Raw genomic sequence first — 57,671 nt, forward strand, 5'->3', positions numbered from 1 at the left:
AAGTGTTTGAATAGAATTTAAGTGAAAGCGTTTTTCTGGTATAATTAAAGTATAAATTATGTAATTAGAGAGGATAATCCAAATTGAATCTGAATTTCAAATTAAACTTAGAGCAAACCCAAAAGTTAATAATAACCCAGCAGCTCAAGCAATCGCTTGCAATACTCAATATGAACATGAACGAGCTTGAAATTGAGATAACAAAAGAAGGCCAGGAAAATCCTGTGATGGAGATTGAAAAAAAAGATCCTATAGACTGGGAAAAATACATTGAATCCATGAAAAGAAATTCAAGAAAAGAGCAGTATAGCTCTGCAGTAGACAATTCAGATGAAAAGACCAATTTTGAAAACATGATAAGATATGAAGAGAGCATGTATGACTATCTCAAATCCCAGATAAGCTGCATTTTAAGAAAACAGGAAGACCAGGCTGTAGCTGAATATATAATTGATTCAATGGACAGTGACGGCTACTTCAGAGAGAGTATAGAAAACATTTCAAAAACTCTAAAAATAAGCACTGAAAAGGCAAAAGACATGCTCAGGGTCATACAAACATTGGATCCGGCTGGAATAGGGGCAACAAGCCTTGAGGAATGCCTTTGCATACAGCTGCGGGAAAAGGGAATAAATGACCCTGTGCTGGAGTCCATAGTGAGAGAGAACCTTTCTATGATAGCATCTAAAAAGTACAAGGACATATGTAAAAAATACAAAATAGACATGGAGACTGTCGGCAGGTACTGCGCGGCGATAAGGTCACTTGAACCAAAGCCCGGAATGATTTTTGAATCTTCAAATGAAAAATATGTATCTCCCGATGTCATAGCTGAAAATATTGACGGGAAGTTTGTGATGCGATTAAATGAGACGAGCATCCCCAAAATAACAATAAGTGATTTCTACCAGAATCTGCTTTTAAACACCCAGGATGAAGAGGCCAAGGAGTATATAAAGCAAAAACTGAATTCTGCGGCAAACCTGATGAAAAACATAGAAAGCAGAAAGTCGACCATACTAAAGGTTGCACAGGAGATACTGAACAGGCAGATTGAATTTTTTGAAAAAGGGGTTAACTATTTAAAACCCATGATACTCAAGGACATAGCCCAGGAACTTGAATTCCATGAATCAACAATAAGCAGGGCTGTAAATGGAAAATACATGCTTACCCCCTACGGGCTTTTTGAACTGAAATTTTTCTTCAGCGGATCTCCAAGCTGCGAAGACGTTGCGGCAAACAGTATAAAGAGCATAATAAAAGATATAATAGACGACGAAAACAAGAAAAAGCCTTACAGTGACCAGAAAATATGTGCCATACTAGACCAAAAGGGGATAAGTGTCTCCAGAAGGACAGTTGCAAAATACAGGGATGAAATGGGCATACTCTCGTCGTCGCAAAGAAAAGAGCTGTAAAAATCCGCTTTGAAAGTGGATTTTTTTTTGCAATTATATATAGAATATGTAATTTGAATTGAAAAAGTTGTATGTCTGATATAGAATAAGTATGTGAAATAAATGCGTTTGAAAAAATAATAGTATCCCATATTTAAAATATTCCAATAGGGGTGTAAGGGGAGGTTACATAATGTTAAACAAAAAGACAATCGAAAATGTAAACGTAAAGGGAAAAAAGGTTCTTGTAAGATGCGACTTCAATGTTCCGCTTTCAGGAGAAAAGATAACAGACGAGAGCAGACTCATAGGAGCGCTTCCTACAATAGAATATCTTATAAAAAACGGGGCGAAGGTTATACTTTGTTCTCACCTTGGAAAACCTAAGGGAGAGCCAAAGCCAGAACTTTCACTTCTTCCAGTTGCAAAGAGGCTTTCACAGCTTTTGGGAAAAGACGTCCATTTTGCAGCAGATGACAATGTTGTCGGAGAAAATGCGAAGAAGGCAGTAGAGGATATGAAAGGCGGAGATGTGGTTCTTCTCCAAAACACAAGATACAGAAAAGAAGAGACTAAAAATGAAACGGGGTATTCAAGGGAACTTGCATCACTTGCGGACATATTCGTAAATGACGCATTTGGAACAGCTCACAGGGCGCACTGCTCTACGGTAGGAGTTACAAAATTCATAGATCAGAGCGTTTGTGGATACCTTATACAAAAAGAGCTTGAATTCCTTGGAAGCGCCGTTGAAAACCCTAAGAGACCTTTTGCAGCAATACTTGGGGGAGCAAAGGTTTCAGACAAGTTGAATGTAATAAATAACCTGCTTGAAAAGGTGGACACTCTTATAATCGGAGGGGGAATGGCATATACATTCCTTAAGGCGAAGGGTCTTGGAATAGGAAATTCACTTCTTGAAGAAGACAAAATAGACTATGCGAAAGAAATGTTTGAAAAGGCCGACAAAAAGGGTATAAAACTTCTTGTGCCTGTTGACTTCAGAGCGGCAGACAAGTTCTCGGAAGATGAAAAGGCCCAGCTCTTCAGCGGAAGCGTTCCAGATGGGAAAATGGCTCTTGACATAGGACCTGAGACTGAAAAACTGTTTGCGAACGCTATAAAAGAGTCAAAGACAGTTGTTTGGAACGGACCTATGGGAGTATTTGAATTTGAAGAGTTTGCAAGTGGAACAAGGGCTGTCGCAAAGGCTATGGCAGATGCAGACGCTGTAACTGTAATAGGCGGAGGAGATAGTGCTGCTGCTGTAAACCAGATGGGATATGGGGAGAAGATGACTCACATATCTACTGGCGGAGGAGCAAGTCTTGAATTCCTAGAGGGCAAGGAGCTTCCAGGAATAGCTGCGCTCGATGATAAATAGGAGGTGAAATGCTTGAGGATACCAATAATAGCAGGCAACTGGAAGATGAATAAAACTATAAAGGAAGCAGTTGCATTCATAGAAGAGATAAAGCCACAGATCGAGGGAACTGATGTAGAGGTGATCCTTTGCGCTCCATTCATACTCCTTAAGGACATGAAGGAGGTTTCAAAGGGGAGCAACATCAAAATAGGGGCCCAGAACATGCACTTTGAGGAAAGTGGAGCCTATACTGGAGAGGTGTCAGTGCTCAACCTCAAGGAAATAGGAATGGACTACGTGATAATAGGACATTCTGAAAGAAGACAGTATTTTGGAGAGACCGACGAGAATGTAAACAAGAAGGTTAAAAAAGCCCTTGAATATGACATAAACCCAATAGTATGCGTAGGGGAAACACTTGAGGAAAGACAGGCTGAAAAGACAAGGGACAAGGTCAAGCTGCAGGTTGAAAAGGCGATTGAGGGACTGACTCATGAGCAAGCTTCGCGCATCGTTGTGGCATACGAGCCTATATGGGCCATAGGCACAGGAATGGCAGCTACAAGCAGTGATGCAAACGAAGTTATAGAGTACATAAGGCAAACGCTTGAGAGCATATATTCGAGTGAGACTGCGGAAAAAATAAGAGTGCAGTATGGCGGAAGCGTTAAGCCTCAAAATGTTGAAGAGATAATGAATGAGCCGGACATAGACGGAGCCCTTGTAGGAGGAGCAAGTCTTGACCCTCAAAGTTTCGTGAAACTAGTTAATTTTTAAGCGGGAGCTGATATATTTGAAAAACCAGGTAGCCCTTATAATACTTGACGGGTTTGGAATAAACGAAGACGAGTACGGCAATGCCGTAAAGCTTGCCAGCATGCCTAATTTCAAAAGATACGTAAACGAGTGGCCAACTTCCCAAATTTCCGCAAGTGGAATGGATGTAGGACTTCCAGACGGCCAGATGGGAAATTCGGAGGTCGGGCATCTCAACATAGGAGCTGGAAGAATAGTATACCAGGAGCTTACTAGGATAACAAAGGAAATAGAAAGCGGCGATATACTCAAAAATAAGGCGATTTCAAACGCCATAGAAAACGCAAGCAAAAACGGCAGAAAGCTTCATTTAATGGGCCTACTTTCGGATGGCGGAGTGCACAGCCACATAGAGCATTTAAAGGGGCTTTTGGACATGTGTAAGTCCAAGGGGCTTTTTGACGTATATGTACATGCATTTTTAGACGGAAGGGACACCCCTCCTCAAAGCGCAATATCATATATAGAAGAACTTGAAGGGTATATGAATGAAAGCGGCGTAGGAAGGATTTCCACGGTATCGGGAAGATACTATGCCATGGACAGGGACAATAGATGGGAAAGAGTCAAGCTTGCATACGATGCAATGGTGAATGGAAAGGGCAATACGGCATATTCAGCTGTTGAGGCTGTAAAGGCTTCATATGAAAGCGGTGTGAATGACGAGTTCGTAATTCCCACTGTGATACTGAATGACAGCAAGCCTGTTGCATCGCTTGAGCAGGGAGACTCGGCAGTGTTTTTCAATTTCAGACCTGACAGGGGAAGACAGCTTACAAGGGCCTTGGTAGATGATGCATTTGAAGGCTTTGAAAGAAGCAAGATAGATACCATGTTTGTGACTATGACGCAATACGATTCAACTATAGAAAACGTGGAAGTGGCATACAGGCCGCAGGTTCTTGAAAATACAATGGGCGAATACCTGAGCAAAAACGGCAAAAGCCAGCTTAGAATGGCCGAAACCGAAAAGTACGCCCACGTTACGTTCTTTTTCAACGGAGGCGTAGAAAAGCCTTATGAAGGAGAGGACAGGGTGCTCGTATCGTCTCCGAAGGTTGCAACATACGACATGCAGCCGGAAATGTCTGCATATGAAGTGGCTGAAAAGTTTGAAATAGCAGTTGATGAAAAGGACTACGACTTCATTGTTCTCAATTTTGCAAACCCCGACATGGTTGGACATACTGGAAATATCGAGGCAGTGGTAAGAGCTCTAGAGTCGGTTGACGAATGCCTTGGAAGGGTTGTAGACAAGGTCTTATCCAAGGGAGGCGCTGCCATAATAACGGCAGACCATGGGAACTCCGAGTACATGATCGACAAGGAGACAGGACAGCCTTTTACTGCCCACACTACAAACAAGGTGCCTTTTGTGATAGCTGGAAGAGAATGCGTGGAGATTAAAGAAGGCGGAAGGCTTTGCGACATAGCACCCACGGTGCTTGGGCTCATGGGGCTTGAAAAGCCAAATGAGATGACCGGCGAGAGCCTTGTAAAGCAAAAATGCCTGGTTCAAAACTAATATAATATTAATGCCGTGGAGAAAAATGCTTGCTTTTTTCTCCGCGGATAGTATACAAAAAATAATCAAATATCAGGAGGAATGAAAATGTACATAGAAGAGGTTTACGCAAGAGAGATACTTGACTCAAGAGGAAATCCAACAGTGGAGGTTGAAGTTGCGCTTGAAAGCGGAATAGTGGGAAGAGCGGCTGTTCCATCTGGAGCTTCTACAGGAGCGTTTGAGGCGGTTGAACTTAGAGACGGCGACAAGGGCAGATATCTTGGAAAAGGTGTTCTAAAGGCCGTTGAAAACGTAAATGACATAATAGCAGACGAGATAATAGGAATGAATGCGCTTGACCAGGTTGGAATAGACAAAAAGCTTATGGAGCTCGACGGAACGCCAAACAAGGCGAAGCTTGGAGCAAACGCGACTCTTGGAGTTTCAATAGCTGTTGCGAAGGCTGCCGCTGAAGAGCTTGGAATGGATCTTTTCCAATATCTTGGCGGAGTAAATGCAAAGAAACTTCCTGTTCCTATGATGAACATAATAAATGGAGGAAAGCACGCTGACAACAACGTGGACCTTCAGGAGTTCATGATAATGCCTGTTGGAGCTGATTCTTTTAAAGAGGCTCTTAGAATGTGTGCAGAGGTTTACCATGCGCTTAGAGGAACTCTAAAGGGCAAAGGATACAATACTGCAATAGGAGACGAGGGTGGATTTGCTCCAGACCTTAAGTCTAACGAAGAGGCTATACAGGTTATAATGGAGGCAATAGAAGCGGCTGGATACAAGGCCAAGGAAGACATAATGATAGCTATGGACCCTGCAGCTACAGAGGTTTACAAAGACGGAAAATACCATCTTGAAGGAGAGGGAAAAGTTCTTTCTTCAGCTGAAATGGTTGACTTTTATGAAAACCTTGTAAACAAGTACCCTGTAATATCAATAGAAGACGCTCTTGCGGAAGAAGACTGGGATGGATGGAAGCTTCTTACTGAAAGACTTGGAGACAGAGTTCAGCTTGTTGGAGACGACCTTTTCGTAACTAACACTGAAAGACTTTCAAAGGGAATAAAAATGGGAGTTGCAAACTCTATACTTATAAAGCCAAACCAAATAGGAACTATAACAGAGACTCTTGACGCTATTGAAATGGCAAAGACTGCAGGATATACTGCAGTTATATCTCACCGTTCAGGAGAAACTGAAGATACTACGATAGCAGACCTTGTCGTGGGAATAAACACAGGACAGATAAAGACTGGTGCGCCTGCAAGAACAGACAGGGTTGCAAAATACAACCAGCTTTTAAGAATAGAAGACATAATAGGAGACAGCGCTCAGTATCCTAAGATGGATGCCTTTTACAACGTTAAGAACAAATAATCGTATTTGCGAAAATTGAGAATATTCACAGGCACAAAAATATTAAATTGTGCATATGTATGTTGAAATGCAGAAAAAACAGCGGGGAAAGCGCTTGCTTTCCCCGAAAAAAAGGCTTTTCAGTTTAATGCTTTATCGCGTGAAAAAGTCAGAAAAATCACACCTTGAAAAAGAAACAAAGTACGACTTCGATTAGTGGAGTTTTTGCTTGATTTGTTAATATCCATGTGTTAAAATATGTTTGTTGATTTTAAGGAGGAGGTGTGGGGTATATGAGAACTTTTCTGATGGTAGTACAGCTTATAGTTAGCTTGGTACTCATAGTGAGCGTATTGCTTCAGTCGGGCAAGAGTGCTGGACTTTCGGGTTCCATAGCCGGAGGAGCAGAGCAGATGATGGGAACAAAGGCAAGGGGCATGGATGCTGTGTTTTCAAAAATCACTTCTGTTTGCGCAATAATGTTTATAGCGGTAGCATTGGCACTAGTTGCTATACAATAAAAAACCTGGTCAGTGCCTTATATATTTTTGCATGCATCTATTTTTTTTGGCACTATTTGGCACCAAAGGGTTAAAAACAAAATATTTTTGAAGGAGGTAGAAAGATGAATTATTTCGTAGTAGCACCGATTATAGGACTTATAGCATTGTTCTTTGCATTTACTCTTGCAAATAAAATAAATGCAGTAGAAGTAGGAACTGAGAGAATGAAGGAAATATCTTCATACATCTATGAAGGTGCGATGGCATTTTTAACAAGAGAATACAAAACTCTTGTAGTATTCGTAGTAGTACTTTTTATAGTGTTGGGGGTTGGAATAGGCTGGCTTACAGCTATGTGCTTCCTAGTAGGAGCTCTTTTCTCTACACTTGCAGGATTCTTTGGAATGAAGGTTGCTACAAAGGCAAACGTTAGAACTGCAAATGCAGCTAAAGAAGGCGGAATGAACAAGGCACTTAGCATAGCATTCTCAGGCGGAGCTGTAATGGGAATGTCAGTTGTTGGACTTGGACTTCTAGGAATAGGATCGCTTTACCTGATTCTTACAGGAATGAATATAGCGCCAGAAGAGGCTGCAAAGATACTTACAGGTTTCGGTCTTGGAGCTTCTTCGATAGCACTGTTCGGACGTGTCGGCGGGGGTATATACACAAAGGCCGCAGACGTTGGAGCAGACCTTGTTGGTAAGGTTGAAGCGGGAATACCTGAAGACGACCCAAGAAACCCGGCGGTTATAGCTGACAACGTTGGAGACAACGTTGGAGACGTTGCTGGTATGGGAGCGGACCTTTTCGAGTCGTATGTAGGATCTATAATAGCTGCAATAACTCTTGGACTTATAGTTTACGGAGTTAACGGAGCAGCTTACCCTCTTGCACTTGCAGGTGTAGGTATAGCAGCTTCTATAATAGGAACTTTCTTTGTTAAAGGTGACGAGAATTCAGACCCTCACAAGGCGCTTAAAATGGGTACATATGTTGCAGGAATAATAACTGTGATAGCAGCATTCATACTTTCAAATCAGCTTCTAGGAAACATAAGTGGATTTATTGCAGTGGTTATAGGACTTGCAGTAGGTATGATAATAGGACAAATTACAGAGGTATACACTTCTGGAGAGTACAAATATGTAAAGAAAATAGCAGAGCAGGCTGAAACAGGACCAGCTACAACTATAATATCAGGACTTGCAGTAGGTATGGAGTCTACAACTTGGCCTATAATAGTTCTTGCAATAGGTATAATTGGAGCTTACACGGTTGCGGGACTTTACGGAATAGCTCTTGCAGCGGTTGGAATGCTTGCTACGGCAGGTATGACTGTCGCGGTTGACGCATACGGACCAATAGCTGACAATGCTGGTGGAATAGCGGAAATGTGTGAGCTTCCAGGCGAAGTTAGAAAAATAACTGACAAGCTTGATGCAGTTGGAAACACGACAGCGGCGATAGGAAAAGGATTTGCGATAGGATCAGCGGCTCTTACAGCCCTTGCACTTTTCGCATCATATACAGCAGCGGCAAAGCTAAGCGGAATAGACCTTACAAACCCATTTGTTATAGCAGGTATGCTAATAGGTGGAATGCTTCCATTCCTATTCTCTGCGATAACTATGGAGGCTGTTGGTAAGGCGGCATTCGAGATGATAGAAGAAGTTAGAAGACAGTTCAAGGAAATACCGGGAATAATGGAAGGAACAGCTACTCCTGAATATGCAACATGCGTTGACATATCTACATCTGCAGCGCTTAAGGAGATGCAAATACCTGGACTTCTTGCAGTTCTTTCACCTCTTGCTACAGGACTTCTTCTTGGAACAGAGGCTCTCGGCGGACTTCTTGCGGGATCGCTTGTTTCAGGAGTTCTTATGGCTATAATGATGGCCAATGCAGGCGGAGCTTGGGACAACGCTAAGAAGTATATAGAATCAGGAGCTCACGGTGGAAAAGGAAGCGAGCCTCACAAGGCTGCAGTCGTTGGGGATACAGTTGGAGACCCATTCAAAGATACTTCTGGACCATCTATAAACATACTTATAAAACTTATGACTATAGTTTCACTGGTATTCGCTCCACTTTTCGTTCAGTACGGCGGAATACTTGTAAACATGATAGGCAAGTAATGCATTTGAAATGCAAATAGAAGAGCCTCTCTTTTAGAGAGGCTTTTTTTTTATTATTGATTTTAAAAATGCATAAATATTTTACACAAATTTATTTGGGTAAATAATATAAGAAACGGGAGTGATAGCATGGAAAAGGGACTTAAGGAAAAACTGCTCCAGCTCATAAGGGAAGAGGCATATAATCCCCTTACGGCAAGGGAGTTTGCAGATATATTCGACATACATGAGTCTGAAAGGCCGCTGTTTTACGAACACCTTGACGAGATGGTCCAGGACGGGCTCTTGTACATGACTAAGAATAAAAGATACGGCCTGCCTCAGAAGATGAACCTTTTCGTAGGAAGGCTTGATGTGACCCAGAGGGGATTTGGATTCATAGAATCAACTGAGGAAGGCGTGGAAGACCTGTTTGTAGCATCATCCGACATCAACGGAGCTATGCACGGCGACAAGGTAATAGCCAGGGTAACAAAGCAGGGGGCAAAGGGAAGAAGGTCAGAAGGAGAGATAATAAAGGTAATTGAAAGGGGATACAGCACTATAGTCGGAAGGTTCGAAGTGAGCAAGAAATTTGGATTTGTAATCCCTGACGAAAAAAAATTCAACATGGACATATACGTCTCAAAAGGGCTTTCCATGAAGGCTAATGACGGGGACAAGGTTGTCTGCAAGATAATAAAATGGCCTGAAAGGGGAAGAAGCCCTGAGGGTGAAATAATTGAAATACTAGGAAAAGGCGGAGTGCCTGAGGTTGAAGTGCTTTCGATAATAAGGCAGCATGGAATACCGGAGAACTTCCCCAAAAAGGTGCAAAGAGAAGTAGATGGTATAGAAGAGACAATACCTGCGGCTGAAATCCAAAGAAGAAAAGACATAAGGGACATGACCACATTCACGATAGACGGAGCGGATGCAAAGGACCTTGACGACGCCGTGTCCATAGAGATGCTTTCAAATGGAAACTACAGACTGGGAGTCCATATAGCCGATGTTACAAACTATGTAAAGGAAAACTCAAAGCTCGACAGGGAGGCTCTTAAAAGGGGTACTTCAGTATACTTTGCGGACAGGGTCATACCTATGCTTCCTCCAAAGCTTTCAAATGGCCTGTGCAGCCTTAACCCGGATGTGGACAGGCTGGCCCTTTCGGTGTTCATGGAGATAGACAATTCTGCAAATGTGGTGAGCCATGAGATAGCCGAGACTGTCATAAGGTCAAAGGCAAGGCTCATATACGAGGATATATCAGACATACTTGAAAAAGGGGAAATGGAAGATACGGCCCATCTGTTTGAAAAGTACAGCCATATAATAGATGATTTTACCAAGATGGAGACTCTTGCAAGGCTTCTCATGAAGAGAAGAGACAATAGGGGAGCAATCGACTTTGATTTCCCCGAGGCCAAGATAATATTTGACGAGAAAGGCCATGTCGACGACATAAAAAAATACGACAGAAGGATAGCAAACAGAATAATAGAGGAGTTCATGCTAATATGCAATGAAACTGTTGCGGAAGAGTTCTTCTGGCTTTCAATGCCGTTCGTCTACAGGATACACGAGACTCCAGACAGGGAAAAGATGGAGGATTTCAACAAATTCATATCGACATTTGGATATGTTGTAAAGGGAAGCCTTGACGAGGTTCATCCAAAGGCGCTTCAGGACCTTTTACACCAGATTCGCGGTAAGAAGGAAGAACTTGCGGTCAGCATGATAATGCTAAGGTCGCTAAAGCAGGCCAAATATGCTCCAAACTGCACAGGCCACTTCGGACTTGCGGCCAAGTATTATTCGCACTTTACATCTCCTATAAGAAGATATCCGGACCTTCAGATACACAGGATAATAAAGGAGTTTCTAAACGGACAAATAGACGGCAAGAGGCAAAATGAGCTCAAGGAGATAGTGGCAAAGTCTTCGGAGCAGTCATCTCTCAGGGAAAGGGAGGCTGAAACGGCTGAAAGGGAAGTTGAAGATCTTAAAAAGGCAGAATACATGAGAGATCACGTTGGAAAGGTATACGAAGGATTCATATCGGGCGTCACTTCATTTGGAATATTCGTAGAGCTTGACAACACCGTAGAAGGTCTTGTAAGGCTTTCGTCAATGTCCGACGACTACTATATATTCGACAGTGAAAAATACACTGTAATAGGCGAACACAGGAAAAAGATGTACAGGATAGGGGACACCATAAAGGTAAAGGTGGACAGGGTTGACCTTGACAGAAGAGAAATAGAGTTTATGATGGCGTAAAATATGGCATATGTAGAGATATATAGAATCTCATAAAGTCTAAATTCGTTAATTCGTATACTGCAATATCACAGGCATGTGAAGTATAAACCCTCCGGACGTCTTATGCTTTGAAGCTGTCAGCAGCTTATGCCGCCTGCTAGCCGGGAACCTTTGAAACTCGCTGCGCTCAAACAGTCAAAGGTTCCAATCGGCGCTCATGCGCTATTTCACTGGACAGCATTTGCAAAGCTCCATAAAGCCGGACTGATTCATACCATTCACATGCTCTTTGATGAAGTTTTATATAGTATACTAAAGGGGGCGGGAGTTCGGCGCATTTCGGTTCACCAATATATCCAGCAGCAACAGAAAGTTAAATGTTATTAAAATATCATATGCAAAAAAATGTAAAAAAATTAGACTAATTACCGAACATATGTTATAATAATATTGACAAAAAAGGTGTTATATTGACAAATAGACTGCAATATGGTATATTTCTTTAGTAACTTTATTAAGAGGTGGAAAACTTATGGCAGAGGGAAAAAAGATACTGGCCACAAACAAAAAGGCAAGGCACGACTACTTCATAGAAGAAGTGTATGAGTGTGGAATAGAGCTCAAGGGAACAGAGGTAAAATCCATAAGAGCAGGAAGAATCAACCTCAAAGAGGGATTTGCGTCAGTAGACAATGCCGAGGTTTTTCTAAAGCAGGTTCACATAAGCCCATATGAGCAGGGAAACATACACAATGTCGATCCTGTAAGAGTCAGAAAGCTTCTGCTTCATAAACATGAGATAAGAAAGCTCATAGGTGCAATAAAAGAAAAAGGTTATTCACTTGTACCTCTTAGTGTGTATCTAAAAAGAGGCAAGGTTAAAGTTGAAATAGGCCTTGCAAAAGGTAAAAAGCTTTATGACAAACGTCAAGACTTGGCTAAGAAAGATGCTCAAAGAAGGATACAAAGAGAACTTTCAGCCAAATACTAATACATGGGGATGTAAAGGTTTCGACGGGGGTTTGGAGTCTAGAGTAGCGAGTCATGTTTACTCCGGTTCATGTAAAAAACTTGGGAATAAATATAATTGCAAACGATAATTACGCTTTAGCTGCCTAATCGCGGCTCGTCCTCCTAAGTGTCCCGCGAACTTAGATAGGGCGTCAAACTAGTGGGGAACTGTCTTTAGGGGTGTCTCGACCAAAAGACGGATCAATTGGGACTGGCCGAGCAAGCATTCTGTTGCTGGAAGATTTGCAAGGCGAGATTTAAAACAGCAAATACACTCGTAGAAGCTCTAGGTAAAGGGCTTTCGGACAGGGGTTCGACTCCCCTCATCTCCACCAATATTATCCACGAGAACCGCATCGGAAAAATCCGATGCGGTTTTTTAATGTCTGTCCAGAAGGGGCTATAGCTCGCCGGTGAAATGTAAAGGTGGAAAATATATGAAAAAAATGTTATCCTTATATAGCAATGATTTCGGTTTTTTTTACCATCACCACAAAGATTTTATTTGTTTATATTGCACTGCAAGGATATGGTTACAGCAAAAGGAGGAGAAAAAAATTGAAAAAAATATACTATATGTTAATGGTAGCGCTTTTAACGACTGCTGTTTTTACGGCAAATGCTTTTACATCCACGGCTCAGGAAAATGTGCAGGCCGTATGGATTGCAACAGTTTTCAGCCTGGATTTCCCAAGTACAAAAAATGATGTTGTTTCTCAAAAAAATGAGTACATAGAAAAACTGGACAAACTGAAGGCTGTCGGCATAAATACCGTAATAGTTCAGGTAAGGCCTAAGGCGGATGCGCTGTATAGTTCCAATATCAACCCTTGGTCGGATGTCCTTACCGGAGAGCAAGGCAAAGACCCCGGTTACGACCCTATGGCTTTCATGATTGAAGAGGCACATAAAAGAGGCATGTCATTTCACGCTTGGCTAAACCCGTACAGGATCACTACTTCCGGAACGGATACAAGCGTTCTTTGTGAAACTCACCCGGCCAGACTGAATCCGGACTGGACTATGAGCTATAATGATGCCCTGTATTACAATCCTGAAAAAGAGGGAGTAAAGAATCACATCGTCTTGACTGTGGAGGAAATTGTCAAAAACTATGATGTTGATGCTGTTGTTTTCGATGACTATTTTTATCCGTCAAATTATCCGCTTCCGGACGGGGAAGGCAAGGACGGAGCACTTGCCAATAGCAGAAGGCAGCATGTCAATGACATGGTTGAGCGTGTAAGCCGGGCAATCAAGAATACGAATAGCAATGTGCTGTTTGGAATAAGCCCTTCAGGCATTTGGAAAAACAAGATATCCGACCCGACGGGTTCCGATACATCGGGCAATCAGTCTTACTATTCGGTATATGCTGACACGAGAACATGGATAAAAAACGGTTGGATCGACTATGTTTCTCCTCAAATTTACTGGGAAACAGGACATAAAGCGGCAGACTATGAAACTTTGGTCAAATGGTGGTCGAATGAAGTAAACGGAACAAAGGTCAAGCTGTATATAAGCCAGGGCTTGTACAGGGAGGTTGTTGCAAAACAAATAGACACGCAGCTGAAAATAAATCAGAAATATCCACAGGTGAGTGGAAGCTGTTATTATAAACTCAAGAGTCTGCTTGAAAATACGGCGGGGTGTAAAACGAAAATAGCCTCTTTGAATTCGGCGGATACATTTGCAGCCCAAGATAGCGACATATACCTTCTGTATTCTTCAGAGAGTTCATTGAAATCCGGCGTCAGAAGCGGAACGGTTACAGCCAGTATTTTGAACGTGAGAAGCGGAGCCGGAACACAACACGCCATCGTATCCAAAATAACAAGTGGCACAAAAGTGACTATTTTAGAAGATAAGGCAGGCTGGTACAATGTCAAGCTGGGGAACGGACAGACGGGGTGGGTTATATTAGACTATTTGAATGTGAATTAAACAATCCATATGATTAGTCTGCCAATCAATCAGTTCCATGCGCTTCAAGAGGTTGCAATTAATACATAGGCAATAAAAAACCGCATTGGATAAATCCAAGCGGTTTTTTGTTGTGCGCAAAAGTAGTTTTGAATTATAAATGAGCATTTATAGAGTATGAGAAATTGACATGATTTGCAAATGTGAAATCATTTTTTCTTTTTCATAATGGCCTGGAGTATGTTAGCTATTGCCAATATGCCAACTATTGAACCGCCAATAAATCTGGCGTTGAAATCATCCAGTGCAATGAACATCCAAACAGAAATGACAAGCAGTATTGATCCGAAAACAAGCTTGTTGGAATCCATGCAAACACCTCCAGTATATACATAACATATGAAAGAGTCTCATATGTCAGGGATACCCGTTTTCTATTGTGGCAAACTGCAATCCGGCACATTTAAAGTCATTCGGTGATTAAGACAGCTTTACAGATTGACCTTTTTGTCGAAAAGATACCCTGTGAGCACAAACAGCATGGCGGCTGTCACAATATTGACTCCTATGATGGAATTGAAAAGTGAGGAGAATGATTCAGCCTGCAGGTGTTCCCAATTGCTCATCTTAAGAAGAGGCTTTGAGAGTTGGCCCATTACAAAAGAAATTACTATGAAAAATCCAAATGAAAGGGTTTTTCCATGCTTATATTTGAAAGCAGACTTTTTGAAAGAGCCATTGCCAGGTAAACCATTAGTATGAATATAATGTAGTTTGAAAACATTAACACGTATGTTTTGAACATGCTTGCAAGCATTCCGCTTGAAAGGGATGAAATCTTCATGTCCTTTTCAAGTTCCATGAATTTGAGTTTTTCAGCCGCCTTCTCCGTTGAGAAGTCGCTGAACATGTCGCTGTAGTAGTCAAGGCAGTTTTTTATTTTCATCCACTTTGGCAGATAGTTTGTTGTGGGCATGAAGGATACTACTGCTTTTGTGGCATGTGCCTTATTTTGCCAAAACCCAAGCTTTGGAGTTTCAGCATATAGAGTATAATACAAAAATATTAAAAAATACTGTATTTAATGAGAATTTAAGGAAAATAAAAGAAATGCATAAGGTTGGAATGATTAGGATGGCTGTAATAATGAACAAAAATTAGGAATCCCGGCCAGTGGGTATAATTAATGAAACACATTTTTGTAAAGGAGATGGTATCATGCGAAAAATGCTGTGCTTTATTATTGTGGCTGTAATGGGTTTCCAAATGGGGCTGGTTTCATATGCTCAAGGCATAACTGTTGAAATAGACAAAAATGCCGTAAAGTTCGATGTGGAGCCTGTCATAGAAGACGGAAGGGTGCTCGTCCCATTTAGAAGGGTGTTTGAAGAGCTGGGGCTGAGTGTAGAGTGGGATGGCAGCCTGGATATCGCCTCTGCATATGATGAGGGCACATCGCTTTCAATCAAGGCATCAAGCAGGTATGGAAGCGTCAATGGAGAGCTTTTGGAACTGGAAACGGCGGCTAAGATAGTGGATGGAAGGATGCTGGTGCCTCTCAGGTTCATATCTGAGGCTTTTGGAAATGAAGTAGTATGGGACGGGGACAAGAGGCTTGTAAGCATAACTTCAGGTTTCAAGGAGATTTCAAAAACAGATGAGCTTCCGGCGGTAGGTTCGAGGGAAAAGCTCATGGCGATATTGGAATATTCCCAAAGATTGAGCAGGTTTTATACTCAGTTCAGAGACGACATTTCTATTGAAAAGGGATTGGAGGAATCCTTTGAACCGGAGGCCGGAGATACTGAACCACCGGACTATTCTGAAACAAACATACAGGTCGAGGGTGTGGACGAGGCTGACATAGTAAAAACAGACGGGGAATATATATATCAAATCAGAAACAACAATATTTCAGTAGTAAGGGCGGACGGCGGGAAGCTTTCTCTTGAAAGCGAGATTGAGGGCAAAGACGGATTTAAAGCCAGCGAGATGTATCTGAGCGGAGAAACTCTTGCAGTAATAGGGGTCTCAAGCAGGCCTGAATTTAGAATGATGGATCAGGATGTTAAAGAAAGCATATGGCCTTATCCCGGTTCGGCGCTGAAAATGGAAGTATACGACATATCGGACAAATCGAGTCCCAAGCAGGTGAGGAGCGTAGAAATAGACGGACGCTACGTGACTTCCAGGCTTATTGAAGGCAAGCTTTACATGGTTGCAAACAAGAATATGAATGTCCTATACAGAGAAGGTGAATTTGACTACAGGCCGAGTATTTATGACAGCATAGAAGGCAGGCCTATTGAAATACCGTATGATGAGATACGCTATTTTCCGGATTCAGTGATGTCGAGCTATCTTATAACAATAGGGATAGACCTCGAAAACTTGGATAAAAGGGCCGACATAGACGCGTATCTGGGATCGGGTCAAAACGTGTACGCTTCAAGGGAGAACATGTATGTAGCTGAAACCAGATATGAATATGACTACGAACTGGACGAGTCGGGAAACAGCGAAGTCTATTATCCTGTGTACAAGGTGAATACGGACATATTCAAATTCAGACTGGACGGCGGGGATATAGACTATGTCACGAAGGGAAAGGTTGCGGGCACAGTGTTGAATCAGTTTTCAATGGACGAGCATGGCGGTGAGTTCAGGATTGCGACTACAAGCGGCGAGATATGGAGGACTGACGAGAGGACATCTAAGAACAACATATATGTTTTGGACAGGAGCATGGATGTAATTGGAAAGCTTGAGGGGATTGCGCCTACCGAAAAGATATATTCCGCAAGGTTCATTGGAGACAGGGCGTACATGGTCACGTTCAGACAGGTAGACCCGTTTTACGTGATAGATTTGAGCGACTCTGAAAATCCTGAAATACTTGGATACCTCAAAATTCCAGGATACAGCGACTATCTCCACCCCTATGACGAAAGCCACATAATAGGGTTTGGTAAGGAGACAGTCCAGACTAAGGGCGGATTCACAGTGGAGGGCATGAAAATAGGCATTTTTGATGTGAGTGACGTGGAAAGTCCGGTTCAAAGCCATGCCATTTCAATAGGCGAGCGGGGAACGGACTCGGAGATGCTGAGAAACCACAAGGCCCTTATGTTTTCAAGCCAGAAGGGAATTATGGCATTTCCCCTTACCGAGATGAGAAAAGCGGATGAGGGCTGGAGCCAGTTTTACTATCAGGGTGCATATGTATATGCGGTTGACGTTGAAAAAGGGTTCGACCTTATAGGGAAAGCAAGCCATTTGAGCAGAGAGGACTATGAAAAGGCAGGCAGCTACTGGTATGAAAGCGATAAGAACGTAAAGAGGATAATCTATATAGGGGACAATATATACACGATTTCAAGCAGCGCAATCCACTCTCATGACATGAATGACATGTCTTTTGAGGGCAAGATTGAATTTGAAAAATAATATGAAGTGAAGTCCCATTCAAGAATAAAATGGTGCACTACAACGGAAGGCGGCATTTAAAGAAAGCAGCGTCGATAAAAGCCCCCGCAGATTACACTGCGGGGGCTTTTATAATACGTCTGTTTATTTGGAGTCATTGACAAGATCGGTCAATAGATTCACTAGCATTTCTTCTTTGGATGTTTTTGATTTTTTGGCAATTATGGCCAAGGCAATATATGTTCTCTCGTCTACATTGATTATCATCGGCTGCAGTTTCTTAGTCGTTTTTTTCATTGCAGATTTGGCCTTGTCTTCCAGGGAAACAGCATCTTCACTTGCTGTTTTTAAGATGGCGTCGATTTTTGAAATCCAAACGGCTTCTTTGCGCTGTATGAGATCGTCAATGACTTCATTGATAAAAGCACTACGCTCCATGCCATTTCCAGCCGCAAGGGTTTTAAGATCGCGCTTTAAGTCCTTTGTTATGTTTAGTTTGATTTTCATTTTAGTCTCCAATAATTCATGATTTTGCTGCTATGACAGCTCTATTATTATAGCATATACGGGGCTAAGCGCCATGCATATAGAACTTTTTGAACTCCAGATATCCGTTTTTTCTCAGCTTGCATGCGGGGCAGTCTCCACAGCCGTTGCCTTTGATGGCATTGTAGCATGTGAGCGTCTCTTCCTTTATCACATCGAGCACTCCAAGGTCGTTTGCCATCTTCCACGTCTGGGCCTTGTCTATCCACATAAGCGGAGTGTGTATTTCAAACTGGTAGTCCATTGAAAGGTTAAGAGTCACATTCAGCGACTTTATGAAAACGTCCCTGCAGTCAGGATAGCCGCTGAAATCGCTCTGGGAAACCCCTGTTATTATGTGGTTTATTCCCCTTTGCTTTGCGAATACGGCGACGAAAGCCAAAAACAGCATGTTCCTTCCGTCCACAAACGAATTCGGAACCCCCTCTTCAGGTGAATCCGTATCAACGCTTATGTCTGTTCTTGTAAGGGAGTTTGGAGCGAGCTGGTTCAGAAGGCCCAGGTCAAGCGTGTGGTGCTCCACGCCGTATTTTTTGCATATGTCCCCTGCACACTCAAGCTCAAGCTTGTGCTTTTGATTGTAGTCGAACGAAACTGCTATTACTTCATTGAATCTTTCCTTTGCCCAAAACAGGCATGTTGTGCTGTCCTGACCTCCGCTGAATACCACTATTGCCTTTTCGTGATTCATAATTATACTCCTTTTTTGTCTGGCGACCATATTATTTTGTGAAGCTGAAGCTGGAGATTCACGCCGTTCATATTGTGCTTTTTCATGAATTCCACGATGTCTTCAGGCTCTATATTTCCAAATACCGGGCTGATGTATACAGCCGTTTTTTCCGATAGGTCATATTTCTTTATTATGTCGTATGCCCTTTTAAGGTCTTCGTGGCTTCCACATACGAATTTCACGGTATCTGTTCCTGTAAGAGTATCGAAATTCTCCGTGTCCATTTTATGTTCCATATTGCTTGAAGGAAGCTTGTAGTCCATTGTAAAGCTTGGGGCATTGGGAATGTCGCAAAAGTCTTCAAGAGATATGCTCCCGTTGGTCTCTATTTCAATGTAGAGCGACTTGTCATTTGAAAGCAGCTGCAAAAGCTCATGAATCCCCTGTTGCATAAGGGGCTCCCCGCCTGTAAGAGTAATATTGCGAACTCCTGTAGATTTGACATACGAGTATATATCTTCTGCGGACATTGGCTCGAAATGTACATCATCTCTGTTGGCCCATGATGTGTCGCAGTAGCTGCAGCCTAAGTTGCAGCCCGCAAACCTTATGAATATAGCAAGCTGTCCGGCGCGCCTGCCTTCTCCGTTTATGCTTATGAATTTTTCAACCACTTTTAGCATTACACTGCCTCCGTTTCTTCGTATGTCGCGCAGTTCGAAGGGGTTTCGTATACGGTTGCCCTTTTGACGTTGTATCCCCTCGACTTCATCTCGTAGAAGAAAAACGCAGAGAAGTTCTCGGCGGTGGGGCGAAAGTCGAGTTCTATTATATTGAATCCGTCCTCTTTAAGGCACTGCAGAGTATTTTCCCTCATTGTTCCCCTTTGAACCAAAAGGGCGTGGTCGCAGCTGTCTGCCATTTCCTTGACGTCTTTTTTAAGGTCTGAAAAGTCAACTACCATTCCGTCAAGCTGTCCGCCGGCTGTAAGGCTGTCCGAGCAGACCTCTATTTCAACCTTCCATCTGTGTCCGTGTATGTTGGCGCATTTGCCCTCGTATTCGGCAAGAAAATGCGCGCTGTCAAAGCTGTGTTCTGCTTTTAAAATATACATGATTTCCTCCTAAATATTCCCGTGGATAATGTTTGCGTAGTGGCAGCATCCTATTGCACCGTTGAACTGCGGATCCTCAACGCTCACTATTTCGTCGTAGTCATTTTGAAGATATATTTTTATTGCGCTGCTTTTTGCGACGCCGCCTGTCATTACAAGCCTTTTGCCCTTGAACCTTCTAAGAAGGGGCTGGAGTCTTTTGTATAGGGAGTGGTTTACTCCCGCGCACAGCCTTTCTATGCCTATGCCCTCGGCTATTTTTCCTATGAGCTCGGATTCTGAAAACACCGCGCATGTCGAGTTCAGCTCCACCGGGTTTTCGTGGTGAATGCTCATATCATGGAGCGACACCTCAAGCACATTTGCCATGTTTTCGAGATACCTTCCGCATGAAGCTGCGCATTTCTCGTTGAGCTCCAAATCTGTGGTGAGCCCTTTTTCGACCTTTACTGCCTTGACGTCCTGCCCGCCTATGTCGAGGAGTATGAAGTTCTTTAGGCCGCTTTGGTATATTGCACCGTAGACGTGGGCTTTTATCTCTATTATGGGCCTGAAGAGCTTGAGGTCTGTGTTGTTTCGCCCGTATCCCGTGGAAACTGCGGCATCTATGTTCTTTATTCCAAGCTTTTCAAGGTCCACCTCTATTTTGCCGTCAAAGTTGCAGTAGTCCCTGTAAAAGCTCATAGTGCTTATCTTTTTCTTTTGGATTATAATGCCTTTTTCCATTAGGGCTATTTTGACTTCACGGCTTCCAAGGTCTATTCCAAGTATTCTCATATTCTTATCTCCTTAAGGTCAAGCAGCATGTCTAAAAACGCCTCAATTCTAAGCTTTGTCCTTGAATCAAGTGAATTAAGCTTGTCGCCTTCAACGTTGAGTATTGGAATGTCGAGCTTTTGCTTTAATACCATGTCCTCAACCGCCCTGTGGCAAAAAGCCTGAGTGTAGTGAATGAGTGCGTCTATCTTTCTTTCGCTTATCTGCTTTTTTATGTCAACAAGTCTGAAATCCATGTCGTATGGATAGGTGTAGTCGTAGTACTGAGTGAATATGTCATCTGCATACTTCGCCCTTGGGAATGCAAACTCCCTTTGGACTTCGTTGTATACGAAGCCGGCATTGAAATTTTCGACGAATTCGTATATGTCTCCTGTCATGGGAGGAACGCCTATATAGCCGAGCCTCAGCTTTTTATGAACGGGCTGTCTTGAACTGATATCATCTACGGCCTTTTCTAGAGTGCTTTCGAAAAGGCTCATGTCTCCGTCGAAATCGCTCAGGCTTACCTGATAGAGGTGGTTTTCAAATCCAGTGGCTTTGCCGCAGCTGTATGTCAAATGGTCTATTTTTTCCGCTAGGTCTCTTATGCTGCCGAGCTTTTTTCTCATGTCTTCCACCTGTTCAAGCTTTACGCCGAAACAATCCATGAACCTTCTTATCTCCGTTTCAATATCCTCTTTTTTGTGGGAGTGCGGAAATGAGAACTGGTGAATTTTTATCCCCCTCAGCTTTAAAACCTCCAAAAGGGATTTTGTATTGGAGCAGTCCCCTTCTGTAACTCCGATTATCTCGTCTATGTCATTTTCTATACATGCTCCGTATATTCCCTTTATCCATGCGCAAAGGCTTTTGGGAAAGCCGTCCCTTTCGGCTATGTCTATATATTTTGAATAGTCATCAGACGTTATGAAAAGGTTGTTAAGGTCCACAGGAGTGTATCCGGCCGCCATTAGAACCTCTGCGGGCACTGTCGTGGTGATTCCTATCTTTTTCAATGTAATCCTCCTTCATAAAAAGGTTTGTATATGTTAATGTCCTGCTGTTTTTTTGCAACAAAAAAGGACGCAAGGCGCCCATAAACAAAAAACTACCCGGTTGGTAGTGGAGCCCTAGTTTTGTTTACAGACAGGATGGTTTCGAACTGTCCTATTATGTTTTCATACTTTTATATTTTACTACAGAAATATTTTAAAAGTCAAATTGATTTTTGGAGCGCGGTATTATACTATATATAATGGGTTATTTATATGCAAAATGGATATCAATGATAATGTGCTGGCGCAGCCGGCAATAATGTAATGGCATGGAGAGTGATTATTATGAGAATAGCTTCCATTATAGACCATACGCTTCTAAATCCTGAAGCCTCAAAGGCCGAGGTTGAAAAGCTATGCGAAGAGGCGGTTGAGCACGGCTTTGCGAGTGTGTGCGTGAATGGATGCCATGTGGAATTTGCCTGCAGCTGCATTAGGGGAAGCGGTTTACCTGTGGCTGCTGTAGTGGGATTTCCGCTTGGAGCCATGTCTACTGAGGCCAAGGCTTTTGAGACTAGGGATGCTGTCCAAAACGGCGCTGGTGAAATAGACATGGTCATAAATATAGGTGCATTAAAAGACGGTGACTACGACTATGTGCTAAAGGACATAAAAGGGGTTGTAGAGGCGGCAGGTGAAGGTGTGAAGGTCAAGGTGATACTTGAAACGTGCCTTCTTTCAAGTGAAGAGATTGCAAAGGCCAGCGCTCTTGTTGCAAAGAGCGGGGCCCACTTTGTAAAGACGTCTACAGGCTTTTCAAAGAGCGGAGCTACAGAAGATGACATAAGGCTTATAAGGTCCGTTGTAGGAGAGGATTTTGGAATAAAGGCGTCAGGTGGAATAAGGACTTACAGCGACGCAATAAAAATGGTGGAGGCGGGCGCTACAAGAATAGGTGCTAGCGCTTCTGTTGAAATTGCAAAAGGAGAGGAATAATATGGCTATATACGATAAGATAAGGGAATCTGCGGAGTACATACTGGAAAGGGTGGACAAAAAGCCAAGCATAGGGCTTATACTTGGTTCGGGCCTTGGAGAGCTTGCAAACAGCATAGAAGGGGCCAAGATGTTCCCGTACTGCGACATCCCGAACTTCCCGGTTTCAACTGTAGAGGGACACGAGGGAAGACTTGTTATTGGAGAGATTGAAGGAAAGACGGTTGCTGCAATGCAGGGAAGATTCCACTACTACGAAGGATACGACATGAGCAGCGTTACGTTCCCTGTAAGGGTCATGAAGCTTTTGGGCATAGAGACAATAATGGTTACTAATGCGGCTGGAGGAGTAAATGAAGCTTACACTCCTGGAGATCTTATGCTTATAAGCGACCAGCTGAACCTGTCGGGAGACAACCCTCTAAAGGGCAAAAATATGGACGAGTTCGGAGTCAGATTCCCGGATATGTCCAATGCATATGACAAGGAGCTTAGAGAAGTCGTAAGGTCGGTTGCGAAAAATGCAGGCGTAGAGCTTAAAGAAGGAGTTTACGCGTGCATGAGCGGACCTACTTACGAGACTCCAGCAGAGATAAGAATGCTTAGGGGCCTTGGAGCCGATGCGGTTGGAATGTCTACGGTGCCGGAGGTGATAGTTGCAATTCACAGCGGCATGAAGGTAATAGGAATATCGTGCATAACAAACATGGCGGCGGGAATACTTGACCAGCCTCTTGACCACAGCGAGGTTATAGAGACTTCCAAAATAGCAAGGGAAAAATTCATAAGCCTTGTAAGGGGAACGATAGCAGCCGTATAATATGAATTCATATAAGCTGAGAGCGCAGGGCTGTAAATAGGCTTTGCTTACAAGGATTATAGGTGATAAGGAGAAAACCTCCCGCGTAGGGCGGGAGGTTTTTCGATAACAGTATGGAAAACACTGATACATACATTCAAAAGCTGACTGGAGGCGATAACATGAGGATGTACGATATAATACAGAAGAAAAGGGACGGCGGAGAGCTTACGAAAGAGGAAATAAGCTTTTTCGTGAAGGGGTATACAAACGGCGAAATACCTGACTATCAGGCTTCGGCCCTTATGATGGCCATATATTTCAACAAGATGAACTACAACGAGACACTTGAGCTTACAATGGAAATGGCAAAGAGCGGAGACAATATGGATCTTTCGGGAATAGAAGGCGTAAAGGTCGACAAGCACAGCACCGGGGGAGTTGGTGACAAGACGACTCTTGTTGTGGCACCTCTTGTTGCGGCCGCCGGAGCTCCCGTTGCAAAGATGTCTGGAAGGGGTCTTGGCCACACCGGCGGAACTATAGACAAGCTTGAGGCATTCGACGGATTCAACGTCGGAATGAGCATGGAAAAGTTCACAAGCAGCGTAAATGGAATAGGAATCGCTATAAGCGCGCAGACGGGAAATCTGGCACCAGCAGACAAAAAGCTCTATGCTCTAAGGGATGTTACGGCCACTGTTGAAAACATATCGCTTATAGCTGGAAGCATAATGAGCAAAAAGCTTGCATCGGGAGCGGACGCCATAGTACTTGACGTCAAGTCTGGAAGCGGGGCCTTCATGAAGGATGACAAAGGGGCTTTCGAGCTTGCCCAGGAAATGGTCAGCATAGGACTTGGAGCGGGAAGGGACATGGTGGCCCTCATAACCGACATGGACCAGCCCCTTGGAAAGGCCGTTGGAAATTCGCTTGAAGTCATAGAGGCAATAGACACCCTAAATGGTAATGGGCCAAAGGACCTTGAAGACATATGCCTCCACCTGGGAGCTCACATGCTGCTTCTTTCCAAAAAGGTGGGCACTATAGACGAGGGCCTACAAAGGCTAAGAGGCGTTATGGAAAGCGGCGAGGGCATTGAAAAGCTGAAAGAGCTTGTGAAAAACCAGGGAGGAGACCCTTCATATGTTGACGACACCTCGAAGTTTAAAAAGGCAGACATTGTAAAAGAGGTGCTTTCGGAGCAGGAGGGGTATGTTTATTCGATAAAGACTGACGAGATAGGAAGGGCATCTCTTGTGCTTGGAGCGGGAAGAGAGAACAAGGAAAGTGAAATAGACCTTTCCGTGGGCCTCATAGTTGAAAAGAAGAGGGGAGACTATGTAAGAAAAGGGGATGTGCTTGCAGTAGTCCACTCAAGCAGCGCTGAAAAATTTGAAGAGGCGAGCAGGATAATAAGGGCTGCGTACAGCCTTTCAGAGGTAAGGCCCGCAGATGAAAAGCTAATAAAGGGAATAGTGGACAAGGATGGAACAAGACACATATAAACTTAATGCGAGAAGGTGAATACATGAAAATACTCATAAGGGGAGCAAATGTACTGCTCTTTGAAAATGAAGAGGCTGTGATAAAAGAGGCGGACATAGCAATTCAAGATGGGAGAATAAAAAGCGTAGGTTCTGCCAGTGCGGACTTTTCTCCAGAAAAGACAATAGATGCAAAAGGTATGATTGCAATGCCGGGTCTTATAAACACGCATACGCACATTCCAATGTCGCTTCTTAGAAACTACGCCGACGACATGGCTTTTTGGGAATGGCTGCAGGAAAAGGTATGGCCCATAGAGGCAAAAATGAACGAAGAAGACATATACTGGGGAAGCATGCTGAGCATTTCAGAGCTCATAATGTCGGGAACTACGTGCTTCAACGACATGTACAGGTTTGCAGATGTAGTCGCCAAGTCAATGGCGGATACGGGAATAAGGGGAGCGGTATCAAACACACTGTTTGACATGATGCGAAATGAAGACAGGGACTTTGAAAGGGCCATTGAGATACACAGACAGTGGCACGGAGCGTCAAACGGCAGGATAAGCACATTTATATCGCCTCACGCTCCATACACATGCTCTGACGACTACCTGAAAGGGGCGGCAGAGACCGCAAAGAGACTGGGAGTGCCTCTTCACACGCACATAAGCGAGAGCACACGCGAAGTGGAAGAGAGCATAAGGGATTTTGGAAAGAGTCCAGTACAAAGGCTTTATGACATAGGGCTTTTCGACGTCCACACAATGGCTGCCCACTGCGTCCATCTGAGTGACGATGACATGGAAATGATGAGTGAAAAAGGCGTTAGCGTTTTGAACAACCCTACAAGCAATCTAAAGCTTGGAAACGGGTTCGCACCTATTTCAAGGCTTATGGAAAAGGGAGTCAACGTATCGCTTGGAACTGACGGAGCATGCAGCAACAACAACCAGGACATGTTCGAGGAGATAAACCTTGCGGCCTTGATAAACAAGGGCGTAACAGGAGATCCTCTGGCCGTGCCTTCAAAGACCGCGGTTAAAATGGCGACTATAAATGGAGCCAAGGCAATGGGGCTTGAAAAGAGCATAGGCTCAATTGAAGAAGGCAAAAAGGCGGACATAATACTGATTGATACCGAAGAGCCTCATTTCTATCCAAAGTACAATCTAATATCGTCGCTTTCATACTGTGCGAAGGCTTCGGATGTTGACACTGTAATAGTCGATGGAAAGATACTCATGGAAAAAAGAGTGCTTACTACAATAGACATTGAAATGGTCAAAAGCAAAGTCAATGACTCTGTTAAAAGGCTTATGAGCTCGATATAGACAGCAGAAGATTCACAAAGATATATCAGACAAGCGATAATTGGATTGATTGAAAAGTGAAAAATTTGCCAGAAGTCAAAAGATGATTCCAAAATCAAATGGGGTCATCTTTTTTCATCTATTCTGCTTATTCAGATTGAGTGCTAATACAGACTGTTTTTGGATATAAATATAAAATGATACGAATTAGAATGTAGAATATGGAGGTTGAAAATATGAACTGGGTGGGTTTTGTGCGGCTTATGAAATCGATATACGACAAGGGAGTTCCTGACATAGAATGGATAGAAAAGCAGGGTCTTCTTGCAGTCAAGATAGGGCAGACATTTGCACTCAGGATAGATTTTTTGGACGAGGAAACGTGCACTCACCTTTCAAGGCTGTATTCCCACAATTCAAACATACCATCTGAGACAGTGGAAGAGCTTATAGACATGTATACGCAGGAGGGCTGGAGGGAGAACTTCGAGTATATTGAAAAAATGCCCATAGCCTCGGCTTCGGTAGGGCAGGTCCACAGGGCGAGACTCAGAAGCGGAGAAGAAGTGGTTGTAAAGCTCATAAAAAGTGATTTCACCAAAAACTTCAAAAAGGATGTCGACAGCCTTAAAAAGTTTTTAAAGACCGCAATATTTTTGTATCCCAAGCTGGACAAAGTGGCCGATCCGCTGGGGATATTAAAGAATATTGAAAAATATACGCTTGACGAACTCAACCTCATTAACGAGATAGAGCACGGCGAGATACTAAAGGGCATAAGGGACAGCAACGTGGAAAGGTATGACCTTTCAAAGCTAAAATTCCCCAAAATATACAGGGAGCTTTCGAATGAAAATATACTTGTATCCCAGTTCATACGAGGTGAGACGTTTGACCATCTTCTCCAGCAAAAAAAACTGGACTATGATAATTTGCTGGAACTTTTCCACATACATGGATTTTATGTGTTCAATATAGGGACTTTCCACGGGGACATACACCCTGGAAATATAATACTCAGCGGAGAGGATCTCTATTTTATAGACACCGGAGCTATGAGCAGCGTGGGGGAAAAAATACAGACAGGTCTTTTGAAATTCATGGAAAACCTCAGCTACTACAACTATGAGGAGTGCGCCAAGAACCTCAATGAAATGGCAGAAGTTGAAATAAATGGCAAGAAATTCGATGCCTACAGGGAAAAATTTTTAAAGCTCTATGAGGATTTCGAGGGAAAAACAGTATCCCAGGTGAGCCTTACGAGGAAAATGATGGAGACCATAAAGCTAGGCGTTAACAGTGGAATGGTTTTTGAAAAGGGTATGTATCCTATAATAAAAAGCCTCATGTATCTTGACGGAATGGTCATAAAATGCAATCCAACCGCCGTCTTGATGGAGGACATGAGAAGGTTCTTAGGAGAACTTAAAAAGTAGTGATATGGGGGATGTCATATGAATAAAAAAGTCGCAATAGTTGGAGCGGGGCCCGGCGGGCTTACAGCCGGAGTAATACTTTCAAGCAAGGGATACAGCGTAGACATATATGAAAAGCAGGACTGCATAGGCGGAAGGAATTCATCTTTTGACATGGCAGGCTTCAAATTCGACCTGGGCCCTACATTTTTGATGATGAAATTCGTGCTTGAGGAGATATTCCAGATTGCGGGCAGAAACATTGAGGACTATCTGGAAATAAGGGAGATAGACCCGCTATACAGGCTTGTGCTTCCTGGAGGACAGGAGTTTTACCCGACAAGGGACACTTTAAAAATGAAATCTGAAATGGACAAGCATTTCCCGGGTGCATTTGAAAGATATGAGGAGTTTTTAGTAGAGGAAAAGAAAAAGTTCGACGTGCTGATTCCCTGCCTTCAAATACCTTACGACTCATTTGCCGATTTTTTCAAGGGGAGGTTCATAAAGGCCCTTCCAAGACTGGATGCGCACAAGAGCCTTTTTGACCATCTTGGGAGGTATTTTGACGATGAAATTCTAAGGCTTGCATTCACATTCCAGGCGAAATACCTTGGAATGTCTCCATGGGAGTGCCCGGGCACATTCAGCATAATATCATATATAGAGCACGGCGGGGGTATATACCATCCAATAGGAGGGCTGAACCAGATTTCAAAGGCAATGGCGCGGATAATAGAGGAAAACGGAGGGAATATACACCTTTCATCCCCTATAGAAGAGATTGAAGTAAATGGCAAAAGGGCCCAAGGGCTCCGCCTTCAAGATGGAGAGACCGTAAATGCGGACTATATAGTATTGAATGCTGACTTTTCCCATGCAATGAAGCACCTGGTAAGTGAAGACTTCAGGCCGAAATATACGGACAAAAAGCTTGAAGGCAAAAGGTACTCATGCTCCACGTTCATGCTTTACCTGGGGATCGAAGGCAGCTACAGCGAGCTGCCTCACCACAACATACTGTTTGCAAATGACTACAGAAGCAACATAGAGGACATATCGAAAAGGTACGAGGTTTCAGACGATCCCTCCATATACGTGCAAAATGCGTCTGTGACCGATACAACACTTGCTCCCGAGGGCAAGTCTAGTATATATATACTGGTTCCTGTTCCAAACAACAATTCGGATTTCGACTGGGAAAGCGGCAAAGAAAAATTCAGGGACAAGGTAATTAAAATAGTCGAGGAGAGAGGAGGGTTTAAGGACCTTGGAAAGAGAATAGTTGAAGAGAGGATAATTACGCCTTTTGACTGGGAGAATGAAAAGAGCGTATACAAGGGCGCTACCTTCAATCTCGCCCACAATATAGCTCAGATGCTTGTGTTCAGGCCTCACAACAGATTTGAGGAGTTTGCAAATTGCTATCTCGTAGGAGGGGGAACTCATCCGGGAAGCGGCCTTCCAACAATATATGAATCGGGAAAGATATCTTCAAGGCTAATAATCGAAGACGGCGGAGAAAAAGCGGGGTTTTAATATTAAAACGGGAGGGGTAGCATGAGTGAATTTAAAAATGACGACAAGAAGCTGCTGGAAAAGGTGGAAAAGGTAAAGGCGGACAGGAAAAAATCGGGGATTGACTCCCTTGTAGGGAAGCTCCAGTTTGCAGTGATAAACGTTGAAATGCAGTACCTAAATGGAGCGGCACAGGAGATGACAGAATATACGGGCTATGCACCCGCTTATGCGTTTGAAGATGCGGCGTCTGCAAATATAGTGATGGAAGAAAAGAGTTCGGCGGATATAATAATAAGAGCCAGAAAAGAAGGAGACAATCCATTCAGGGAGTATAATGACTATCCAAAGTCAAAGAGCCTCATAAACACGAGGCTTGAGACTTTTGCATTTTTGACTGACGACATAGAAAAGTACTTCAATATTCAAAAGAGCAGGGCGATATCATTTTTGACGGATGAAATCCAGGACATGGGAGAGTATTTATATGTGCAGACAGAGCCTTCGAAATATACCGGAATTTCAACGGGAATAATACAGTGGAAGGGTGAAAAGGGGAACTATAGGACTGTGAATTCAAATGACATTGGAATTGGATTCATGGTGGATAAGCCGGACTATGCAAATAAAATAGGCTTTTTCGACCATGCAGCAATAAGGGTCAGGGCATGCGACAGGGATAATGCGATAATTGAGTTTATGAATATTACAAATTACGACTTCGAATTCTCTATATATGTAAAATCACTCAACTCTATAACAAATGTGGCAAGGCTTTCAGCTGAAGAATTCGCACTTGTGTTCACATCTGGGATAGGACCATATGAAAGTGATGAAAAATCCGGACCGACTGAAAAGTTCATACACAACTACGGGCCGAGGGTTCACCACATGGCATTTATAACGCAGGACATAGAGGAAATTTTTGAATACCTAAAATACGATGGATTGGAATTTTTATCAGAACTGGTTGGATCAGAACAAGAAGGACTCAGACAGGCGTTTTCGCAGGAGTCTAAGTGTACCTTTATTGTGAATGAGTACATACAAAGGTATGGGAAGTTCGACGGATTTTTTACAAAGGGAAATGTGGAGGAGCTTACAAGGGCTACAGAAAAGCAGTAAAGAATAAGGCCGGATTTGCCGGCCTTATTCTTTTATATTAACTTTAAATCCCATGTCTTTTTCAGTTGCGTTCTTTCCCTCGAGAAGTTCGCTGTATATCCTCTGTGTGGGATATGCAAAATCAATGTCCTTGTGCTTTGCAAACTCCTCGAGGATGTGCTCCCATATCTTTTCGGCGCTTCCCCTTCTGTACCTGGGTTTGCAAAGATACCTTATTGTGAGTGTTATATAGCTTGACTTGACATCGGTGTATACAATCGGTGTAAGCTTGCTGTAAAATATCATGAACCTCCTTGCGGCCGCCTCTACCTTTTTTTGGGCTTCGGGGCTCATGTGTTCTGCATGTTCGTTGGCTATGTCATGAAGTATAATTTTGGCTTTTTTCCAGTTGCTCTCGTATGTTATGCTTACAGGAATTTCATTCCACACAAAATGGAATCCCTTATCATAGTTTGCCAGGGGAATTGAAAATATGCTGCTGTTGGGTATGTGTATTATCCTTCCTGTGCTTTGGTCTGCATCGACCCAGTTGCCTATCTCAAGGATTGTGAACTGGAATATCCTAATGTCTATTACATCTCCTGAATTGTCGCCTATCTGGATTCGATCCCCCGCTTCAAATGGCCTTTTAAGTATTATAAAAACCCATGCGGCTATATTTATTATAAGGTCTTTAAGCGCAATTGCTATACCGGCAGCTGAAATTCCGAAAAAGGTAATCAGCGAACCGGATTCTTCAAACCAAAGAGCACCTATTAGCACAAATGCCAATATGAATATTATATAGAGCAGAATTTTTTTATACCTGTACCGGATCTTCACATCTTGTATCCTTATACTGAGCATGTTTGTTATAGTCTTATTTAAAAAGTAGAGCAAAGTCACAGTTAGAATTGAAAATAGAATTTGTATGTGCAGGTTTTTTATGCTTAAAAATTTAATGAGAAAATCCTTGGAATAGTCCATTAGAAAATTTCCTTTCAAAATGTCAGACGTATTTTGGTTTGCTGGTGTTTTCAGGGTGATTTGCGTGTCTTGTGGTTTTCATGCAGATATGGCAAGGTTTAAAGCCATTTTTTATTTTTGAAGAATGCCAGCATTCCAAATACTATGGCAAGCATCAGTGAATATAAAAACCAGGGATAAAACCATGTTGATTCAAGTTCGGGCATGTGCCTGAAGTTCATGCCGTATACGCCGGCTATGAATGTCAGCGGTATGAATATTGTAGAGATTATCGTAAGCACTTTCATTATCTCGTTCATTCTGTTGCCGGATATTGATATGAAAAGCTCTGTCATCCCAGAAAGCACGTCCCTTAAAGATTCGATTGTATCAAGTATCTGTATGATGTGCTCATATACATCTCTAAAATACATTGACGTTGAACTGTGTATCAAACTGGAATCGCTCCTTTGGAGGGATGAAAGGATTTCGCGCAGGGGCCAAAGAGATTTCTTGAGAAAAATCATTTCCCTTTTGAGATTGTGTATTTCATTCAGTATTGAGCTGTCCGCGCTTTCAAAGAGCATATTCTCTATGCTTTCCACCTTGTCTCCGATGTGCTCGATTAGAGCGAAATAGTTGTCTACGATAGTATCTATTATGGCGTATACAAGATAGTCGGATTTCATATTTCTGAGCCGGCTGCTAGGATGTTGAAGCCTGCTAATAAGCCCGTTGAAAATATCGCTCTTTTTTTCTTGGAAAGTTGCCACAAAGCCATCTCCAAGTATTATGCTCACCTGCTCTCTTTCTATTATAGAGTCTTTTTCATTGTAGTTCAAAACTTTTATTATTATGGATATGTATTCGTCTGAATCATCTATTTTAGCCCTGTGGGAAGTGTTTAATATGTCTTCGAGTATAAGCGGATGCATTCCGAGGTTTTTTCCGATATCACCTATGGTATTGACATCAGAAAGGCCGGTTACATTTATCCATGTGATATACCCGTCTGTTATATGATCAGAGCATTCCTTTGGAGAAGATATGGAAAGCTCTTCTATCGAGTCTGCAGAGTATTTGAGCAGCGAGACAGAAGTGGTTTCGGATATGTGATTTCCTATGTGAACAAGAGAGCCGGGAGGCAACCCTATTTTTTTAGATACATTTTTTACACTTGAAAGCTTCATTATATATTCGCCCCTCGATAAGTAATAAATGATTTTTTATAGAATACCCCAAAATGCATATGAAAAACAACCCCTAGTATGCATCAAAACATAAAAATGCATATGCACGGTTTAAAGTGTGGCGATATTACTTGAAGCGTGGGTATAAAAACAGTATCACAGTAAAACTGGAATGCTTTTAACACGCCGGTTTTGAATTTTTGAATACTCTTTTCAAGTTGAAAAAAGGGATGGGGAATATGAAGAAAAAAATAGACTATTTAAAACAGATATACAGATTTGACAAAACGAGAAACACTTTTATAATCGAAGTGTCACTTGACGACTATAATGAGGTTTTCAACGGATGGGACCCTTCTCCATTCAAAAAAAGGGACATAGAGCCTGATTTGAAGTTTTTTCTGGAGGAATGCTCGTATGACATACCTCTTAAATACGAACTAGAGATATGGTTTTACATGCCCGAGCATATGAAGGACATTAAAAAGGAAAGGCTTACAGAGGCGGGTATTAAAAATAATTTTGATTTTTTAACGCATATTATAGGCAGAGAGCTTAGAAGCAGCAAGAAAAAAACAATAGTTTATGCCACAATGGCATTTGCATTCTTGTTTTTAGCGTACTCGGTCCAGAGAAACAGCATATCTGGAAAGCTTCTCTATTCGATTATGCTGGAAGGGGTTTTCATAGGAGGCTGGGTATTTCTGTGGGAGGCTTTTTCTATTATGTTCATAGTAGACCAGGATGTCAAAAAAAAGCTGAAGGAATACAAGCGGTTCATAAGGACAAATATAGAATTCAAATATGTAAAAAAGGATTAGATTGTGCATTTGAAATCTAATCCTTTTTTGATTATAAGTTTTATTTCTTCTCTTTTATGAACCCCTTTTTATATGCAAGCAGAAGCATCTTAAGGTGTTTTATCTGGCTGTTGAGCTCTATTCCTATGTCTGTGTCAGATACGCATTTTCTGCTTGTTCTTTCAAGAACGGAAATTGTAGATTTTATATCCTGCTCGTTTTTTATTGCATTTTCAGTTGACTCGAAAGGTTCGTGGGTTGCAAGCCTTAGGCAGTATGAATCATATATCAGCGTGTATCCGGCAAGTCCGGTGGTCGACTGATAAGCCTTTGAAAAACCTCCGTCTATAACCAGGAGTTTTCCATCTGCCTTTATTGGGCTTTCGCCTTTTCTGGCCTTTACCGGAACATGGCCGTTTATGATATGAGAGGTTTCAGGGTCGAGGTCAAATGTGGAAAGTATATATTTGCACACCGACTCGTCGTCTCTGAGGCTGAAATAAGGGTCTTTTATTTCCTTATGGGCAGCTTTGTCGTTTATGAAGTATCTTTCGAATGTTGTCATCTGGTCTTTTCCAAACAGAGGCGAATATTCTCCACACCACAGGTAAAACATTATGTCTTCTCCGTATTCATCGCTTATGGAGCGCTTGTCGAAATAGTAGTCCCTTGCCAGCCTGTCGAATTTGTCTAAAAGTGATTTTCCGCAGTATTGTGTGCGGCCTATTGGAATATCCTTGAATGTTCCATTCTCGTTCATGGGTATGCATCCATGGTACAAAAGATTTGAGTTGAACCTCAGATACATGCTTCCTTTTGAATATAGAAACCTTGTGTGCTTTTGAAGTTTTTCGCTGTTTTTGAAATATGTCAGCAGTCTTTTGACAAGCGCCGTTTCATCGTTTGTAAGCCTGTATGGGTTTTTAGGGTCTATTGTAGGAAAATTCCTGTCGCAAAGAGCGTATTCCTGTCCGGCCAGATTTATAGTACCTCTTGCATGGTCTATCTTATCGAGCATAAGCCTTTTTTCCATTTGGTACTGAGGGCTGCTCATTATTATCTCACCTTCGAGCTTAAACTGTATTATTGCAATTGCCTTGTGCATTTTAGCTATAAGCTCAATGTCATTTTCCCTTAGCATGGAATTTCTGGATGATCTGCTTATGAACTGTGTGCAAGGATCATCTCCATAGTATTCAAGCGCGAATGTAGCAAGTGGCATTAGATTGATTCCGTAGCCTTCCTCAAGAGTTTCAAGGTTTGCATACCTTGCACATATTCTTATGACGTTTGTCATGCAGGCGGCAGATCCAGCTGCTGCGCCCATCCAGATTATGTCGTGGTTTCCCCACTGTATATCCACGCTGTGGTGATTCAAAAGCTCATCTACTATTATATGCGCCCCGGGGCCCCTGTCGTAAATGTCACCGAGTATGTGGAGCCTGTCTACAGAGAATCTGTGTATGAGATGGCATATTGCGCAGATGAATTCGTCGGCGCTGCCTATGTCTATTATTGTGTTTACAATCTGGTTATAGTAGTTTTGCTTGTCAGCCCTTGTCTCATCTTCATGCAAAAGTTCTTCTATTATGTAGTCAAAGTCGTGAGGCAGAGCTTTTCTAACCTTTGAACGTGTGTATTTTGAAGCGGTGAACCTGCATATTCTTATGAGCCTGTGAAGTGTTATTTTATACCATTCCTTCATGTTGCCATTTTCTTTTTTTATTATTTCAAGCTTTTGTTCTGGGTAGTAAATAAGAGTTGCAAGGCTCTTTTTTTCGCTTTCACTTAGCATTCCGTCGAATATGTCATCTATTTTTAGTTTTAAGACTCCCGATGCATTTCTAAGCACATGTGAAAAGGCCTCGTATTCACCGTGAATGTCTGTAAGAAAATGCTCTGTTCCCTTTGGGAGGTTTAATATGGCCATGAGGTTTATTATTTCACTCGATACCGAAGGGATTGAGGGATACTGTTTTGAGAGAAGTTTCAAATATTCTATGTTTTTTTCAACGGAGCTGATTTCAACGTCTTGCATTTTGCTTCCCCTTTCGAATACTATAATGTTTTATACTTGATGATTATTACCCATATTCTGCGTATATATAACCGGCATAAACCGGGGTTTAATATTATTTATAAAGTGGTATATTTATTATATGACAAAAAGTACTATTTTTATATGTCATTTTTAATAGGGGGAAGGACTATGTTTTTTTTCAAGAAGGAACACAAGATTCATGATCTGCTTATGAAGCATATGGATGCTGTAATAGAGTGTTATGTACAGTTTTCGGATTCTCTAGACAAGGTTCTTGACTTTGTTTCAGAGGATGAGGTTTTTGCTTTGTGCGTTAGTGTTTCAAAGGCGGAGGCAAGGGCTGACAATATAAGACATGAAATAATAAAAGCATTATTAGGTGGAGCGCTTTTGCCGGAGTCAAGAAGGGAAATACTCATTTTGATAGACGAGGTTGACAAGATAGCCAACGAGGCGGAAGAGATAATAAAGCAGCTTATGCTTCAAAGAATTTCACTGGAAGAGCCGTATAAGTCAAATATAATGAAGATTAACGAACTCACCAAAAATCAGCTGTACATACTCAGGGATACAATGGATGGAATGCTTTCGAATTTATGGAATGCATTCCAAAGCGCAGAAAAACTTATAGAAGTGGACACGATAGAAAGCGATATAGACAGGATAGAAGAAGATACGTTGCGAGTGCTTTTCAAGTCGGATATGGAGCTTGTGCAGAAGATGCAGCTGAAGGTATTCATATCGGATTTTGCAAAGATATCGGATATTGCGGAGGATGTATCTGATGTATTGGAAATGATAATGGTAATGAGAAAGGTATGATGACATATGATTTCACCATCGCTTATATCAGGCGCTATACTTGGCTGGGCGCTTGGAGCCAATAATGCGGCAAACTGCTTTGCCACGGCTGTCACGACAAGGGCGGTCAAGTATTCGGTAGCGGTTGCAGTAACGGGAGTGTTCGTAGTGCTTGGAGCCTGGCTCGAAGGGGCGAAGGGAGTACATAAACTCAGTGGATATGCATATTCAAGCGGAGTAGACAGGCCGATAGAGGCTTTCTTAGTGATGTTTGCGGCGGCATTTACGATTACACTTATGACAATACTCAAATATCCAGTCTCCACATCGCAGGCCATAATAGGTTCCATAATAGGTTCAGCCGCACTTGAGGGAAAGGCGGACTTTTCTAAAACATCACAGTTTTTCGGGGCATGGTTTGCAACGCCTCTAGGAGCGCTTGTAATAGGGTATGTGCTATACATGTTTATGGAAAAATATCTTGAGAAGAAAATAATGGGCTTTAATTTTTACGACAGGTTCATAAGAACGGCGTACATAGTTGCAGGAGCCTTTTCAGCCTATTCGCTGGGGGCGAACAACGTGGCAAATGTGACATCGGTTTATGCGGGTGAACTCAATCTTATAACATCACTTCAGGCGCAGATAATAGGAGGGCTTACTATAGCTCTTGGAGTCATAACATTTGCAAAGCCGGTAATGATGACAGTGGGAGAGGGAATAACGCCGCTTTCACCCCTGTCAGGATTTGTATCTGTACTTACCGCAGGCATAGTCGTGTACATATATGCTCAGATAGGAATACCGGTATCCACATCGCAGGCAATAGTCGGCGCAGTTGTAGGTATAGGTCTTGTAAAGGGTACAAAAACAGTCAACTACAAGACAATAAGGAACATACTGTTTGCGTGGTTTGGAACGCCTACAATAGGAGCGCTGGTAAGCGTGATAGTCTTTAGCATATACAGATTTTTTTAAAAGGCAACAGCCCTATCAAGGGCTGTTGCCTTCATTTTTCACTATTCTTTTGAAAACAGCACTTCCACGGATTCAATGTCCCAAAGTGTCTCGAGTTTTTCTGTTATGTCCTCTCTTATGCTTGATGCGAACTGGTGGGAAGATGGGATTGAAAGGTTTATTGTAATATTGCCTCCATTTACCACTATTCCGGTGACAAGCCCCGTCTTTACTATGTCAAGCCCTCTTTCAGGGTTCATTACCTTTTTAAGCCTTGTCTCGACGGTTGATATTGTAGTAGGTTCCTTTTCCGTTATGAGCCCGTGCTTTTCCTCATAATTTGTTATGGCTGAGTGAAGAGCCTCTACTGCAAGCACTGAGCAGTGAACCTTTACATTTGGAAGGCCTCCAAGGGCGTTTTCGGCGTCCCTCCATGTGAGTTTTTTGGCCTCTTCTATGGTCTTTCCCTTTGCAAGCTCTGTTATGACAGATGCCGTGGCTATGTTGGAGGCGCATCCATACGATTCGAATTTTATGTCCTCTATCACGTGGGTAGACTCGTCAACACGCATTGTAAGAGAAACCATGTCACCGCATGCTGAGCTGCCTTCTGTGGCCTGGCCGTCAGGATTTTCTATTCGTCCCACATTTTTAGGGTTTTTAAAATGCTCTAGAACTTTTTCGCTGTACGGGAACTTCATACCTATCTCTCCTTTCCAAGAGGGCTTATCTTTCTGAGGTTCTGGACTATTTTAGAAATGGTATCGACGAGGTTATCTATCTGCTCCACTGTATTGTACCTGCTCAGGCTGAAGCGTATCGAGCCGTGGGCGTCTTCGTGTGACCCTCCTATCGCCATCATGACATGGCTAGCCTCAAGGGATTTGCTAAAGCATGCAGATCCGGTGCTCACCGCAAAGCCGTACATGTCAAGGTGAAGAGTTATGGACTCGCCTTCCACATAGTGGAAAGTTATGTTAGCGTTTTGAGGGAGTCTTTTTGAAATATCTCCGTTAAGGCTTGTGTCGGGTATTTCCGAAAGAACCCTGTCTATAAGGTAATCCCTCATTTTCTGAAGGGTTTTGCTCTCGTCAGAAGGAATTATCTGAACCGCCTTTGCGAATCCCACGATTGAAGGTATGTCCTCTACGCCAGCTCTCATGTTGAATTCCTGGAATCCTCCGTCGATAAGCTTTTTGAATGGCGTATCCTTTCTTATGAAAAGCCCTCCAATCCCTTTTGGACCGTGCACAGTATGGGCTGAAAAAGTCATAAAGTCCACATTTAGGTTTGAAAGATCTATGGGAACCCTCATAAATGTATGAGTCGCATCTGTGTGAAAAAGAACTTTCCTTTCACGGCACAGATTGCCTATGGCATCTATGTCCTGAATGGTTCCTATCTCCTGGTTTGCATGTTGTATTGACACGAGTATTGTATCTTCTCTTATGGAAGACTCGAGCTGAGCCATATCGACAAATCCCCTGTCGTCAACGTCTATATATGTGACTTCAAAGCCTTCTCTTTCAAGTCGCTTTATTGTGTTTAAAACCGGAAAATCCTCTATTTTAGAGGTTATTATGTGTTTTCCCTTTGATGAAAGGGCGGCTGTAGCTCCCTTTATTGCTGCATTGCTTGATTCGCAGCTTCCCGATGTGAATATTATCTCATCCGGCTTTGCCGCTAAGCTTTTAGCTATTATATCCCTTGACCTGTCAACGGCCTCTTTTGCCTCTATTCCCATCGAATATGCAAATTCAGATGTTGCAACTGAGTATATATCGAAAAAATATGGATTCATTTCTTCGAGAACCCTTTCGTCAAGCCGCGTCGAAGCTGAATTGTCAAAATAGATTTGAGTCTGGAACATAGCGTCCTCCTTTAGTAAAGTTATATGGGTATGGACCATATCATATAAACAGGGTAATTTCCGATTCCCTTGCCTCTTGTATATAAGTGCCTACGGCTCCATATTCGTCTATTAGATCTTCTCTTATGTCGGACTTTGAAATTCCCATTATCTCCATTGTCATATCGCAGGCTATTATTTTGCCGCCCAGTTCTTTGAAGTCGCTTATCATACGCTCTAAGTCCACAACATTCGCCTTTTTCATTCGGTTTTTTATCATTAGCCTTCCAATCCCGCCAAGATTCATCTTTGAAAGAGGTCCTTTTTCAAGGCCGCCCTTTTTGAGCCTCAAAAGCCCCCAAAAGGTGAAAAATATCGAGGCTTCCATGCCCATAGAGAGAGCCCCGTTAGCCACTATGAGAGCGCTATATATCTTGTCCATGTCTCCGCTGTGGAGTATTATAGTAGTCTTTTGAGACATTGTGCCACCTCCCTGCACATGTTATTTCAAATTGAAAAGAGTGATTTTGCATCCGAATTCACCTTTGTATTCTGATTGTCCAGACATCGCCTTCTTCAGATATGTCTATAAGTGAAAGGCCGAGAGCATCTACCGCCATCGGGATTTCAGCCTTTGAAGTGGGATGGGTGCCAACCACCTGGACGATATCTCCGGGCTGGGCCTTTTTAAGGGCCTTTCTGGTTTCGACGAGGGGAACGGGGCATGTCTGCCCTCTTACATCTATTTTTATAACTGCCATTTGTAGCCTCCTCAGTTGAATTTTGTGTCAAATAAAATTGAATGTTATATTTTATAATCCGTATACATAATATATATCCAAATGTCCGGATAATATTTATATTTTGGAAAAAGCGAACACATCGAAAAAAATTATATTTGGAGTTGATTTTTTATAAGCAATGGTTTAAAATTAGAAGTAAGTTGAATGTTATTTGAAAAACGAGATACTAACGTTCGCCTGTATAATTATGGTGATAAGGTCCATAAGTCTCTACCAGACTGCCGTAAATAGTCTGCCTACAGGTTTTAACCCAGGGTTTATCAAACTTAGCATATACTGTTTAATATTCGATTGAACACTCTAACAGCGAATATTCTATATTTTGTTGAATTTGATTATATCTGGATTGAAACCTTGTCTATTTGGACAGGGTTATTTTTTTTGATGGGAGGCAGGATATGAACTTTGTAGAAAAAAAGATATTGGAAGAGGGACGTGTAGAAGGAGAAGACATATTAAAAGTCGACAGTTTCTTGAACCACCAGATAGACGTTGAATTCTTGAATGAAATAGGAAAAAGATTCAAGGAACTATTCAAAGACCAAAAGGTCGACAAGATACTTACGGTTGAAGCTTCTGGAATAGCAATAGCATGCATATGCGCCCAGTATTTCAACGTACCTGTTGTATTTGCAAAAAAGATGGATTCTAAAAATCTCGACAAGGAAACGTATGAAAGCGAAGTTTATTCGTTTACAAAGGCAAAGCACTACACTATAAAAATTTCAAAGAGATACCTGGGCAGAGGCGAGAATGTCTTGTTTATAGACGATTTCCTTGCAAACGGAAGGGCGGCTCTTGGAATAAAGAACATAGTGGATCAGGCCGGTGCAAACCTTGTTGGAATTGGAATAGTGATAGAAAAGGGATTCCAGGAAGGAAGAGCTATTCTTGATGATTTGGGAATAAATCTTCACTCTCTTGCAATAATAGAAAAGATGGAAAAAGGAAAAATAAGTTTTAAAAGCCTATAGATTTTAAATGGATGCATATTATGATGTATGCACCACATATAGAGATGTTGGAATATTAGCGCTAGACTGAATATTTGAAATGCGTTTTGCATACATAACTACGAATATAAAACTCAGGAGGGTAAAAATGAAAAAGAAAATTTTTGCAGTAATGATGTCTTTAGTACTAGTTTTTTCACTTGCTTTAACCGGATGTGGTTCTAAGGAAGAATCTTCAGATCAGCCGGCTGAAACTTCTGCTGACTCAATGAAGGTTGGATTCATATACGTAGGGCCTATAGGCGACGGCGGATGGAGTTATGCCCACAATGAAGCAAGACTTTACCTTGAAAATGAACTTGGAGTTTCTACAATATATAAGGAATCTGTTCCGGAAGGACCAGAAGTTGAAAAGATAATGAGAGATATGATAGACCAGGGAGCAAAGGTTATATTTGCTACAAGCTTTGGATACATGGACTACGTTGAAAAGATTTCAAAGGAATATCCGGATGTTAAGTTCCTTCACTGCTCGGGATACAAGGACGGCGAGAACATGTCCAACTATTTCGGAAGAATGTATGAGCCTAGATACCTTTCGGGAGTAGTTGCGGGAATGAAGACTCAGACAAACAAGATAGGATATGTTGCAGCTTTCGAAATACCAGAGGTAATAAGAGGTATAAATGCATTCACTCTTGGAGTCAAGTCTGTAAACCCTGAAGCAAGTGTTGCAGTGAGATGGACTCACACATGGTATGACCCTGTAAGCGAAAAGGCAGCTGCGGAATCTCTTCTAGACGAAGGCTCGGATGTAATAGCCCAGCACCAGGATACTGCAGGACCTCAGCAGGCAGCTCAGGAAAAAGGAGCATTCTCTATAGGATACAACACTGACATGAAGGAAATGGCTCCACAGGCTTACCTTACAGCACCTGTTTGGAACTGGGGACCATACTATGTTAAGCAGGTTAAGGCAGCCATGGACGGAACTTGGAAGAGCGAGAACTACTGGGGTGGAATGGAAGACGAAGTTGTCCAGCTTGCCCCTATGACAGAGCTTGTTCCAAGTGAGGCTGTACAAAAGGTGACGGAGCTTGAGGGCAAGATAAAGGACGGAAGTCTTAAGGTGTTTGCAGGTCCTATAAAGGACAACGAAGGAAATGTAGTTGTTAAAGAAGGCGAAGTTCTTACAGACGAGCAGCTGCTTTCTATGGATTGGCTTGTTGAAGGTGTAGAAGGAAGTATAAAAAAATAATCGGGTGATTTTATGAATTCTCTTATAAGAGTTGAAAATATTTCTAAAAGATTTGGAAGCGTAATAGCAAATCAGAATGTAAGTCTTGAAATCAAGTCCGGGGAAGTTCTCTCGATACTTGGAGAAAATGGAGCTGGAAAGAGTACACTTATGAATATGCTGTCAGGGATATATTCCCCTGACAGCGGAATTATTTATGTGGAAAATGAAAAGGTGCAGTTCAAGTCGCCAAAGGATGCCATAGATATGGGCATAGGGATGATACACCAGCACTTCAAGCTTGTGGAGGTAATGAGTGCCAAGGAAAACATAATAGCAGGGCAAAGCGGAAAACTTTTTGTAAATGGGAAAAAGCTCTCGAGTGAAATAAGCGAAATATCTAAAAGATTCAATCTTGAGATAGACCCTGACAAAAAGGTTTATGAGATGTCTGTTGCTGAAAAGCAAAGGCTTGAAATACTAAAAGTGCTCTACAGAGGAGCTAGAATACTGATACTTGACGAGCCTACTGCGGTGCTTACGCCGCAGGAGACTACAAAACTGTTTGACATAATAAGAAATATGAAAAAGCAGGGCTGCGCAGTTATAATAATAACTCACAAACTCAACGAGGTAATGGAGATAAGCGACAGGATAACTGTGCTTAGAAAAGGTGAAGTTGTAGGCAGTGTTGACAAGGAACATACAAACCCAAAGGCCCTTACAGACCTCATGGTTGGAAGGTCTGTCGAACTTTCGATAGAAAGGGTCAGTGTGGACATAAAGAGAAAGATACTCAGCGTTGAAGATGTAAATGCTAAGGACTCGCAGGGAGCCGATATACTAAAGGGCGTCAACTTCGAGCTTTTTGGAGGCGAAATATTGGGAGTCGCAGGAGTCGCAGGAAGCGGACAGAAGGAGCTTTGCGAAGCCATAGCAGGTATTTACAAGATATCAGGCGGAGATATAATATACGAGGATGAAAATATAGTAGGGAAAAGTCCAAAGGAGATCATAAGAAAGGGAATAAGCCTTAGCTTTGTTCCAGAAGACAGGCTGGGAATGGGCCTTGTGGGCTCGATGGACATGGTGGACAATATACTGCTCAAGGAATACCATAGGCAAAAGGGTTTTTTCGTAAAGAGAAAAAGCGTAGGGGAAAAGGCGAGACAGATGATAGAAAGGCTTTCAATAAGCACTCCGGGTATAAGCCATCCTGTGAGGCTACTTTCGGGCGGAAACATTCAAAAGGTGCTTCTTGGAAGAGAGATAGACTGCAATCCGCACCTTATGATAACTGCATACCCTGCAAGGGGGCTTGACATAGGAGCTGCATACAATGTATACGACCTTTTGAATGAGCAAAAGAAAAAAGGCGTAGGCATAATGTTTGTAGGAGAGGACCTTGATGTGCTACTTGAGCTGTGCGACCGTATAATGGTTATGTGCGGCGGCAAGATAACGGGAATACTTGATGCCAGAAAGACTAATAAAGAAGAGGTGGGAATGCTCATGGCTGGAGAGAGCATCCAAAAAAGAGGTGAACTAAATTGCTCAGAATTATAAAAAGGCCGGAAATCGACAAAAAGCAGGTTGTAATGATAAAGACTGCAGCCATACTTCTTGCCCTTTTCACATCGACTATTTTCATATTCTCGCTGGGACACAATCCGGTCCAGGTTTATGTATCGATGCTTGAAGGTTCTTTTGGCAGCATGTACAGGTTTAAAGAGACTATAATAAAGACAATACCGCTTACAATAACCTCGCTTGGAATAATAATTGCATTCAAGATGAAGTTTTGGAATATAGGTGCAGAGGGGCAAATATGCATGGGAGCATTCGGGGCGAGTTTTTTCGCGCTTAAATTCCCAGACATGCCTATGATTATGCTGCTTCCACTCATGATGGGAGCGGGAATAATATGCGGAGGGCTTTGGGCTTTCATACCGGCTTTTTTCAAGGCTAAATTCGGGACTAATGAAACCCTTTTTACACTAATGATGAACTATATAGCCCTGCAGTGGGTAACATACCTGCAGTATGGGCCTTGGAAGGATCCAAATGCTCTGGGATTCCCCAAAATACCTAATTTCTCGTCAAATGGAATAATACCTAAATTCATGGGAGTGCATGCCGGATGGCTGATTTGCATTCTGCTGATAGCCGCAATGCACGTATTCATGAAATATTCCAAAAAGGGATACGAGATAAGCGTAATAGGTGAAAGTGAAAATACTGCGCTTTATGCGGGTATGGACGTAAAGAAAATAGCCATAATAGCACTTTTCATAAGTGGAGGGCTATGCGGGCTTTCAGGGATGGTTCAGGCGTCTGCAGTGAACAATACGCTTTCAGTCGAGGTTTCGGGAGGAGTGGGATACACAGCTATAATAACTGCATGGCTTTCAGGCCTCAGCGCGCCGCTTGCGCTTTTAGTATCGTTCCTGTTTGCAGTTCTTGTGCAAGGCGGTTCGTATATACAAACGGCCTTTCAGATTCCTCAGGCTGCAGCCCAAATACTGCAGGGGCTTATACTGATATTCGTGCTTGGAAGTGAATTCTTTACACAGTACAGGCTTGATTTCATGTCAAGACCGCAAAAGCTGGACAAATCTGATGATATTAAGGCTGCAAGCTAGTATGCAGCTCATATAATGAATACGGAAGGAGCATTCATATGGCTTTAGTGGCTTTTCTCAGTGCAGCCATACAGGCGGGAACACCGCTTTTATTTGCGACATTAGGCGAGATAGTAACTGAAAAATCAGGAAATCTCAACCTTGGGGTTGAAGGAATGATGCTAATAGGAGCTGTTGCAGGATTTAAAGTGGGTCTTATAACTTCAAGCCCTCTGCTTGCTATAATAGGAGCGGTAATAGCAGGAGCGCTCTCAGCCCTTATATTTGCATTCCTTACGGTTACATTAAGGGCGAACCAGGTTGTTTCGGGACTGTCGCTTACAATACTTGGAACGGGAATTTCAAGCTTTATAGGGCAATCTCTAATAGGAACTGTGGTTCCTCAAAAGGTAGGGGAATTTTTCAAGGCGATAAATTTGCCGCTGCTTTCACAGATACCTTTCATGGGAGATGTTATATTCAAGCAGAATGTATTCGTATATATGGGATATGTATGTGCAATTGCCATTGGGGTATATATGTACAGGACCAGAAAAGGATTAAACCTTAGAATGGTCGGAGAAAATCCTGCGGCAGCGGATGCGAGCGGAATAAACGTCACTCTGTATAAATACGTCCACATACTTGCAGGAGGAGCTCTTTGCGCGCTTGGAGGCGCATATCTTTCGCTTGTATATGTTCCGGCATGGCAGGAGAATGTAACTGCGGGAAGAGGGTGGATTGCAGTCGCACTCGTAATATTCAGCATGTGGAATCCTTACAAGGCCATGGCAAGTGCATACTTCTTCGGAGGTCTTGACATAATAGGCTTCAGGATACAAAAATATAATCTTCCGATATCACAGTATGTGATAGACATGCTTCCTTATATAGCTACAATACTGGTACTTGTAGTGGTATCTGCGAAAAAGAGCAAGGAAAACATGGCTCCGGAAAGTCTAGGAGTCTCATATTTCAGGGAAGACAGATAGGGCCTACAAGGCCCTTTTTTAATGCACTATATATTGCAACATTTCACTTTTAGACTTATAATATGGGAAGGGTTGGAATAATAAATATTTAGGAGGGACAAGCGTTGAAAATAGACGATTGGATGAAAAAACTCATAGCAGCATTGCTTATGATATCGGCTGTATTTTACGGTATTCACTATGCAGTATTCAAAGATCCTATGTTCATACTCAGATATGTCATAGCTCAGCTGGGATTTATGCCAATATCTGTAATACTTGTGACTATGATATTAAACAAGCTCATAGGAAGAAGGGAAAAGCTGCAGAGGATCAAAAAACTCAACATGGTGATAGGAGTGTTTTTCAGCGAAGCAGGGACTGATTTTTTAAAGAATTTTCTTACGTATGACAGCAATTCAAGTGAGCTTATAGTAAGATTCGAGAAGGTCAAGAGTTGGGACGAGACTAAATACAAGAGCATAAAAAACTACATAAGCGAGAATGAATTTAAAATAGTTGTAGACATAGGCAATATAGAGAGGCTTAAGGATATGATGGTGGAAAAGAGGCAGTTTCTGCTGACGCTTCTAGAAAACCCAAACCTATTGGAACATGAATCATTTACAGAGCTATTGTGGGCGCTCTTCCACATTACAGAAGAGCTTGATGCAAGAAATGGCTTTGACGACATGAGCAGCGACGATTTCAAGCACATATCGAATGATCTTAAAAGAGCTTACTGCCAGCTTGTATTACAGTGGATACTGTATATGAAGAACCTTAAGGAGGATTATCCTTATCTCTATTCATTTGCTCTCAGGACAAATCCATACAGCAGTTTAAAGGCTTAAAAAAACCGTCTATTCAGACGGTTTTTTCAATTGCTTGTTTTTTTTGACCTTCTTTATTATCTTGGCAAAAGACGATACCATTATTATGCCCATTGCTATTGAGCCGCCTGTAAGTATTGCATCCGTGCCGACAACGGCCGCATCGTAAAACCTATTGTTTATGAGGTTTATCATTGAAAGGTACATTCCGTATCCAGGAACAAGCGGTACTATTCCAGGTATTATAAAAGCTGTAACGGGTTTTTTGTCCACCCTGGCGAAAATTTCGCCCAGAATGCTCACTACAATGGCGGCTATGAGGCTTGAAAATGGCGATGAAAAGCCGGAGTGCTTAAGAAAAAAATAAATCGTCCATCCGGTTCCGCCCGTAAGACCCGTATAAAACAGGGAACTTCGCGGAGCATTAAAAAGTATGGCGAAGCCTACGGTTGGAAGAAACGAAAATATGAACTGCTTTACAAATACAAGCATTAAAGCACACCCCCAAACGCCGAAACCCAGACCTTCAGAACCCAACCGACTCCGACTGCGATTGAAATGGCTATTAAAATGGCTTCGCATACCCGTGCCATGCCTGAGATGAGGTCGCCTGATATAAGGTCCCTTATGCCGTTTGTAAGAGCAACACCGGGAACAAGGGGCATTATGGCACCAACTATTATCATATCAAGATTTCTGCCGAATCCAAGAACATGGGATACTATGGCGAAAAAAGTGACTATCGAAGAACAAAGGGCAGTCGATAGGAATGCCGTATCACTTATTTTGGATATGTTTTCATAGACTATTATTGAAATTGTACTTATTATGAAAGCGGCTGCAAAGTCTATGGGATGTGCGCCTATTATAAGGGCGAAGAACGCCGAGGCCAGACCTACAGCCAAAAATTTCAAAACAGGGTTGTATTTAGGGGTCGCGTCAATTTCATCGAGCATAGAACGCGCGTGCCCATACCCCATTGGGAATTTCACAAAGTCCCTTGCAAAGCTGTTGACCTTTGAAATCTTATCAAGGTCTATAGTGCGGCTTTCAACACGCTTTATAAGGGATATGCCGTCTGCCTTGTTGTCAGAGACAAAGAGCCCTGTAGGAGTTACAAATGAGTTTACGCCCCACAGTTTTCTGGATTGACATATTATGTTTATAGTGTCTTCAACCCTGTATGTCTCAGCTCCATTTTTTAACATTATCTCTCCGGCATATATTGCAATTTTAAAAACTTCACTTTTGGATATCCTGTCCATAAAAAATACCTCTTTTAATATTTATATTAATCACATAAAAAAAGATTATATTAAAAAGTAATAGATGTAAACAATTTTAGTAAAAATAAATCAGTAATTTACTGCATAAACTGATTTTTCATATATATTCATATTCTCAATAAAAACATACATCAAATATGGGCAACATAAGTGGGTTAAATTTATTACTGTGCATAAAATCTATTTTTTTATAAAACAATGGATTTTTTGAATGTAAAACCATCATAATAAATAGAACATATATAAAATTAAAATTATATCGAAGTTTCTTATAGATTTAACAGGGTATATGATTTATAATACTACTTATTATTCAATGTTGAATAGCTTGTAATTTAGTATTTTGAACAAAAATACGGGAATACATATTAGTTTTCGAGAATAGAAATGATATAAAATTGTGTAGAATATAACGAATAGTATGTAATAATGTTTGCAATAGACAAAACAATAACATTAAAAACATAAAAAAAGTATGGCATTAATGCTGGAGATGTATTATAATATATCTTAATTTAAGTGTGGACAACAAAAAAACATTAAAGGGGGAAACATCGATGGATTTTAGAAATTTACAAAACGTAGACCCGGAAGTTTATGGAGCGCTTCAAAAAGAGATAGATAGGCAAAACACAAATATAGAGCTTATCGCTTCTGAAAACTTCGTATCTGAGGCAGTTATGGAAGCAATGGGAAGCCAGTTTACAAACAAATATGCTGAAGGATACCCAGGAAAGAGATATTACGGTGGATGCGAAAATGTTGACGTGGTTGAAAGTCTTGCTATAGAAAGACTAAAAAAAATATTTGGGGCAGAGCATGCAAATGTTCAGCCGCACTCTGGAAGTAGCGCCAACATGGGTGTATACCTTGCTGCACTTGAACACGGCGACAAGGTTATGGGACTAGACCTTTCGCAGGGGGGACACCTTACTCACGGTTCTCCTGTAAATATATCGGGAATATATTTTAACTTCGTGCCTTATGGGGTTAGAAAAGAAGATGACCTTATAGATTATGATGAGGTTCTTGAAATAGCAAAGAGAGAAAGGCCAAAGCTTATAATAGCCGGAGCTACAGCTTATCCTAGGGCTATAGATTTCAAAAGATTCAGGGAGATAGCAGATGAAGTCGGAGCGCTTCTTATGGTTGATATGGCACACATAGCAGGTCTTGTTGCGGCCGGACTTCACCAGAATCCATGCGAATATGCGGACTTTGTTACATCTACTACTCATAAGACTTTAAGAGGGCCAAGAGGTGGAATAATACTTTGCAAGGAAAAATATGCAAAGATGATAAACAAGGCCATATTCCCAGGACTTCAGGGAGGTCCTCTTGAGCACGTTATAGCTGCAAAGGCAGTGTGTTTTAAAGAAGCTTTGGAAGAAGGCTTTAATGACTACCAAAAGCAGGTTGTCGCGAATGCAAAGAGACTTGGCGAGGAACTTGTTAAAAGAGGATTCAAACTGGTTTCAGGAGGAACTGACAACCATCTTATATTGATAGATCTTAGAAACAAGAACATGACTGGAAAAGAGGCGGAGAAGAGACTTGATGAGGCATATATAACTGTAAACAAAAATACAGTACCGTTTGACCCTGAGAGTCCTTTCGTGACAAGTGGAATAAGAATAGGAACCCCTGCTATGACTACAAGGGGAATGAAGGAAGACCAGATGGTTGTAATTGCAGAGGCTATGAAGCTTGTTATAGACGATAATGAAATCGAAAAGGCTTCAGAAATGGTAAAAGAGCTTACAGCGCAGTTCCCTCTATATAAAAGACTATAATCGTTACGGGTATAGCAAATCGGAATTATTTTCCGATTTGCTTTTTTTATTGATTAACAATTAATGAAGGAATTTTTTTATGAACCTGCAAAAATAATATGAGGGCATATAATTTATTTTGGGTATATTATTTAGGGGATACATAATATTGTTTTCGAAAAAAACCATTATATACATTGGAATTTAAACAAAAAATATACCACAGTTGGCTTTGTATATGGTAATATATACTTAAACAAAATATCCTTACATGCAAGTATACAATTTAAATTATAAGGACAAATGAATTATAAAACGGGGGTGGATGTATTGGCTGGAAAAAAAGATGAGGCTATAATAGAAAAATTAGCCGAGGACGTTAAAAAGAATAATCTCATAGACCCTGAGTATTACAAGCTGTACAATGTGAAAAGTGGGCTTAGGAATGAAAATGGAACGGGAGTGCTTGTAGGGCTGACACAGGTAGGAGCAGTGCACGGATACCTTGTGGACATAGGAGAGAAGGTTCCTGACGAAGGGATGCTCATATACAGGGGTATAGACCTTAAGGATATAGTGTCTGGATTCCAAAAGGAAAAAAGGCATGGATATGAGGAAGTTTCATATCTTCTTTTATTTGGAAAACTTCCTACAAATAGTGAGCTCGACGAGTACAAGCAGCTTCTAGGAAGAAGCAGGACTTTGCCAAGGAGTTTCACTGAAAACATGATACTTAAAAACCCATGCAAGGACATAATGAACAAGCTTCAAAGAAGCATACTTGTTTCATATTCTTATGATGAAAATCCAGATGACATAAGTGTCAAAAACATGCTAAGACAGAGTATTGAACTAATAGCAAGATTTCCTACGATAATAGCATATGGATACCAGGCCAAGAGCCACTATTTTGACAACAAGAGTCTCTTCATACATTCTCCAAGACCTGACCTTGGAACGGCTGAAAATATATTGCACATGATAAGACCGGACAACAAGTACACCGAAAAGGAAGCAGAGCTTCTCGATCTTTCACTTGTAATACATGCAGAGCACGGCGGAGGTAACAACTCTGCATTTGCTACTCATGTGGTATCTTCTACAGGAACTGATACCTACTCGGCAATATCGACAGCAGTTGGGGCCTTAAAGGGACCAAAACACGGAGGGGCTAACCTTAAGGTACTTAAGATGATAGATAATATAAAAGAGAACATAAACAGCTGGGGAGACAGGGGAGAAATCAAAGATTATCTAATGAAGATACTTAAAAAAGAGGCTTTCGATAAAACAGGCCTTGTATACGGAATGGGCCATGCAGTGTATACCCTTTCAGATCCTAGGGCAATTCACCTTAAGAAAAAAGCTAATGAGCTGGCACAGGAAAAGGGAAGAATGGAAGAGTTTGAACTTTATAAGAGCGTTGAAGAACTGACAGTTGAGCTATTCAAGGAAATAAAGGGACCAGATGCGGTTATATCTGCAAATGTAGATTTTTATTCGGGCTTTGTATATGACATGCTGAATATACCTCATGAACTTTACACTCCGCTGTTTGCAGCTGCAAGAATATCCGGCTGGTGCGCCCACAGGATAGAGCAGGTTGTAAGCGACAAAAAGATAATGAGGCCGGCATATAAGAACGTAATTGGAAAAAGGGAGTACATTGAAATAGCAAAGAGATAGACTCGATGTGTACGGAAATACAAGGTGCAGCATAGTCCGTGATAAAAATTCATGTATTATGCTGCTATTTGTTTTTTACATGGATACTCAAAACCCTATCGATTTTTACTGCATATTAGAAAAATTTCCAAATAGGTCTTTAATAAATATGTAAATTTGATATAATGTTTAAGTGGGGAATTTTAATGCTTGCAGCTTTGTACAAAACAAAACATTAAGGTGGGATTATTTTTGGAAAAAGAAAAAAGAAATGCGATATTGAGAATAGCGGCAGTTGTAGCTGTATTTGCTGTAATGGTATTCTTGGCTTTCTATTCAAAGCACATAGCCCTGAAAATAGTATTTGGAGCTTTGGCTGTAGTTATAGGAGCATTCATAGTAAGAATAATAATATCACTAAAGAGAAAGAAATTTTATATACAGGGTCAGTGTATAGCTGTCCAGGCGCCAAAGGGAAAGTTCAAGAAGTATTCCGTTTTTGTGAAAATGGGAAAGGCCACAAAGAAGCTGTACTCTGCAGGCGAAGTGAAGATGAAAAAGGGAAAGTTCTATGGAATATACTATGAAGAAAAGTCGAATGACATAGTAAAATATGAAGAAATAAAGCCAAGTATGAATATTACAAGAAAAAAATAGCGATTAAATGGGCGTCCGGAGGGGGCGTCTTTTTTTATGCGGTAAAGTATAAAAGAGGATTAAAAAGTTTTTTTTGTGGTATATGTAAAATAAAAAATCTAAGGAGAGGGATGAGGTAAATGAATGTGAGGGAATTTTTGGAAAAGAGGTATTCTGTAAGGGAGTACGATAAGAAAGGCATAGATCCAGAGCAGATAAAAGAGATAATGGACTATGCAAAAAAAGTGGAAACTGAACTGGGGGAAAGCGGCATAAAGTTTGTAATTTTTGAAGATGGAAACAGTATATATGAGAAACTGAATGGTTATGCGGGATATGCAGGAGTAATGATAAAGAGCCCTCATTATATTGGGGTGCTTACAGATGGAGAAGATTACAAGACGCAGATAATGTCATCATATGCCATGGAAGCCGTTGTGAAGAAGGTATTTGAAATGGGGCTTGGAACATGCTGGATAGACTTTTCGAAGGCATCGGAAAGGCTTCGGGAGGAGATTTCAAAATACGACCTTAAGAATATAAACTATGCGGTTGCCATAGGTCATCCTAAAAAAGAATCCAAGCTGAAATTTGGATACGTAGCGTCTACAACAGTTTCTGGTGTGAGCAATGACCCGTACAGGGAAATTACCGACTTGAAACCCCATACAAGCGGAGGAAGGCTTTCAGTTGAAGAAATGGTATTCAATGATCAAATGGGAACCAAGGTTAGCGTTGAAGAACTTGAGCAAAGAGGAATTTCGGATATGCTATTCCATATTAAAAGTGCTCCTTCTGCAAAAAACCTTCAGCCTTGGAGGTTTATACTTACAGACGGCAAAATAGTAATGGCAGTGAAGGATCCTGATACTAAAGAGAGCATGACAGATGCTGGGATAATGATGTATCTTTTCGAGGGAATGGCTCACGACATGGGAATAAGGGGTAAGTGGGAAATACTGCCTAAAGAGGAATTTGAGTACCAAGGTGAAAAGTTTGCATTTGTCGGACAGTTTAATCTTTAATCAATAAAAATAAAAAGGTGTCTCTAAGAGGCACCTTTTGCTATGCTTTTATCTCTTTAACAGGAGATTCATAGAATCTTCAATATATTTTTCCTCATCAAATCTTATGCTGTCGCTTAGTTCGTTGAAAGTTTTCTCTCCGATTTGATATTTTTGGATTTTGACATCATAAATGACATCGCACCTTTTTCTAAACATTTCAATATAAGAGTCTTTTTCGGGATGCTTGCTGAAGAGTTCTTCAAGTTCGGTTTCAAGCTTTCTTACTATCTTCTCTTTTTTCATAAAATCCCTCCTGAGCCATTTGAAATAGTGAAAATCATTATTTTTAATGAGAGCGTAGCCATCAGGATTTTTTCAAGGAATAATAAACATATTTGTCAATCAGAAAGTCCACAAAGTTTGAAAAATCATTAAATATTCTTGAAAAATCCATAGCGAGCCCTCCTTTAAACTGATATTTATTAATATAAGCAAATTATATTTATAATTTTAATATACTTTGATGATACCCGCATATGTATGTGAAAAACACAAAACTTAGAAAAAAATAATATTGGATTAATTTATAAAGACGCAAAAATTCCATATTCAATATGATGAAGGCCAGAAAAAAGGGCTGTAATTCTAAAAATAACAGCCCTTGGTGGTAGTTCTTATATACATGGAAAGAGGAACTATGTAGTCGGGAAGGCCGTTTTGCGAGGGGATTATATATTGCTGATCGAGCGCTGACATTGGTATTGACTTTCTTCCGCCGGATTTTGCATCTCTCCAAAATTCGGCTACGATTTCGAATGGTATGAAATGATATATCCCATGAGTTTTGAAATTGCATATCAAAAATGAGAATCCGCCGTGCTTTTTAAATTTAGCCATGTATTCAACCTGGTGCTCGTGGATATTTTGAAGGGGAAGGTAGTCTTTGTTGGTTTCCTTGGCGTCAAAGCATATTGAAATTCCCCTGAATACGCCGCAGTAGTCGACTGTAGATTTCTTTTCAAAGAAGGCCTGAGTTATCTGGCCTGACGATATTTGAGTCACTTTTACCGGAACGGGTATTTTGCTTACAAGGGCGAGTCCCCTTTTTTCATATATCTGGTTTACATGGTCTATTATGTTTTCTGTAAAATCACCTTTATGTCCTAGGCTTTTCCATCTTGTCATTTTATCAATCCTTCAAACTTTTATTTATTACATTGACTATTTAATTATACTACACTGTTTCAACTGGAGTTTGAGGTTTTATTTTTAGCGTTTATTATACAAAAATAGTTAAAGAAAATAAAAAAGGGTATTATATAACTATATTTCGGGCTTGTTTGAATGCCCGCTGTAAATTAGAATTCAAAAGGGGGATTTTTAAATGAAAAAAATACTTTTGCCTGTAGACGGTTCGGAAAGCTGTGTTCTTGCGTATGACCATGTAAAGACATTTGCTCAAAAATTTGGTTCGGAAGTTTTAATAGTAAATGTTCAAGATGAGATTCCACATGGGTACGGCGGGGTTGACTACAAAGAAGCAGGAACTGCAAAGCTTGAAAAGAATGCCCAGGAAATTCTAGAAAAAGCCAAAGAGAATTTTGAGGGAACTGAAATAAAAGTCGGTACAAAATTTGTAATTGGGGATGCTGCTTCGGCTATAATAGATACGGCTGAAAATGAAGGCTGTGACATAATAATAATGTGTACTCACGGCATGTCGGGAAGAAAGAGATTCCTTATGGGATCGGTTGCAAATAAGGTTGTTCACCATGCAAGCGTACCCGTACTTGTGGTAAGATAATAGTAAGCTGAAAAATCTTCAGCGGCTCAGGCTGTTGGAGATTTTTTTATAAATATAAACAAGGGGGGCATTAAAGTGGGGACACTTAAAAGGGTCATAGATGATATAGTGGATTTGAGAGCCATAGGGGGAAGGTCGGATATCCATCCAGATGAAGTGCTTCAAAAGGCATCTTATGAGGATAAAATTCCTTCTTCAAAAGATGAAAAGAGAGTTCTGCTTTTAGCAATAGATGTCCAAAATGACTTCATGGAAAATGGAAGTCTTCCGGTCAAGGGTTCTCATGCCGACGTTCAAAACCTTATTAAGTTCATACATTCAAATGCCGGCGGAATAAGCAAAATAATAGCGTCAATGGATACACATACGTACTACCAGATTTTCCATCCTTCATGGTGGATTGGAAAAGACAAACAGCACCCCGAGCCGTTTACCCCGATAAGGCTGGAGGATATTGAAAACGGCACTTGGATGCCGGTAAAATATGAAAAGCACAGCAGAAAATACGTGGAGTATCTTGAAAGAAATGCAAAGAAAACACTTGTGATATGGCCTTATCACTGTCTGCTTGGAACGTTTGGAAATTCGCTTGAAGGTCAGTTTGCGAACATGGCATATTACCACTCAGCAGTAAGGGACACGGATTTTGAAATAGTGGTAAAGGGCACTAGCCCTCTCAGCGAGATGTATGGAATATTCAAGCCGGAATATGACGAGGGAGTTGAAATAAGCACAGGGCTTTTAGACAGGCTTTCAGACTTTGACATGATACTCATTGCGGGAGAAGCGAAGTCTCATTGCGTTTTGGAGTCTTTGCTTCAGATACTTGAATATTACAAGGATGACAAGCCTGTTACGGAAAACATATACATTCTTGAAGACTGTACAAGCAGCATAGAAGGCTTTGAGGACGAAACGGAAAAGGTGTTTTTAGGACTTGAAAAAGACTACGGCATAAAGAGGGTAAACAGCACAGATTTGAAGCTTTAGAAGTTGTTTTTATACCTGCATTGTGTTTATATGCTCAAAAACTGAATGTATTCTAAGCTCATTATTCCATTGTGAATATAAAAATCCAGCCGGACATCCGGCTGGATTTTTATATTCTTGAAAACTAAAGCTTTATTGAATTGTATGCTATTACAGCGGCGCCAAGAGCCCCCACAAGCTGAGAGTTGTCAGATACGAAAAGTGGAGATCCTATCTTCCCAGATATTGCCGATCTTACTGTTTTGCATTTTGCAACTCCGCCTGTGAAAGCGACCTCGTTGTTTAGCGGAACTTTGCTTACAAGGGAAGATGCTTTGTTTGCTATGGAATGGACTATTCCAAGCATTATGCTCTCTTTTTCTATTCCCTTTGCAAGAAGGCTTATCACTTCGGATTCAGCAAAAACTGTGCACATGCTTGATATAGGCTGAGGCTTTACATTTTCGCCTATAAGATTGTCAAGCTCTGAAATATCTATTCCAAGAGTGCTTGCCATAACCTGAAGGAACCTTCCGGTACCGGCTGCGCACTTGTCATTCATTGAAAAGTCGACTATATTTCCAAGGTCATCGATACTTATGACCTTGCTGTCCTGGCCGCCTATGTCGAGTATGGTCCTTGTTTCGGGGTTTAGAAAATGAGCCCCCTTTGCATGACAAGTTATCTCGGTCACGGTCTTGTCTACGAATGGCATCGATATTCTTCCGTATCCGGTGCCTATTATCTTTTTCACCTGCTGCCTTTGGACATTGTTTCGTTCAAGCAACTTTTGAAAAACCTCGTATGAAGCGTCCTTAGGGCTCCAGCCCGTCGGTATGACTAACTGGTCTATGATTTCGCCGTTGAACAGCACGCCTTTTGTGGCAACAGATCCGGCGTCAACTCCTACTGAATAATACATATATAAAACCTCCTAATAAAATCCAATGCTTATTTGAAAAAAATTCAACAAAAACACACCAGGGCATGTTTATGACATGGTGTGTTTTTGGAATTAAAAGTTAAAAAGTCTTTTTTTATTTTTGGTTATGGTGTGTATACCGAGCGTTTTAATGTTCGGATTTTCACTCAATATTCCCTCGACAGCTGGAATATCCGTGATTTCAATCATTATTGATATTCCGCAGCATGTGCTTAGTTCTCTCGGAGTCGGGCTTATGGCATATTCAATGCCAGACTCTTTTAGTTTTTTTTCCAAAGAAATTCCATGCATGTGAGAAGGAAAAAGTATGAAAGTTTTGGAGTCTTTTCCCATCGTATCACCCTTTTTCGTTAGAAAATAAGTATAAGTAATTATTTGTTTGATATCATCTCGAAAAAGGCTTCGAGTCTTGTCTTGATCTGGCCTGCATCTTCAAGGCCGTAGTCAGTCTCTATCATTATGACAGGAATATTTTCCTTTGCAAGAGCCTCTTTTACAGAATTGAACTCTGCAGCATATGTAGTACAGAAAGGAAGAGTGTAGTAAACTACGCCGTCTGCGCTGTACTCCTTGTAAAGTCTTATTATGTCGTCTATTCTTCCTGTGTTAGGAGTGAAACATGCGCAGTTTGTCTTCATGTATCTTTGAGTAAGGTTCTCGTAGTGTTCGTCCATAGTGCTTGCAGACTCGTCGACAAGGTTTTGGAAGTATTTAACGCCGGTGCAAGTCTCTTCTGCAACAACAACTGCTCCGCTTGTCTCTATTACGTGATGAAGCTTCCAGTTTGGAACTGCCATAGGAGTTCCGCTTACAAGTATTCTTGGAGTGTCTTTGCTGAATACTCCTTCGCCTTTTTCTATTCTGGCTTCAAGTTCGTCGCAAAGCTCTTCAGTCTTTTGAACGAACCTTTCAGGATCGTCATAGAATGCTATTTGAGTTATAAGAAGGGCATCTTTTCCACTTATAGGAGGATTATCAGACTTTCTCGTGTTGTAAAGTCTTTGAAGAGCTTTTCTCTTTCTGTTGAGAAGTTTTGTAGCGTCGCTTATTCTTTCAGCAGTTACTTCCACTCCTGTAAGCTCTTCCATTCTCTCTTTGAATATTCTTATTTCATCCTTGAAGTGAGCGTAGTCT

The 57,671-nt window shown here is 41.5% G+C and carries 55 protein-coding genes, 1 other RNA gene and 1 riboswitch (1 of these 57 running past the window's edge); of the genes, 34 read left to right on the forward strand and 22 right to left on the reverse strand.

Going from position 1 to position 57,671, the window contains the following annotated elements:
- Nucleotides 1-83 precede the first annotated feature (83 nt).
- The 11 genes from rpoN (at nt 84) to BUQ87_RS05370 (ending at nt 14,306) form a co-directional block, all read left to right on the forward strand.
- Nucleotides 84-1,421 carry an RNA polymerase factor sigma-54 gene (rpoN, locus tag BUQ87_RS05315; protein WP_038263430.1) on the forward strand — a complete coding sequence of 446 codons (1,338 nt, stop codon included), beginning with the start codon at nt 84-86 and terminating at the stop codon, nt 1,419-1,421.
- Nucleotides 1,422-1,593: 172 nt separating this feature from the next.
- Nucleotides 1,594-2,784 (forward strand): phosphoglycerate kinase, encoded by a 1,191-nt coding sequence (locus tag BUQ87_RS05320; protein ID WP_038263432.1) that lies wholly within the window; start codon nt 1,594-1,596, stop codon nt 2,782-2,784.
- 12 nt (nt 2,785-2,796) lie between these two features.
- Nucleotides 2,797-3,543: a triose-phosphate isomerase gene (gene tpiA, locus BUQ87_RS05325; RefSeq protein ID WP_038263435.1), complete on the forward strand. Its 747-nt coding sequence runs from the start codon at nt 2,797-2,799 to the stop codon at nt 3,541-3,543.
- Nucleotides 3,544-3,559: 16 nt separating this feature from the next.
- Nucleotides 3,560-5,107: a 2,3-bisphosphoglycerate-independent phosphoglycerate mutase gene (gene gpmI, locus BUQ87_RS05330; RefSeq protein WP_038263438.1), complete on the forward strand. Its 1,548-nt coding sequence runs from the start codon at nt 3,560-3,562 to the stop codon at nt 5,105-5,107.
- Nucleotides 5,108-5,194: 87 nt separating this feature from the next.
- The gene (eno, locus tag BUQ87_RS05335; RefSeq protein ID WP_330391255.1) at nt 5,195-6,481 is read left to right on the forward strand and encodes a phosphopyruvate hydratase; all 1,287 of its coding nucleotides are present in this window, start codon (nt 5,195-5,197) and stop codon (nt 6,479-6,481) included.
- 272 nt (nt 6,482-6,753) lie between these two features.
- Nucleotides 6,754-6,981, forward strand: a complete 228-nt coding sequence (gene secG, locus BUQ87_RS05340) for a preprotein translocase subunit SecG (RefSeq protein ID WP_038263444.1) — start codon at nt 6,754-6,756, stop codon at nt 6,979-6,981.
- 104 nt (nt 6,982-7,085) lie between these two features.
- Nucleotides 7,086-9,104, forward strand: a complete 2,019-nt coding sequence (locus tag BUQ87_RS05345) for a sodium-translocating pyrophosphatase (protein ID WP_038263445.1) — start codon at nt 7,086-7,088, stop codon at nt 9,102-9,104.
- Between the two features lie 129 nt (nt 9,105-9,233).
- Nucleotides 9,234-11,366, forward strand: coding sequence for a ribonuclease R (rnr, locus tag BUQ87_RS05350; protein ID WP_038263448.1), 2,133 nt, complete (start codon nt 9,234-9,236; stop codon nt 11,364-11,366).
- 514 nt (nt 11,367-11,880) lie between these two features.
- The gene (smpB, locus tag BUQ87_RS05360; RefSeq protein WP_038263451.1) at nt 11,881-12,339 is read left to right on the forward strand and encodes an SsrA-binding protein SmpB; all 459 of its coding nucleotides are present in this window, start codon (nt 11,881-11,883) and stop codon (nt 12,337-12,339) included.
- A 5-nt stretch (nt 12,340-12,344) separates the two neighbouring features.
- Nucleotides 12,345-12,694, forward strand: a transfer-messenger RNA (tmRNA) gene (gene ssrA / locus BUQ87_RS05365).
- Between the two features lie 223 nt (nt 12,695-12,917).
- Nucleotides 12,918-14,306 carry a family 10 glycosylhydrolase gene (locus BUQ87_RS05370; RefSeq protein WP_052636011.1) on the forward strand — a complete coding sequence of 463 codons (1,389 nt, stop codon included), beginning with the start codon at nt 12,918-12,920 and terminating at the stop codon, nt 14,304-14,306.
- Nucleotides 14,307-14,494: 188 nt separating this feature from the next.
- Here the strand turns inward: BUQ87_RS05370 and BUQ87_RS15140 are convergent, their stop codons facing one another.
- Entirely contained in the window at nt 14,495-14,656 is a 162-nt protein-coding gene (locus tag BUQ87_RS15140) for a hypothetical protein (protein WP_159434268.1), read from the reverse strand.
- 299 nt (nt 14,657-14,955) lie between these two features.
- Nucleotides 14,956-15,231: a hypothetical protein gene (locus tag BUQ87_RS05375; RefSeq protein WP_143182404.1), complete on the reverse strand. Its 276-nt coding sequence runs from the start codon at nt 15,229-15,231 to the stop codon at nt 14,956-14,958.
- A gap of 272 nt (nt 15,232-15,503) precedes the next feature.
- On the opposite strand from BUQ87_RS05375, the gene BUQ87_RS05380 reads away from it, so the two are divergent.
- On the forward strand, nt 15,504-17,732 hold the full coding sequence (locus BUQ87_RS05380) for a beta-propeller domain-containing protein (protein ID WP_052636012.1): 2,229 nt from the start codon (nt 15,504-15,506) through the stop codon (nt 17,730-17,732).
- A 123-nt stretch (nt 17,733-17,855) separates the two neighbouring features.
- On the opposite strand, the gene BUQ87_RS05385 is transcribed toward BUQ87_RS05380, so the two are convergent.
- The 6 genes from BUQ87_RS05385 to BUQ87_RS05410 form a co-directional block, all read right to left on the reverse strand.
- Nucleotides 17,856-18,218 (reverse strand): hypothetical protein, encoded by a 363-nt coding sequence (locus BUQ87_RS05385; protein ID WP_038263458.1) that lies wholly within the window; start codon nt 18,216-18,218, stop codon nt 17,856-17,858.
- 64 nt (nt 18,219-18,282) lie between these two features.
- A complete protein-coding gene (gene queC / locus BUQ87_RS05390) occupies nt 18,283-18,948 on the reverse strand; it encodes a 7-cyano-7-deazaguanine synthase QueC (protein ID WP_038263461.1) in 666 nt (221 codons plus the stop codon).
- A gap of 2 nt (nt 18,949-18,950) precedes the next feature.
- A complete protein-coding gene (gene queE / locus BUQ87_RS05395; protein ID WP_038263463.1) occupies nt 18,951-19,613 on the reverse strand; it encodes a putative 7-carboxy-7-deazaguanine synthase QueE in 663 nt (220 codons plus the stop codon).
- Nucleotides 19,613-20,044, reverse strand: coding sequence for a 6-carboxytetrahydropterin synthase QueD (gene queD / locus BUQ87_RS05400; protein WP_038263466.1), 432 nt, complete (start codon nt 20,042-20,044; stop codon nt 19,613-19,615). The genes queE and queD overlap by 1 nt, the downstream gene beginning before the upstream one ends.
- A 9-nt stretch (nt 20,045-20,053) precedes the next feature.
- Nucleotides 20,054-20,821 carry an acyl-CoA dehydratase activase gene (locus BUQ87_RS05405; RefSeq protein ID WP_038263469.1) on the reverse strand — a complete coding sequence of 256 codons (768 nt, stop codon included), beginning with the start codon at nt 20,819-20,821 and terminating at the stop codon, nt 20,054-20,056.
- Nucleotides 20,818-21,819 (reverse strand): 2-hydroxyacyl-CoA dehydratase family protein, encoded by a 1,002-nt coding sequence (locus BUQ87_RS05410; protein WP_038263472.1) that lies wholly within the window; start codon nt 21,817-21,819, stop codon nt 20,818-20,820. Before BUQ87_RS05410 ends, BUQ87_RS05405 begins: the two co-directional genes overlap by 4 nt.
- 324 nt (nt 21,820-22,143) lie before the next feature.
- Between BUQ87_RS05410 and deoC the strand changes: the two genes are divergently transcribed.
- The 7 genes from deoC (at nt 22,144) to BUQ87_RS05445 (ending at nt 30,454) form a co-directional block, all read left to right on the forward strand.
- Nucleotides 22,144-22,794 (forward strand): deoxyribose-phosphate aldolase, encoded by a 651-nt coding sequence (gene deoC, locus BUQ87_RS05415; RefSeq protein WP_038263475.1) that lies wholly within the window; start codon nt 22,144-22,146, stop codon nt 22,792-22,794.
- Nucleotide 22,795: 1 nt separating this feature from the next.
- The gene (locus BUQ87_RS05420) at nt 22,796-23,614 is read left to right on the forward strand and encodes a purine-nucleoside phosphorylase (RefSeq protein WP_038263477.1); all 819 of its coding nucleotides are present in this window, start codon (nt 22,796-22,798) and stop codon (nt 23,612-23,614) included.
- Nucleotides 23,615-23,775: 161 nt separating this feature from the next.
- Nucleotides 23,776-25,101 (forward strand): pyrimidine-nucleoside phosphorylase, encoded by a 1,326-nt coding sequence (locus BUQ87_RS05425; RefSeq protein ID WP_038264447.1) that lies wholly within the window; start codon nt 23,776-23,778, stop codon nt 25,099-25,101.
- Between the two features lie 23 nt (nt 25,102-25,124).
- A complete protein-coding gene (locus tag BUQ87_RS05430; protein ID WP_038263480.1) occupies nt 25,125-26,417 on the forward strand; it encodes an amidohydrolase family protein in 1,293 nt (430 codons plus the stop codon).
- 215 nt (nt 26,418-26,632) lie between these two features.
- Nucleotides 26,633-27,832, forward strand: coding sequence for an AarF/UbiB family protein (locus BUQ87_RS05435; protein ID WP_038263483.1), 1,200 nt, complete (start codon nt 26,633-26,635; stop codon nt 27,830-27,832).
- An 18-nt stretch (nt 27,833-27,850) separates the two neighbouring features.
- Nucleotides 27,851-29,350 carry a phytoene desaturase family protein gene (locus BUQ87_RS05440; protein ID WP_038263486.1) on the forward strand — a complete coding sequence of 500 codons (1,500 nt, stop codon included), beginning with the start codon at nt 27,851-27,853 and terminating at the stop codon, nt 29,348-29,350.
- A 21-nt stretch (nt 29,351-29,371) separates the two neighbouring features.
- Entirely contained in the window at nt 29,372-30,454 is a 1,083-nt protein-coding gene (locus BUQ87_RS05445; RefSeq protein ID WP_038263489.1) for a VOC family protein, read from the forward strand.
- Nucleotides 30,455-30,478: 24 nt separating this feature from the next.
- On the opposite strand, the gene BUQ87_RS05450 is transcribed toward BUQ87_RS05445, so the two are convergent.
- Nucleotides 30,479-31,438 carry a mechanosensitive ion channel family protein gene (locus BUQ87_RS05450; protein ID WP_200774443.1) on the reverse strand — a complete coding sequence of 320 codons (960 nt, stop codon included), beginning with the start codon at nt 31,436-31,438 and terminating at the stop codon, nt 30,479-30,481.
- Nucleotides 31,439-31,518: 80 nt separating this feature from the next.
- Nucleotides 31,519-32,589, reverse strand: coding sequence for a magnesium/cobalt transporter CorA (gene corA / locus BUQ87_RS05455; RefSeq protein ID WP_038263494.1), 1,071 nt, complete (start codon nt 32,587-32,589; stop codon nt 31,519-31,521).
- 239 nt (nt 32,590-32,828) lie between these two features.
- Here corA and BUQ87_RS05460 point away from each other — a divergent pair, with 239 nt between their 5' ends.
- A complete protein-coding gene (locus tag BUQ87_RS05460) occupies nt 32,829-33,410 on the forward strand; it encodes a hypothetical protein (RefSeq protein ID WP_038263497.1) in 582 nt (193 codons plus the stop codon).
- A 40-nt stretch (nt 33,411-33,450) separates the two neighbouring features.
- On the opposite strand, the gene BUQ87_RS05465 is transcribed toward BUQ87_RS05460, so the two are convergent.
- Entirely contained in the window at nt 33,451-35,427 is a 1,977-nt protein-coding gene (locus tag BUQ87_RS05465; RefSeq protein WP_038263500.1) for a fructose-1,6-bisphosphatase, read from the reverse strand.
- A 171-nt stretch (nt 35,428-35,598) separates the two neighbouring features.
- On the opposite strand from BUQ87_RS05465, the gene BUQ87_RS05470 reads away from it, so the two are divergent.
- Nucleotides 35,599-36,252, forward strand: a complete 654-nt coding sequence (locus BUQ87_RS05470) for a DUF47 domain-containing protein (protein ID WP_038263503.1) — start codon at nt 35,599-35,601, stop codon at nt 36,250-36,252.
- A gap of 6 nt (nt 36,253-36,258) precedes the next feature.
- Nucleotides 36,259-37,209: an inorganic phosphate transporter gene (locus tag BUQ87_RS05475; RefSeq protein WP_038263507.1), complete on the forward strand. Its 951-nt coding sequence runs from the start codon at nt 36,259-36,261 to the stop codon at nt 37,207-37,209.
- Between the two features lie 41 nt (nt 37,210-37,250).
- Here BUQ87_RS05475 and BUQ87_RS05480 read toward each other — a convergent pair whose 3' ends face one another.
- The 4 genes from BUQ87_RS05480 to BUQ87_RS05495 are packed head-to-tail and all read right to left on the reverse strand — an operon-like array spanning nt 37,251 to nt 39,798.
- Nucleotides 37,251-37,889: an iron-sulfur cluster assembly scaffold protein gene (locus BUQ87_RS05480; protein ID WP_038263509.1), complete on the reverse strand. Its 639-nt coding sequence runs from the start codon at nt 37,887-37,889 to the stop codon at nt 37,251-37,253.
- 2 nt (nt 37,890-37,891) lie between these two features.
- Nucleotides 37,892-39,058, reverse strand: a complete 1,167-nt coding sequence (locus BUQ87_RS05485) for a cysteine desulfurase family protein (protein WP_038263511.1) — start codon at nt 39,056-39,058, stop codon at nt 37,892-37,894.
- A gap of 40 nt (nt 39,059-39,098) precedes the next feature.
- Complete coding sequence (locus BUQ87_RS05490) at nt 39,099-39,518, reverse strand: DsrE/DsrF/DrsH-like family protein (protein WP_038263514.1); 420 nt, start codon at nt 39,516-39,518, stop codon at nt 39,099-39,101.
- Nucleotides 39,519-39,576: 58 nt separating this feature from the next.
- A complete protein-coding gene (locus BUQ87_RS05495) occupies nt 39,577-39,798 on the reverse strand; it encodes a sulfurtransferase TusA family protein (RefSeq protein ID WP_038263519.1) in 222 nt (73 codons plus the stop codon).
- A 199-nt stretch (nt 39,799-39,997) separates the two neighbouring features.
- Nucleotides 39,998-40,099, forward strand: a riboswitch (purine riboswitch).
- 139 nt (nt 40,100-40,238) lie between these two features.
- Here BUQ87_RS05495 and BUQ87_RS05500 point away from each other — a divergent pair.
- From BUQ87_RS05500 to BUQ87_RS05525, 6 genes are all read left to right on the forward strand, one after another.
- Nucleotides 40,239-40,814, forward strand: a complete 576-nt coding sequence (locus tag BUQ87_RS05500) for a xanthine phosphoribosyltransferase (RefSeq protein WP_038263521.1) — start codon at nt 40,239-40,241, stop codon at nt 40,812-40,814.
- Nucleotides 40,815-40,941: 127 nt separating this feature from the next.
- Nucleotides 40,942-42,051: a BMP family ABC transporter substrate-binding protein gene (locus tag BUQ87_RS05505; protein WP_038263525.1), complete on the forward strand. Its 1,110-nt coding sequence runs from the start codon at nt 40,942-40,944 to the stop codon at nt 42,049-42,051.
- Nucleotides 42,052-42,063: 12 nt separating this feature from the next.
- Nucleotides 42,064-43,596, forward strand: coding sequence for an ABC transporter ATP-binding protein (locus BUQ87_RS05510; RefSeq protein ID WP_038263528.1), 1,533 nt, complete (start codon nt 42,064-42,066; stop codon nt 43,594-43,596).
- Nucleotides 43,581-44,672, forward strand: coding sequence for an ABC transporter permease (locus tag BUQ87_RS05515; protein ID WP_038263531.1), 1,092 nt, complete (start codon nt 43,581-43,583; stop codon nt 44,670-44,672). Before BUQ87_RS05510 ends, BUQ87_RS05515 begins: the two co-directional genes overlap by 16 nt.
- A 38-nt stretch (nt 44,673-44,710) precedes the next feature.
- Nucleotides 44,711-45,643 carry an ABC transporter permease gene (locus BUQ87_RS05520; RefSeq protein ID WP_038263534.1) on the forward strand — a complete coding sequence of 311 codons (933 nt, stop codon included), beginning with the start codon at nt 44,711-44,713 and terminating at the stop codon, nt 45,641-45,643.
- A gap of 104 nt (nt 45,644-45,747) precedes the next feature.
- Nucleotides 45,748-46,476, forward strand: coding sequence for a hypothetical protein (locus BUQ87_RS05525; protein ID WP_077216496.1), 729 nt, complete (start codon nt 45,748-45,750; stop codon nt 46,474-46,476).
- Nucleotides 46,477-46,485: 9 nt separating this feature from the next.
- Here BUQ87_RS05525 and BUQ87_RS05530 read toward each other — a convergent pair whose 3' ends face one another.
- Entirely contained in the window at nt 46,486-46,947 is a 462-nt protein-coding gene (locus tag BUQ87_RS05530; protein ID WP_038263536.1) for a threonine/serine exporter family protein, read from the reverse strand.
- Nucleotides 46,947-47,720 (reverse strand): threonine/serine exporter family protein, encoded by a 774-nt coding sequence (locus BUQ87_RS05535; protein ID WP_038263538.1) that lies wholly within the window; start codon nt 47,718-47,720, stop codon nt 46,947-46,949. The genes BUQ87_RS05530 and BUQ87_RS05535 overlap by 1 nt, the downstream gene beginning before the upstream one ends.
- 578 nt (nt 47,721-48,298) lie before the next feature.
- On the opposite strand from BUQ87_RS05535, the gene BUQ87_RS05540 reads away from it, so the two are divergent.
- The 4 genes from BUQ87_RS05540 to BUQ87_RS05555 all read left to right on the forward strand — a co-directional run bounded on the left by BUQ87_RS05540 (nt 48,299) and on the right by BUQ87_RS05555 (nt 52,839).
- The gene (locus tag BUQ87_RS05540) at nt 48,299-49,534 is read left to right on the forward strand and encodes a serine hydroxymethyltransferase (RefSeq protein ID WP_038263542.1); all 1,236 of its coding nucleotides are present in this window, start codon (nt 48,299-48,301) and stop codon (nt 49,532-49,534) included.
- A 309-nt stretch (nt 49,535-49,843) separates the two neighbouring features.
- Nucleotides 49,844-51,199 (forward strand): citrate/2-methylcitrate synthase, encoded by a 1,356-nt coding sequence (locus tag BUQ87_RS05545; RefSeq protein WP_330391256.1) that lies wholly within the window; start codon nt 49,844-49,846, stop codon nt 51,197-51,199.
- A 231-nt stretch (nt 51,200-51,430) separates the two neighbouring features.
- The gene (locus tag BUQ87_RS05550) at nt 51,431-51,835 is read left to right on the forward strand and encodes a hypothetical protein (RefSeq protein WP_038263548.1); all 405 of its coding nucleotides are present in this window, start codon (nt 51,431-51,433) and stop codon (nt 51,833-51,835) included.
- Nucleotides 51,836-51,954: 119 nt separating this feature from the next.
- On the forward strand, nt 51,955-52,839 hold the full coding sequence (locus BUQ87_RS05555; protein ID WP_038263551.1) for a nitroreductase family protein: 885 nt from the start codon (nt 51,955-51,957) through the stop codon (nt 52,837-52,839).
- Nucleotides 52,840-52,887: 48 nt separating this feature from the next.
- Here the strand turns inward: BUQ87_RS05555 and BUQ87_RS05560 are convergent, their stop codons facing one another.
- Together BUQ87_RS05560 and BUQ87_RS05565 are read right to left on the reverse strand one after the other, a co-directional pair.
- Nucleotides 52,888-53,124, reverse strand: coding sequence for a hypothetical protein (locus BUQ87_RS05560; RefSeq protein ID WP_038263555.1), 237 nt, complete (start codon nt 53,122-53,124; stop codon nt 52,888-52,890).
- A gap of 342 nt (nt 53,125-53,466) precedes the next feature.
- Nucleotides 53,467-54,006, reverse strand: coding sequence for a Holliday junction resolvase RecU (locus tag BUQ87_RS05565; RefSeq protein WP_038263558.1), 540 nt, complete (start codon nt 54,004-54,006; stop codon nt 53,467-53,469).
- Nucleotides 54,007-54,205: 199 nt separating this feature from the next.
- Here BUQ87_RS05565 and BUQ87_RS05570 point away from each other — a divergent pair, with 199 nt between their 5' ends.
- Nucleotides 54,206-54,625 carry a universal stress protein gene (locus BUQ87_RS05570; RefSeq protein WP_038263562.1) on the forward strand — a complete coding sequence of 140 codons (420 nt, stop codon included), beginning with the start codon at nt 54,206-54,208 and terminating at the stop codon, nt 54,623-54,625.
- Between the two features lie 75 nt (nt 54,626-54,700).
- The gene (locus BUQ87_RS05575) at nt 54,701-55,615 is read left to right on the forward strand and encodes a cysteine hydrolase family protein (RefSeq protein WP_052636014.1); all 915 of its coding nucleotides are present in this window, start codon (nt 54,701-54,703) and stop codon (nt 55,613-55,615) included.
- 124 nt (nt 55,616-55,739) lie between these two features.
- Here BUQ87_RS05575 and BUQ87_RS05580 read toward each other — a convergent pair whose 3' ends face one another.
- The 3 genes from BUQ87_RS05580 to BUQ87_RS05590 form a co-directional block, all read right to left on the reverse strand.
- Nucleotides 55,740-56,516 carry an acyl-CoA dehydratase activase gene (locus BUQ87_RS05580; RefSeq protein ID WP_038263564.1) on the reverse strand — a complete coding sequence of 259 codons (777 nt, stop codon included), beginning with the start codon at nt 56,514-56,516 and terminating at the stop codon, nt 55,740-55,742.
- A gap of 93 nt (nt 56,517-56,609) precedes the next feature.
- Complete coding sequence (locus BUQ87_RS05585; protein WP_038263568.1) at nt 56,610-56,870, reverse strand: putative Se/S carrier protein; 261 nt, start codon at nt 56,868-56,870, stop codon at nt 56,610-56,612.
- A 38-nt stretch (nt 56,871-56,908) separates the two neighbouring features.
- Nucleotides 56,909-57,671: the 3' portion of a double-cubane-cluster-containing anaerobic reductase gene (locus tag BUQ87_RS05590; RefSeq protein WP_038263571.1), read on the reverse strand. Its footprint extends 515 nt past the window's final position; 763 of the gene's 1,278 nt are visible here — the last part of the coding sequence; the start codon falls outside the window, past its right edge — the gene reads right to left on this strand; it ends in the stop codon at nt 56,909-56,911.

The sequence above is a fragment of the Peptoclostridium litorale DSM 5388 genome, assembly GCF_900141635.1.
In the GTDB taxonomy this organism is placed as follows: Bacteria; Bacillota; Clostridia; order Peptostreptococcales; family Peptostreptococcaceae; genus Peptoclostridium; species Peptoclostridium litorale.

Excerpts from the sequence above, each read along its gene's own strand:
- BUQ87_RS05320 (WP_038263432.1), top strand. The coding sequence starts at position 1,594 with ATGTTAAACAAAAAGACAATCGAAAATGTAAACGTAAAGGGAAAAAAG.
- eno (WP_330391255.1), top strand. The coding sequence starts at position 5,195 with ATGTACATAGAAGAGGTTTACGCAAGAGAGATACTTGACTCAAGAGGA.
- secG (WP_038263444.1), top strand. The coding sequence starts at position 6,754 with ATGAGAACTTTTCTGATGGTAGTACAGCTTATAGTTAGCTTGGTACTC.
- BUQ87_RS05345 (WP_038263445.1), top strand. The coding sequence starts at position 7,086 with ATGAATTATTTCGTAGTAGCACCGATTATAGGACTTATAGCATTGTTC.
- rnr (WP_038263448.1), top strand. The coding sequence starts at position 9,234 with ATGGAAAAGGGACTTAAGGAAAAACTGCTCCAGCTCATAAGGGAAGAG.
- smpB (WP_038263451.1), top strand. The coding sequence starts at position 11,881 with ATGGCAGAGGGAAAAAAGATACTGGCCACAAACAAAAAGGCAAGGCAC.
- BUQ87_RS15140 (WP_159434268.1), bottom strand. The coding sequence starts at position 14,656 with ATGGATTCCAACAAGCTTGTTTTCGGATCAATACTGCTTGTCATTTCT.
- BUQ87_RS05375 (WP_143182404.1), bottom strand. The coding sequence starts at position 15,231 with ATGAAAATAAAAAACTGCCTTGACTACTACAGCGACATGTTCAGCGAC.
- BUQ87_RS05380 (WP_052636012.1), top strand. The coding sequence starts at position 15,504 with ATGCGAAAAATGCTGTGCTTTATTATTGTGGCTGTAATGGGTTTCCAA.
- BUQ87_RS05385 (WP_038263458.1), bottom strand. The coding sequence starts at position 18,218 with ATGAAAATCAAACTAAACATAACAAAGGACTTAAAGCGCGATCTTAAA.
- queC (WP_038263461.1), bottom strand. The coding sequence starts at position 18,948 with ATGAATCACGAAAAGGCAATAGTGGTATTCAGCGGAGGTCAGGACAGC.
- queE (WP_038263463.1), bottom strand. The coding sequence starts at position 19,613 with ATGCTAAAAGTGGTTGAAAAATTCATAAGCATAAACGGAGAAGGCAGG.
- queD (WP_038263466.1), bottom strand. The coding sequence starts at position 20,044 with ATGTATATTTTAAAAGCAGAACACAGCTTTGACAGCGCGCATTTTCTT.
- BUQ87_RS05405 (WP_038263469.1), bottom strand. The coding sequence starts at position 20,821 with ATGAGAATACTTGGAATAGACCTTGGAAGCCGTGAAGTCAAAATAGCC.
- deoC (WP_038263475.1), top strand. The coding sequence starts at position 22,144 with ATGAGAATAGCTTCCATTATAGACCATACGCTTCTAAATCCTGAAGCC.
- BUQ87_RS05420 (WP_038263477.1), top strand. The coding sequence starts at position 22,796 with ATGGCTATATACGATAAGATAAGGGAATCTGCGGAGTACATACTGGAA.
- BUQ87_RS05425 (WP_038264447.1), top strand. The coding sequence starts at position 23,776 with ATGAGGATGTACGATATAATACAGAAGAAAAGGGACGGCGGAGAGCTT.
- BUQ87_RS05430 (WP_038263480.1), top strand. The coding sequence starts at position 25,125 with ATGAAAATACTCATAAGGGGAGCAAATGTACTGCTCTTTGAAAATGAA.
- BUQ87_RS05435 (WP_038263483.1), top strand. The coding sequence starts at position 26,633 with ATGAACTGGGTGGGTTTTGTGCGGCTTATGAAATCGATATACGACAAG.
- BUQ87_RS05440 (WP_038263486.1), top strand. The coding sequence starts at position 27,851 with ATGAATAAAAAAGTCGCAATAGTTGGAGCGGGGCCCGGCGGGCTTACA.
- BUQ87_RS05445 (WP_038263489.1), top strand. The coding sequence starts at position 29,372 with ATGAGTGAATTTAAAAATGACGACAAGAAGCTGCTGGAAAAGGTGGAA.
- corA (WP_038263494.1), bottom strand. The coding sequence starts at position 32,589 with ATGAAGCTTTCAAGTGTAAAAAATGTATCTAAAAAAATAGGGTTGCCT.
- BUQ87_RS05460 (WP_038263497.1), top strand. The coding sequence starts at position 32,829 with ATGAAGAAAAAAATAGACTATTTAAAACAGATATACAGATTTGACAAA.
- BUQ87_RS05465 (WP_038263500.1), bottom strand. The coding sequence starts at position 35,427 with ATGCAAGACGTTGAAATCAGCTCCGTTGAAAAAAACATAGAATATTTG.
- BUQ87_RS05470 (WP_038263503.1), top strand. The coding sequence starts at position 35,599 with ATGTTTTTTTTCAAGAAGGAACACAAGATTCATGATCTGCTTATGAAG.
- BUQ87_RS05475 (WP_038263507.1), top strand. The coding sequence starts at position 36,259 with ATGATTTCACCATCGCTTATATCAGGCGCTATACTTGGCTGGGCGCTT.
- BUQ87_RS05480 (WP_038263509.1), bottom strand. The coding sequence starts at position 37,889 with ATGAAGTTCCCGTACAGCGAAAAAGTTCTAGAGCATTTTAAAAACCCT.
- BUQ87_RS05485 (WP_038263511.1), bottom strand. The coding sequence starts at position 39,058 with ATGTTCCAGACTCAAATCTATTTTGACAATTCAGCTTCGACGCGGCTT.
- BUQ87_RS05490 (WP_038263514.1), bottom strand. The coding sequence starts at position 39,518 with ATGTCTCAAAAGACTACTATAATACTCCACAGCGGAGACATGGACAAG.
- BUQ87_RS05495 (WP_038263519.1), bottom strand. The coding sequence starts at position 39,798 with ATGGCAGTTATAAAAATAGATGTAAGAGGGCAGACATGCCCCGTTCCC.
- BUQ87_RS05500 (WP_038263521.1), top strand. The coding sequence starts at position 40,239 with ATGAACTTTGTAGAAAAAAAGATATTGGAAGAGGGACGTGTAGAAGGA.
- BUQ87_RS05505 (WP_038263525.1), top strand. The coding sequence starts at position 40,942 with ATGAAAAAGAAAATTTTTGCAGTAATGATGTCTTTAGTACTAGTTTTT.
- BUQ87_RS05510 (WP_038263528.1), top strand. The coding sequence starts at position 42,064 with ATGAATTCTCTTATAAGAGTTGAAAATATTTCTAAAAGATTTGGAAGC.
- BUQ87_RS05520 (WP_038263534.1), top strand. The coding sequence starts at position 44,711 with ATGGCTTTAGTGGCTTTTCTCAGTGCAGCCATACAGGCGGGAACACCG.
- BUQ87_RS05530 (WP_038263536.1), bottom strand. The coding sequence starts at position 46,947 with ATGCTTGTATTTGTAAAGCAGTTCATATTTTCGTTTCTTCCAACCGTA.
- BUQ87_RS05535 (WP_038263538.1), bottom strand. The coding sequence starts at position 47,720 with ATGGACAGGATATCCAAAAGTGAAGTTTTTAAAATTGCAATATATGCC.
- BUQ87_RS05540 (WP_038263542.1), top strand. The coding sequence starts at position 48,299 with ATGGATTTTAGAAATTTACAAAACGTAGACCCGGAAGTTTATGGAGCG.
- BUQ87_RS05555 (WP_038263551.1), top strand. The coding sequence starts at position 51,955 with ATGAATGTGAGGGAATTTTTGGAAAAGAGGTATTCTGTAAGGGAGTAC.
- BUQ87_RS05560 (WP_038263555.1), bottom strand. The coding sequence starts at position 53,124 with ATGAAAAAAGAGAAGATAGTAAGAAAGCTTGAAACCGAACTTGAAGAA.
- BUQ87_RS05565 (WP_038263558.1), bottom strand. The coding sequence starts at position 54,006 with ATGACAAGATGGAAAAGCCTAGGACATAAAGGTGATTTTACAGAAAAC.
- BUQ87_RS05570 (WP_038263562.1), top strand. The coding sequence starts at position 54,206 with ATGAAAAAAATACTTTTGCCTGTAGACGGTTCGGAAAGCTGTGTTCTT.
- BUQ87_RS05580 (WP_038263564.1), bottom strand. The coding sequence starts at position 56,516 with ATGTATTATTCAGTAGGAGTTGACGCCGGATCTGTTGCCACAAAAGGC.
- BUQ87_RS05585 (WP_038263568.1), bottom strand. The coding sequence starts at position 56,870 with ATGGGAAAAGACTCCAAAACTTTCATACTTTTTCCTTCTCACATGCAT.